This window comes from Marinitoga lauensis, from assembly GCF_004135675.1.
Taxonomy (GTDB): domain Bacteria; phylum Thermotogota; class Thermotogae; order Petrotogales; family Petrotogaceae; genus Marinitoga; species Marinitoga lauensis.
In genome coordinates this window covers 346,028-388,096 of the sequence record NZ_QHLX01000003.1, presented here as the reverse complement: position 1 = coordinate 388,096, position 42,069 = coordinate 346,028, and the positions used below count along the sequence as shown (strand labels likewise).

At 28.4% G+C, this 42,069-nt stretch carries 53 protein-coding genes, 5 tRNA genes and 9 pseudogenes (1 of these 67 running past the window's edge); 58 read left to right on the top strand and 9 right to left on the bottom strand.

Annotated elements, in window-relative coordinates; genetic code table 11:
- Window positions 1-40 precede the first annotated feature (40 nt).
- The 39 genes and pseudogenes from DJ007_RS07230 (at window position 41) to DJ007_RS07045 (ending at window position 21,902) form a co-directional block, all read left to right on the top strand.
- Window positions 41-208, top strand: coding sequence for a transglycosylase SLT domain-containing protein (locus DJ007_RS07230; RefSeq protein WP_129409007.1), 168 nt, complete (start codon window positions 41-43; stop codon window positions 206-208).
- A 443-nt stretch (window positions 209-651) separates the two neighbouring features.
- Complete coding sequence (locus DJ007_RS07225; RefSeq protein ID WP_129409005.1) at window positions 652-873, top strand: hypothetical protein; 222 nt, start codon at window positions 652-654, stop codon at window positions 871-873.
- A gap of 8 nt (window positions 874-881) precedes the next feature.
- Entirely contained in the window at window positions 882-1,163 is a 282-nt protein-coding gene (locus tag DJ007_RS07220; protein WP_129409003.1) for a hypothetical protein, read from the top strand.
- 12 nt (window positions 1,164-1,175) lie between these two features.
- Entirely contained in the window at window positions 1,176-1,520 is a 345-nt protein-coding gene (locus DJ007_RS07215) for a hypothetical protein (protein ID WP_129409002.1), read from the top strand.
- Between the two features lie 184 nt (window positions 1,521-1,704).
- Window positions 1,705-1,947, top strand: a complete 243-nt coding sequence (locus DJ007_RS07210; RefSeq protein ID WP_129409000.1) for a hypothetical protein — start codon at window positions 1,705-1,707, stop codon at window positions 1,945-1,947.
- A gap of 16 nt (window positions 1,948-1,963) precedes the next feature.
- The gene (locus DJ007_RS07205; protein WP_129408998.1) at window positions 1,964-2,221 is read left to right on the top strand and encodes a hypothetical protein; all 258 of its coding nucleotides are present in this window, start codon (window positions 1,964-1,966) and stop codon (window positions 2,219-2,221) included.
- A gap of 42 nt (window positions 2,222-2,263) precedes the next feature.
- Window positions 2,264-3,019 (top strand): tyrosine-type recombinase/integrase, encoded by a 756-nt coding sequence (locus DJ007_RS07200; protein WP_129408996.1) that lies wholly within the window; start codon window positions 2,264-2,266, stop codon window positions 3,017-3,019.
- Window positions 3,020-3,117: 98 nt separating this feature from the next.
- Window positions 3,118-3,591 carry a hypothetical protein gene (locus DJ007_RS07195; protein ID WP_129408995.1) on the top strand — a complete coding sequence of 158 codons (474 nt, stop codon included), beginning with the start codon at window positions 3,118-3,120 and terminating at the stop codon, window positions 3,589-3,591.
- A 45-nt stretch (window positions 3,592-3,636) separates the two neighbouring features.
- Window positions 3,637-4,239 carry a helix-turn-helix domain-containing protein gene (locus DJ007_RS07190; protein WP_129408993.1) on the top strand — a complete coding sequence of 201 codons (603 nt, stop codon included), beginning with the start codon at window positions 3,637-3,639 and terminating at the stop codon, window positions 4,237-4,239.
- Window position 4,240: 1 nt separating this feature from the next.
- On the top strand, window positions 4,241-4,612 hold the full coding sequence (locus tag DJ007_RS07185) for a hypothetical protein (protein ID WP_129408991.1): 372 nt from the start codon (window positions 4,241-4,243) through the stop codon (window positions 4,610-4,612).
- Window positions 4,609-5,226, top strand: a complete 618-nt coding sequence (locus DJ007_RS07180; protein ID WP_129408989.1) for a zonular occludens toxin domain-containing protein — start codon at window positions 4,609-4,611, stop codon at window positions 5,224-5,226. The genes DJ007_RS07185 and DJ007_RS07180 overlap by 4 nt, the downstream gene beginning before the upstream one ends.
- 325 nt (window positions 5,227-5,551) lie before the next feature.
- Window positions 5,552-5,746: a helix-turn-helix domain-containing protein gene (locus tag DJ007_RS19090; RefSeq protein ID WP_129408987.1), complete on the top strand. Its 195-nt coding sequence runs from the start codon at window positions 5,552-5,554 to the stop codon at window positions 5,744-5,746.
- Between the two features lie 28 nt (window positions 5,747-5,774).
- Entirely contained in the window at window positions 5,775-6,509 is a 735-nt protein-coding gene (locus DJ007_RS07170) for a Nif3-like dinuclear metal center hexameric protein (protein ID WP_129408985.1), read from the top strand.
- 44 nt (window positions 6,510-6,553) lie between these two features.
- Window positions 6,554-6,799 carry a hypothetical protein gene (locus DJ007_RS07165; protein WP_129408983.1) on the top strand — a complete coding sequence of 82 codons (246 nt, stop codon included), beginning with the start codon at window positions 6,554-6,556 and terminating at the stop codon, window positions 6,797-6,799.
- The gene (locus DJ007_RS07160; protein ID WP_129408982.1) at window positions 6,754-7,269 is read left to right on the top strand and encodes a LysM peptidoglycan-binding domain-containing protein; all 516 of its coding nucleotides are present in this window, start codon (window positions 6,754-6,756) and stop codon (window positions 7,267-7,269) included. The genes DJ007_RS07165 and DJ007_RS07160 overlap by 46 nt, the downstream gene beginning before the upstream one ends.
- On the top strand, window positions 7,262-7,510 hold the full coding sequence (locus DJ007_RS07155; protein ID WP_129408980.1) for a hypothetical protein: 249 nt from the start codon (window positions 7,262-7,264) through the stop codon (window positions 7,508-7,510). Before DJ007_RS07160 ends, DJ007_RS07155 begins: the two co-directional genes overlap by 8 nt.
- A gap of 68 nt (window positions 7,511-7,578) precedes the next feature.
- Window positions 7,579-8,937 (top strand): HD-GYP domain-containing protein, encoded by a 1,359-nt coding sequence (locus DJ007_RS07150; RefSeq protein ID WP_129408978.1) that lies wholly within the window; start codon window positions 7,579-7,581, stop codon window positions 8,935-8,937.
- 124 nt (window positions 8,938-9,061) lie between these two features.
- Window positions 9,062-9,196: a 50S ribosomal protein L34 gene (gene rpmH / locus DJ007_RS07145; RefSeq protein ID WP_072863658.1), complete on the top strand. Its 135-nt coding sequence runs from the start codon at window positions 9,062-9,064 to the stop codon at window positions 9,194-9,196.
- A gap of 1 nt (window position 9,197) precedes the next feature.
- Entirely contained in the window at window positions 9,198-9,548 is a 351-nt protein-coding gene (gene rnpA / locus DJ007_RS07140) for a ribonuclease P protein component (protein ID WP_129408976.1), read from the top strand.
- Window positions 9,545-9,808, top strand: a complete 264-nt coding sequence (gene yidD / locus DJ007_RS07135) for a membrane protein insertion efficiency factor YidD (RefSeq protein WP_129408975.1) — start codon at window positions 9,545-9,547, stop codon at window positions 9,806-9,808. The genes rnpA and yidD overlap by 4 nt, the downstream gene beginning before the upstream one ends.
- Window positions 9,805-11,148 (top strand): membrane protein insertase YidC, encoded by a 1,344-nt coding sequence (yidC, locus tag DJ007_RS07130; RefSeq protein ID WP_129408973.1) that lies wholly within the window; start codon window positions 9,805-9,807, stop codon window positions 11,146-11,148. Before yidD ends, yidC begins: the two co-directional genes overlap by 4 nt.
- 20 nt (window positions 11,149-11,168) lie before the next feature.
- The gene (gene jag / locus DJ007_RS07125; protein WP_129408971.1) at window positions 11,169-11,819 is read left to right on the top strand and encodes an RNA-binding cell elongation regulator Jag/EloR; all 651 of its coding nucleotides are present in this window, start codon (window positions 11,169-11,171) and stop codon (window positions 11,817-11,819) included.
- Between the two features lie 81 nt (window positions 11,820-11,900).
- The gene (locus tag DJ007_RS07120; protein WP_129408970.1) at window positions 11,901-12,362 is read left to right on the top strand and encodes a YaaR family protein; all 462 of its coding nucleotides are present in this window, start codon (window positions 11,901-11,903) and stop codon (window positions 12,360-12,362) included.
- A gap of 4 nt (window positions 12,363-12,366) precedes the next feature.
- Window positions 12,367-12,825, top strand: a complete 459-nt coding sequence (locus DJ007_RS07115) for a DNA polymerase III delta subunit-related protein (protein ID WP_165974056.1) — start codon at window positions 12,367-12,369, stop codon at window positions 12,823-12,825.
- Window positions 12,810-13,367: a hypothetical protein gene (locus tag DJ007_RS07110; RefSeq protein ID WP_206076193.1), complete on the top strand. Its 558-nt coding sequence runs from the start codon at window positions 12,810-12,812 to the stop codon at window positions 13,365-13,367. The genes DJ007_RS07115 and DJ007_RS07110 overlap by 16 nt, the downstream gene beginning before the upstream one ends.
- Window positions 13,368-13,369: 2 nt before the next feature.
- The gene (locus DJ007_RS19085; RefSeq protein WP_276318696.1) at window positions 13,370-13,498 is read left to right on the top strand and encodes a hypothetical protein; all 129 of its coding nucleotides are present in this window, start codon (window positions 13,370-13,372) and stop codon (window positions 13,496-13,498) included.
- A 2-nt stretch (window positions 13,499-13,500) separates the two neighbouring features.
- On the top strand, window positions 13,501-14,202 hold the full coding sequence (locus DJ007_RS07105; protein ID WP_240739343.1) for a PSP1 domain-containing protein: 702 nt from the start codon (window positions 13,501-13,503) through the stop codon (window positions 14,200-14,202).
- Window position 14,203: 1 nt separating this feature from the next.
- Complete coding sequence (locus tag DJ007_RS07100; protein ID WP_240739342.1) at window positions 14,204-14,359, top strand: DUF2905 family protein; 156 nt, start codon at window positions 14,204-14,206, stop codon at window positions 14,357-14,359.
- A 106-nt stretch (window positions 14,360-14,465) separates the two neighbouring features.
- Window positions 14,466-16,357: pseudogene (locus DJ007_RS07095) on the top strand (transketolase).
- Window positions 16,350-17,072: a ribonuclease III gene (gene rnc / locus DJ007_RS07090; protein WP_129408964.1), complete on the top strand. Its 723-nt coding sequence runs from the start codon at window positions 16,350-16,352 to the stop codon at window positions 17,070-17,072. The pseudogene DJ007_RS07095 and the gene rnc overlap by 8 nt, the downstream one beginning before the upstream one ends.
- Window positions 17,062-17,871 (top strand): LipS1 family lipoyl synthase, encoded by an 810-nt coding sequence (lipS1, locus tag DJ007_RS07085; RefSeq protein WP_129408962.1) that lies wholly within the window; start codon window positions 17,062-17,064, stop codon window positions 17,869-17,871. The genes rnc and lipS1 overlap by 11 nt, the downstream gene beginning before the upstream one ends.
- Window positions 17,872-17,883: 12 nt before the next feature.
- Window positions 17,884-18,924, top strand: a complete 1,041-nt coding sequence (gene rlmN / locus DJ007_RS07080; protein ID WP_129408961.1) for a dual-specificity RNA methyltransferase RlmN — start codon at window positions 17,884-17,886, stop codon at window positions 18,922-18,924.
- Entirely contained in the window at window positions 18,921-19,433 is a 513-nt protein-coding gene (locus DJ007_RS07075; RefSeq protein ID WP_165974055.1) for a PASTA domain-containing protein, read from the top strand. The genes rlmN and DJ007_RS07075 overlap by 4 nt, the downstream gene beginning before the upstream one ends.
- Before the next feature lie 56 nt (window positions 19,434-19,489).
- Window positions 19,490-20,307 (top strand): annotated as a pseudogene (gene rsgA, locus DJ007_RS07070) (ribosome small subunit-dependent GTPase A).
- A 10-nt stretch (window positions 20,308-20,317) separates the two neighbouring features.
- Window positions 20,318-20,975, top strand: a pseudogene (gene rpe / locus DJ007_RS20125) (ribulose-phosphate 3-epimerase).
- Window positions 20,972-21,561, top strand: a pseudogene (rdgB, locus tag DJ007_RS20120) (RdgB/HAM1 family non-canonical purine NTP pyrophosphatase). Before rpe ends, rdgB begins: the two co-directional pseudogenes overlap by 4 nt.
- 94 nt (window positions 21,562-21,655) lie before the next feature.
- Window positions 21,656-21,728: transfer RNA gene (locus tag DJ007_RS07055), tRNA-Glu, on the top strand.
- Between the two features lie 12 nt (window positions 21,729-21,740).
- Window positions 21,741-21,816: transfer RNA gene (locus DJ007_RS07050), tRNA-Val, on the top strand.
- A gap of 10 nt (window positions 21,817-21,826) precedes the next feature.
- Window positions 21,827-21,902 (top strand) — tRNA-Phe (locus DJ007_RS07045).
- A gap of 32 nt (window positions 21,903-21,934) precedes the next feature.
- Here the strand turns inward: DJ007_RS07045 and DJ007_RS07040 are convergent.
- From DJ007_RS07040 to DJ007_RS07030, 3 genes and pseudogenes are all read right to left on the bottom strand, one after another.
- A pseudogene (locus DJ007_RS07040) lies at window positions 21,935-23,472 on the bottom strand (ATP-binding protein).
- 72 nt (window positions 23,473-23,544) lie between these two features.
- Window positions 23,545-25,575, bottom strand: a complete 2,031-nt coding sequence (locus DJ007_RS07035; RefSeq protein WP_129408957.1) for an alpha-amylase family glycosyl hydrolase — start codon at window positions 25,573-25,575, stop codon at window positions 23,545-23,547.
- A gap of 30 nt (window positions 25,576-25,605) precedes the next feature.
- Window positions 25,606-25,696 (bottom strand) — tRNA-Ser (locus tag DJ007_RS07030).
- A 191-nt stretch (window positions 25,697-25,887) separates the two neighbouring features.
- On the opposite strand from DJ007_RS07030, the pseudogene DJ007_RS07025 reads away from it, so the two are divergent.
- The 11 genes and pseudogenes from DJ007_RS07025 to DJ007_RS19055 all read left to right on the top strand — a co-directional run.
- Window positions 25,888-27,035: pseudogene (locus tag DJ007_RS07025) on the top strand (CD0519/CD1768 family membrane protein).
- Window positions 27,036-27,540: 505 nt separating this feature from the next.
- Window positions 27,541-28,871 (top strand): annotated as a pseudogene (gene ffh, locus DJ007_RS20115) (signal recognition particle protein).
- Between the two features lie 47 nt (window positions 28,872-28,918).
- Complete coding sequence (gene rpsP / locus DJ007_RS07015) at window positions 28,919-29,194, top strand: 30S ribosomal protein S16 (protein ID WP_129408955.1); 276 nt, start codon at window positions 28,919-28,921, stop codon at window positions 29,192-29,194.
- Window positions 29,195-29,211: 17 nt separating this feature from the next.
- Window positions 29,212-29,442, top strand: coding sequence for a KH domain-containing protein (locus DJ007_RS07010; protein ID WP_129408953.1), 231 nt, complete (start codon window positions 29,212-29,214; stop codon window positions 29,440-29,442).
- 4 nt (window positions 29,443-29,446) lie between these two features.
- Window positions 29,447-29,818: a ribosome maturation factor RimM gene (gene rimM / locus DJ007_RS07005; protein ID WP_129408951.1), complete on the top strand. Its 372-nt coding sequence runs from the start codon at window positions 29,447-29,449 to the stop codon at window positions 29,816-29,818.
- Window positions 29,725-30,012: a PRC-barrel domain-containing protein gene (locus tag DJ007_RS20110; RefSeq protein ID WP_129408949.1), complete on the top strand. Its 288-nt coding sequence runs from the start codon at window positions 29,725-29,727 to the stop codon at window positions 30,010-30,012. The genes rimM and DJ007_RS20110 overlap by 94 nt, the downstream gene beginning before the upstream one ends.
- Complete coding sequence (gene trmD, locus DJ007_RS06995) at window positions 29,984-30,748, top strand: tRNA (guanosine(37)-N1)-methyltransferase TrmD (RefSeq protein WP_129408947.1); 765 nt, start codon at window positions 29,984-29,986, stop codon at window positions 30,746-30,748. The genes DJ007_RS20110 and trmD overlap by 29 nt, the downstream gene beginning before the upstream one ends.
- Window positions 30,738-31,301, top strand: a complete 564-nt coding sequence (locus tag DJ007_RS06990) for an RNA methyltransferase (RefSeq protein ID WP_129408945.1) — start codon at window positions 30,738-30,740, stop codon at window positions 31,299-31,301. Before trmD ends, DJ007_RS06990 begins: the two co-directional genes overlap by 11 nt.
- Window positions 31,302-31,334: 33 nt before the next feature.
- Window positions 31,335-31,702, top strand: a pseudogene (gene rplS / locus DJ007_RS06985) (50S ribosomal protein L19).
- Between the two features lie 28 nt (window positions 31,703-31,730).
- Window positions 31,731-32,564: a signal peptidase I gene (lepB, locus tag DJ007_RS06980; RefSeq protein ID WP_368359553.1), complete on the top strand. Its 834-nt coding sequence runs from the start codon at window positions 31,731-31,733 to the stop codon at window positions 32,562-32,564.
- Window positions 32,534-32,617: pseudogene (locus tag DJ007_RS19055) on the top strand (signal peptidase I); the annotation flags it as partial. The gene lepB and the pseudogene DJ007_RS19055, both read left to right, overlap by 31 nt.
- A 35-nt stretch (window positions 32,618-32,652) precedes the next feature.
- Here DJ007_RS19055 and DJ007_RS06975 read toward each other — a convergent pair.
- Window positions 32,653-32,741 (bottom strand) — tRNA-Ser (locus DJ007_RS06975).
- Window positions 32,742-32,817: 76 nt separating this feature from the next.
- On the opposite strand from DJ007_RS06975, the gene rsmG reads away from it, so the two are divergent.
- Together rsmG and DJ007_RS06965 are read left to right on the top strand one after the other, a co-directional pair.
- On the top strand, window positions 32,818-33,480 hold the full coding sequence (gene rsmG / locus DJ007_RS06970; protein ID WP_165974054.1) for a 16S rRNA (guanine(527)-N(7))-methyltransferase RsmG: 663 nt from the start codon (window positions 32,818-32,820) through the stop codon (window positions 33,478-33,480).
- Window positions 33,480-34,265, top strand: coding sequence for a lipoate--protein ligase family protein (locus DJ007_RS06965; protein WP_129408941.1), 786 nt, complete (start codon window positions 33,480-33,482; stop codon window positions 34,263-34,265). Before rsmG ends, DJ007_RS06965 begins: the two co-directional genes overlap by 1 nt.
- 35 nt (window positions 34,266-34,300) lie before the next feature.
- On the opposite strand, the gene DJ007_RS06960 is transcribed toward DJ007_RS06965, so the two are convergent.
- Window positions 34,301-35,284 (bottom strand): type III PLP-dependent enzyme, encoded by a 984-nt coding sequence (locus DJ007_RS06960; protein ID WP_240739369.1) that lies wholly within the window; start codon window positions 35,282-35,284, stop codon window positions 34,301-34,303.
- A 322-nt stretch (window positions 35,285-35,606) separates the two neighbouring features.
- Between DJ007_RS06960 and DJ007_RS06955 the strand changes: the two genes are divergently transcribed.
- The 4 genes from DJ007_RS06955 to DJ007_RS06940 are packed head-to-tail and all read left to right on the top strand — an operon-like array spanning window position 35,607 to window position 39,137.
- Window positions 35,607-36,881, top strand: a complete 1,275-nt coding sequence (locus tag DJ007_RS06955) for a transcription antitermination factor NusB (RefSeq protein WP_129408933.1) — start codon at window positions 35,607-35,609, stop codon at window positions 36,879-36,881.
- Between the two features lie 13 nt (window positions 36,882-36,894).
- Window positions 36,895-37,881, top strand: coding sequence for an asparaginase (locus tag DJ007_RS06950; RefSeq protein ID WP_129408931.1), 987 nt, complete (start codon window positions 36,895-36,897; stop codon window positions 37,879-37,881).
- Window position 37,882: 1 nt separating this feature from the next.
- Window positions 37,883-38,896, top strand: coding sequence for an AI-2E family transporter (locus DJ007_RS06945; protein ID WP_206076190.1), 1,014 nt, complete (start codon window positions 37,883-37,885; stop codon window positions 38,894-38,896).
- A 1-nt stretch (window position 38,897) separates the two neighbouring features.
- The gene (locus tag DJ007_RS06940) at window positions 38,898-39,137 is read left to right on the top strand and encodes a hypothetical protein (protein ID WP_129408928.1); all 240 of its coding nucleotides are present in this window, start codon (window positions 38,898-38,900) and stop codon (window positions 39,135-39,137) included.
- Window positions 39,138-39,270: 133 nt separating this feature from the next.
- On the opposite strand, the gene DJ007_RS06935 is transcribed toward DJ007_RS06940, so the two are convergent.
- A complete protein-coding gene (locus tag DJ007_RS06935; RefSeq protein WP_129408927.1) occupies window positions 39,271-39,462 on the bottom strand; it encodes a hypothetical protein in 192 nt (63 codons plus the stop codon).
- Between the two features lie 613 nt (window positions 39,463-40,075).
- Here DJ007_RS06935 and DJ007_RS14695 point away from each other — a divergent pair.
- Window positions 40,076-40,252 carry a tetratricopeptide repeat protein gene (locus DJ007_RS14695; protein ID WP_165974053.1) on the top strand — a complete coding sequence of 59 codons (177 nt, stop codon included), beginning with the start codon at window positions 40,076-40,078 and terminating at the stop codon, window positions 40,250-40,252.
- A gap of 39 nt (window positions 40,253-40,291) precedes the next feature.
- Here DJ007_RS14695 and DJ007_RS06930 read toward each other — a convergent pair whose 3' ends face one another.
- The gene (locus tag DJ007_RS06930) at window positions 40,292-40,780 is read right to left on the bottom strand and encodes a metal-dependent hydrolase (protein ID WP_129408925.1); all 489 of its coding nucleotides are present in this window, start codon (window positions 40,778-40,780) and stop codon (window positions 40,292-40,294) included.
- 28 nt (window positions 40,781-40,808) lie between these two features.
- Here DJ007_RS06930 and tsaB point away from each other — a divergent pair, with 28 nt between their 5' ends.
- The gene (gene tsaB, locus DJ007_RS06925) at window positions 40,809-41,486 is read left to right on the top strand and encodes a tRNA (adenosine(37)-N6)-threonylcarbamoyltransferase complex dimerization subunit type 1 TsaB (RefSeq protein ID WP_165974052.1); all 678 of its coding nucleotides are present in this window, start codon (window positions 40,809-40,811) and stop codon (window positions 41,484-41,486) included.
- Window positions 41,487-41,501: 15 nt separating this feature from the next.
- On the opposite strand, the gene DJ007_RS06920 is transcribed toward tsaB, so the two are convergent.
- Together DJ007_RS06920 and fliW are read right to left on the bottom strand one after the other, a co-directional pair.
- The gene (locus DJ007_RS06920; protein ID WP_129408922.1) at window positions 41,502-41,735 is read right to left on the bottom strand and encodes a carbon storage regulator; all 234 of its coding nucleotides are present in this window, start codon (window positions 41,733-41,735) and stop codon (window positions 41,502-41,504) included.
- A 1-nt stretch (window position 41,736) separates the two neighbouring features.
- Window positions 41,737-42,069 carry the 3' portion of a flagellar assembly protein FliW gene (gene fliW, locus DJ007_RS20105; protein ID WP_129409026.1) on the bottom strand. It continues 183 nt past the right edge of the window, so the window shows 333 of its 516 coding nt (coding positions 184-516); the start codon falls outside the window, past its right edge; its stop codon occupies window positions 41,737-41,739.

Here is a 42,069-nt window from a genome sequence, read left to right as displayed (position 1 = left end):
AAAATAATGGCCAGCGTAAAACTCTATCCCCCCTTGACATATTATCTTTAGCTTTGCAGAAAGTAGTTTTAACCCAGCCGCACGTAACCCTGCCACTAATGCGGTTGGGCTTTATCAAATGACACCATGGGCTATTAAAAGAGTTAGAGCAGAGAATTTGAATATATTTGATCCAGTAACTTCAACAGAAATAGTATGCAAATTTTAAACTTGCTGGAAGAGATCGATTTACCCAAACTTGAAAATATAAAATACGAAATTTTATCAGTATTTAAGTGATTTTGAAAGGCTTGCAATTTTATATCATTATGGATTAATGAGTGCAAAAAACAGGTTTGAATTAAATAGTGTAATAAACAGGATAAGGAAACATTAATTATTTCTAATCTTAGAAAGGGCAAGTTAATTGCATTGGAGTTGGTACAAGTGGAGTCTTAAGATTTAAAGGAAATTGTAGAGGATAAGTTTATAAAACTAAACCGTTAGATGTAGAAACAGGATTAAATGAATAAACTACAAAGCATTTTTAGAACAATTGAAAAATATAATATACCTATTAAAACATTAACGATATTCCTTATTTATTCTATCTTTGCGGTATTCAGATGATGAATTTACAACAAATTATTATCTCAAAAACATGAGGATTTAATGCAAACAGCAAGAGCAACTATTTATGCTATGAAAGGTGATTGTGAGGATATACACAGGTTTATAATGCTGTTGCTATTGCACTTGGTGAAAAGGTGGAAATGTAAATTTGATGGTTATGTTTTTGGCGATAAGGAAAACATCACTGGAGCTCATGCAACAAGCGTTTTAATGAAAAGATCCTTACAGATTACCAGGCTTATGTTTATGCAAATTCTTTAAAGGGGATATTGAGTTATTTAAAGGATATTTACTTCCCTATTTATGCATATGTAATGCTTGGTATTGAATTAAAAGACGGTTTTATTTATTACAAATATAAAAGGGCTGAAGTTTTTGATAATAATGACTATAAGTATAATATACAGGTTGCAACACCAACTAAAGCAATAAACGAGCTTAGAAATCATCTATACAGAAACTCAGAATATGAAAATAAAGAGAAAACTAATACTTTTTTAAAATTCGGATCTATTGCAGCATTAAGTTATATTTTAGGAAAAATAATTTAGCGAGGTGAGAATATGGGTTTTAATCCTTTTGGAAATTTGCCTGTTATAAACATGGCAGATATTGCGAGTAAAGCAGATATAGATGATATTAATAATAGAATAAAAACAGATGAATTATCTTTATATATTGATCCAACAAATGGTGATGATTCAACAGCAGACGGTAGTTATAATAAACCTTATAAAACATTTACAGCATTATTTAACGCTCTTCCAAAATATCTCAGTTCTTTAATAGTAACTATAAAAAAAGGGACACATACAATAAATGGTTCAGAAATAATTGATATACCTGATAAATTTATTACAAGATTGTTAATCCAAGGGAAACAGCAAATGCAGATGATACGTACTTAGATGAATTTTATTTATTTTTTAAAAATGTTTATACAAAAACGTTCGATTTTGAGAATTTTAAAATTTCACCATATGGTATGGGAGTTATAGATATTGTATATACATTGATGGGTATAATTCAAAGATTAATGTCCACAACGTAGTATTTGATGGAAAAAGTATTGATTATAATAATTCAAAAGGGTTGATTGTATATTATGGTCTGGGTTATATCTCAAATTGTCAATTTAAAAATTTTATTGATTCAGGAATTAATGATACATTTGGAATTGATTTACATACTTCAATTTTTAGACTAAACAATAACGTATTTGATAATAATCAATATCATATACGAATGAGTAATGGAGCGTTTGCAAACTTATCAAGTGGAACATTCGGAACATCTCTTACTGCAAATGTGAAAAATATAAACAATTTATTATAGCAGGAGGTGAAATAGTATGAATGCAATAATGTTTAAAAAATCAGATAAACAAATTTTGTTTTATATAAAAGATGTTAAAGAATATTCAAGAGAGGAAATAAAAGGTAAAGGTGGAATTACAAACCCAAATTATAACAACGTTTCTATATTATTCACAAATCACGAAATTACAGTAATAAATAATGACCCAGAAGCATTGACATTATCCTATGATCCAGCAATTTTACCAGATACCTGGCTAACTGATACAGATAAAATCGATCTATATGAATAATTCAAATTTCACAAAATATACATTTTATGACAGGTGATTGTAATGCGTATTAAAAAAGAAATAGAGAATTTTTTAAATGAATTATCTTTGATAAAAAATGTAAATTCAACTACTTTGAAAAATTATAACCAGGTTTTAAATGAATTTTCTAAAGTTAAAAACCCTGCTTCAATGCAGGGTTTAAATTTATTCATGGAGAAAATTAAAAATCAAAAGCCAAATACTATAGCTCGAAAAATTACTATAGTTCGCTCATTTTTAAATTATTTATACGATAATGGGAAAATTAAAAAGAAATTCTGGGAGCATTTAAAACCCCCTCGTTATAACGCTTTACCACGTTTTTTAACTGAAAAAGAAATTAAAAAGCTTATTAAAAATTCTCGAGAACCTTATTGCTATATCTTTGAGTTTATATATAAAACAGGGTTGAGATTATCAGAGCTATATAACCTGGATTTTGAAAAAATAAATAGAAATACATATATATTACGTGTTTTGGGTAAAGGTAATAAGGAAAGAGTTTTGAAGATTGATAAGAAATTAAAAGATCTATTTGAAAACTTTAAAGATATTTTACCTGGTAAAAGATCTATTCAAAGAGAAATTAAAATCGCAGCTAAAAAGGCTGGTATTGAAAAGGACGTTAGCGTTCATAAGCTAAGACATTCTTTTGCTATATCAAAAATTAATGAAGGTGTGCCTATAAACGTTATTCAGTCATTGTTAGGTCATTCAAGTTTGAATACTACGGCTATTTATCTAAAGTTTTCATCAAATGACGTTAAACTGACATGATATTCATTTGTTTATCATTGACAATAAGTATACTTTTATGGTATATTTAGTATGTGGTTATATTATTAATACTATATGTAGTATTGCGAGGTGAAAATATGGAATTAATTCTCGATGTTATATTACCTGTTAAGTCAGTCGCTAATGTTTATGCCGCTAATAATAATATTTATTTTAAATTAGATTCTGAATTTAGAAAAAAAGGTTGGATTATGAAATCTTTAAATATCCTGGATATAAAAGATTATGACGATGGTTTGAAAATAATGTATAGAATGGATTTAGATCCCACTAATAACGCTAAAAAATTGGATTTGAAAAAAGGGGAAATATATAGACTTGATAATCCCACTGATGTTAAGTTAGCCGCTAAGTGGGTTTTTGCCATTTTAGTTACTATTTTTGCTGGCACTTTCGCAGTTGAAGTAATTACAATACGTGTAATTGATATTATCGCTAAAAATGCAGATGAATTAAAACTCGTTGGCCAAAGTGCAGGATCAAGTCTTTTGATTGGATCACTGGGAATTTTTTTAATAGGATTTATCATTTTTAAAATATTGAGGGGGTGAAGTTTCTTGAAGTTTTATGAGTTAGAGGCTATTAGTATTTATTTTATGAGACGGTATAACCTTTCTTTTGGCCAAATTGCCAGTGCTTTAGATTTGCATAAGAATTCAGTACAACATCATTTGAAACAACTTGAAAAATATGCCGATGATTTAGAATTACCTTCTTTTTTCTTTCAAAATATAGATAGATCAGCTCAAACTTATGAGGAAAAAATTAAAGCAGCTCAGGAAATCGCTGCAAAGTATTATGAAGAGAAAAAATACTTAATTGATAGGTTGAAAGAAACTTTGAAAGGTAAAAGATACGTTGAGGAAGATATAAATGAAACTGAGGTGATAGAGGATATGGAAGTAAATAAAACTTCTGTGCCTGTTATTTTAAGACAGGCTGTTAGAGAATCAAAGGCAACTGTGTATGAAAATTATACAGAACCCGTTATTGAAAAAAAAGAGGAAAAAAAAGAACAACCTAAAGAAAATGACAATATCCTGGATATAGTTAAACCACTTGCTATTGCTGTTTTTGCCGGTTTTGTTATTGCTTTAATGCAAAGAAGTTCTACACCAGTTATTGAAAATAAGGTTATGCCTGCACCTGTTGTCCAGGAAAAAATAGATCCATTTGCACAATTTAGAAGGGGGTTATAATATGGAGAATATAAATGATGTTGTTGTTAATGATTTTCAGGAAATTATGGAAGATACAGAAACAGATGAAACTATAAACGAAAATGATTTTATCGATAATTTTCAGTTCGATGATATGACTATTGAAATGGGTATTGAATTTGTAGGCTCTCAAATCGCTAATATACGTAAAATTAATGATCCTACTTTCGTCGAAAGATATAAGCAATCTACTATGGCTTATTTGAAAATGTTAGGATTTAAAGATGCTGTTAATACACTCTCTATTAAAAAAATGAGCCCTAAAATGGTTCTTATCCTTGGTGCAATCGGTATTATAGGAAATGGGTTTATTATCCCAGCTTTACCAAATTTACCAGAGGTGGGAGAATGATTTATACTATTCTTGGAAAATCAGGATCAGGTAAAAGTTATCTTGCAAGAAAATTAGCTAATGAATTAGCTGAAGAAAAGAAATTATTCGTCCTGGATAATTCGCATGATCACCTTAAACTCGGTAATATGAAGTTATTACAGTTAAACGATGAAATAGCTGATAAAATTAATACTGATAAGCTTATAACCTCTTTTGATAGACTTATTATTGAGACTGAATATATAGACGATACTTTGCTGTTCAATTTTGTAAATAGATTTTCTCGTTCTGTATGGAATAAGGGAAATATAGTTTTATTAATAGACGAAGCTCATATGTTTTATCCGCTCAAAAAGAATCCTATTGAATTAGAAAAACTCGTTAAAACTGCAAGAAAACGAGGTATTGATATTATTTTTGTTACCCAGCAGTTTAGTGATATAAATAAAGCGGCTATTAAACAAGCTCATATCCTTATTTTATTTAAATTCTTTGAACTTAATGAGCTCGAAACTGCAAGAAAATACGGTGTTGATAAGAAGATTATGGAACAACTAAATAAATATGAATGTATTGTCATTGATACCTGGAGAGGTAATTATGAAATTGCTAAAAATGATAAAGTTTTATAATGTTACGTTTTTTTGAAGGTGTAGGTATATATACCTACACTTTTTAATTATAAGATGTTAAGGTGTAGGTCTATAGCCATCACCTTTTAAAAAGGTGTGTGTGTATACCCATCACATGTGTAGGTCTATAGCCATCACCTTAACATCGATAATACGCTTATAATGTCTATTTCACTATTGCTAAATACCTAAATACAGTTTATAAATACCATAAAACCTTTTATTAAGATTTTGTAAAAAATAAAATAATTATTGACTTTTATCACATAAAAATATATAATATTACATAGAGATGCTTAATAATACTTAAAAAGGAGGTAGTTTTATGATCGAATTTAAAGGAAAGAAGTTTTATAGTACAAAAGAAGTTGCAGAAAGATTTGAAGTACATCCTGATACAATAAGGCGTTGGATAAAAAGAAAAAAAATCAAAGCTAAAAAAATTGGTGTTTCATATTATGTTGAAGAATCAGAGATAGAAAAACTACTATTTGAAGATTTAGAAAAAGAAAATTCTTAGGGTATAATTTTATTATGGAGGTGATTTTGTGGCTAATATTTTTGAAATAGAAAAATATTTAAATGAATTATTAGAAATCGATAAATTTAACGATTTTTGTTTTAATGGAATTCAGATCGAAGGTAAAACCGAAGTAAGTGAAGTCGCAGTTGGTGTTTCTTTTAATAAAGCATTTTTAAATGAAGCTATAAAACATAATGCGGATATGTTATTTGTTCATCACGGCATTTTCGGAAAAGATTTTTTCAAGATACGCGGTTATTTTAAAGAAAGGGTTGCTCCTCTTATAAAAAAGGATATTACATTAATGGGATATCATTTACCACTTGATGCACATCCTATTTATGGAAATAATGCACAGATTTTACAAAAATTAGAACTAAAAATTTTAGCGCCCTATGATGTAGGATTTATTGGAGAATATAATAAAGAACTACCATTTGATGAATTTAAAAAAAAGCTAATAAATGTCTTTAAACGAGAAGATATTTTAATTTATCAAAACTCAGATTTTGTAAAAAGGGTTGCTATAATTTCAGGAGGAGCTTCTTATGCTTTTGAAAAATTAGAAGGAAGAGTTGATACATTTATTACCGGTGAAGTAAAGGAACATATTAGAAATATTGCCGAAGAAATGAAGATAAATTATATTAATGCCGGACATTACTCCACTGAAACTTTTGGTGTAAAAGCTATTTCAACCATATTAGAAGAAAAATTTGATTTAGAAACTATTTTTATTGATATTTATAATGAAATTTAATTATTTTATGATATAATTATCCTGAAAAATCAGGAGGGATTATTATGAAAAAAATTATTATTATAATTGCTGTTTTTATATATAGTATTTTGGCTTTTTCAACAAATTTTTCTAAAAGTAATAGTGGATACTATGAAATTCCTGCATATAGGCCTTTTTTAGGTTTTAAATTAAATAAAGGTCTTTTTGATATAAATACACCTTTCTTATTAGCCAATATAGAATACAAAGAAAAAATTATTATATGCCTTATACAAAATATTTATATAAAAATAATGAGATTTTTGTAATTGGTTTAATTGAAAGATATGATAACTATTCTGGTAATGATTTTAAAGTATTAAATACCAATGAAGTTATTAAAAAATATTCTGAGGAAATTAAAAATGCAAACATATCCATATTAATATTATACAAAAATATTTCCATTCATGGTATAAAAGTTAGCCAGGAAAGCACCAATTTAAACGTGAATAATTTTTCATTTGTAATAGAAGATACAATTCCACGAGAAATATATTCTCTGGATAATTCTGTTTTTGAAAAATTTTATAAGGAAGAACCAAAAGAAGATAATTATATATATTATAGAGTAAAAAATGGAGATACTTTATATAGTATTTCCAGAATTTTTGGAGTTTCTGTTGAATATTTATTAAAAATAAACAATATTAAATCTCCTGAATTATTAAAAGATGGGATGTATATAATCGTTGGAACTTCAAAAAATTTCAAAAGAAAAGGTGACACAAATGAATGAACATTATGATTCTATTAATTCCATAATTGCCAATATTCCCGTTACCAATTTCAGATTAATTTTAGGTATTAAAATTTCTGATAATCTTTTCAGGATTATATCTTATTTTGATTCTAAAAAAATGGACTTTGATTTTTCAATGAATGATATGTATTTTTCTGTAGAAGATAAATTTCGTATTAATAATTTTGATTCTGTGTTATATGAGGAATCAATTAATAAACATTTTTTGATGGTATAGAGGATTATTTTGCTTTAGGACAAAATATTATTTTTAGAAATGAAGTTGTGGGTTTCATTTATATTCTTATGGATAAAACAACAAAATATGATAATATTAACACTTTAAAAGAAGTTTTTTATGAGCATTTAAAAAGCTTTTTAACCATTATTCTTGATGTTAAAGATTCTGTTTTAAAAGAATATGCTATCGAACAAACTATAAACTCATTATTTTACATATTAAAAGCTCACGACGCATATACTTATTATCATTCTTTAAGAATTGCTGATCTTTCTGTGCTTATTGCTGAGAAATTAAAATTAGATCAGGAGAAAATAGAAAAATTATACTATGCTGCTTTAATACATGATTTAGGAGAAATATGGATTTCAAAAGATATACTTCAAAAATCGGAAAAATTAACTCCTATAGAATTAGAACAAATAAAACAGCACACTGGAAAATTAGAATTCTTGTTTGCTGGTAATGATTATTTCTCTGAATATGTTGAAATAGCTAAATACCATCATGAGTATTTAGATGGAAGCGGATATACAGGCAAAAATAAATATGATTTGTCACTATTATCAAGGATTTTAGCGGTAGCAGAAGTTACAGATGCTTTACTCTCAAATAGACCATGGAGAAAGGCCCTTAAAATTGAAGACGCTCCTAAAATATTAATGAAAATGGTTGAAAATGGTAAGTTAGATAAAACTATTGTTGATACTGTAATAAAAATTATACCGGAATTTTATGGCGGGCTTTTACAAAATTCATTAATGAAATACAATGATGTATTTGTCAATTTTGATATTGAAGGAAAAATAGTCAGAGTAGAAGCAAAAGTTCTTAATTCAAAAAGAGATTATATTAATATTTTTATTCCTAAAAAAAGCATTGAAGTTGATGGAAAGGTAATCAATATTTGCGAAAAGTTCTTAAAGCTTGAAAACAATATTTCTATTGAATATTATTCAAATAATAATTCCTTTAATAAAAATTGTACTATTTTAGGAAAAAATAAGATGGGTTATATATTAAAAATAAATAAAGAAGTCAATGAAGGTGAAATAGCTTCCGTAAAATGGAATTTAAATGGTATAGGGGTACCTCTAAAACGAGTGGTTTTTGTGAATAAATATGTTTGGCGTCTTGATAATGAAAAAGCCTTTAAATTAAACATTGAAAGTATTTCAAATAAAAATATCATTTTCTATGCTCTGAAAGACAAGATAAATAATATGATTGATACAAAACTTCTAATTACTTTCGAAGCTATGAATTTAAAAATCAATTTAATTGGGGAAATTATATACAAAGAAGAAATATTCAAAGGATATTATCATTGTGATTTTAAAATAGGCGAAATCACAAATGATGAATATACTAAATTAATCCAGATTATAAACTTAAGAAAAGAACAATTAAAAACGTTACATTAAATTCGGGATTCCCCGAATTTTTCTTAAAAAAAAATAATTGTAACTTTTCTTATTGACATAAAAAATATTTTAAGGGTATAATAGGTGAAGGTATATAGAAAAATTTGAAAAAGGAGGAATTTTAATGAAAAGAACATACCAACCTTCCAGAACAAAAAGAAGAAGAACACATGGATTTTTAGCAAGAACTAAAACTCCAGGTGGAAGAGCTGTATTAAGAAGAAGAAGAGCTAAAGGAAGAAAAAGATTAGCTGTGTAATATGAGAGAAACTTTAAAGAAAAGAGAAAGAATTCATTTTAAAAATGATTTTGACAGAGTTTTTTCTTGTGGAAAGAGACATATTAACGATTATTTTGTAGTTGTATATACTAAAAATAATCTTGGTTTCTCAAGAATAGGTATTACAATAAAAAGGAAATTTGGGAAAGCTCATAAAAGAAATAAATTAAAACGCTATATTAGAGAAATATACAGAAGAAATAAAAGTCTCTTTCCACAAGATTATGATATAGTTTTTTTGCCTCGGAAAAAACTTTCAAAGGATTTTGATAATATGTCTTTTGAAGATTTTAAAAATATTATTTTAAATATATCGGAGCGCTTAAAATGAAAAAAATATTTTTGGGACTTATTAAAATTTATAAAAAATTCATTTCACCTTATAAACCCTCAAAATGTATCTATTATCCCACTTGTTCCACCTATACTTATGAGGCCATAGAAAAGTTTGGTGTTTTAAGAGGTCTGTATTTAGGTATATTGAGAATTTTAAGGTGCAATCCTTTTCACCAGGGTGGTATTGATCCAGTCCCAGAAAAATTTGTATTTATACCATCTACAAAAAATAAACAAAGGGGTGTAAAAAATTGAAAAAGTTAATTTTAATTATAGGACTTATTGTCCTAGGAGTTTTTGTTTTCTCACAAACTCCAGAATATAATATTACTTCATCATCAACAGAAATAAATTTACAAATGAGATTATATAAGGTTTCATTAGATAATTATGGACATATGAAAAGCTTTGAAATTTTACAAAATAGGAGTAATACAATATTTATTAAGATTTATAGTTATTATAATGATAGCTTTGATCTATACGATGAAAATGGTAATGAAATTTTACCAACTTCCTTCGATATTTCAGAAGACCATGTTAATAATTTCATTGAAATCAAATATTATTTCGATAATGGCGGAATAAAAAGTTATAAGTTTTATAATAGCCCTTACTACAATTTTGATATTTCTTTCAAAAATTTAAAAGGAAAGGTTGTAATTCCTACTATTTCTTATCCTAACACTGTTGCAAATGAAAATGAATTATTAATTTCTTATTTAGCCAAACCCATTAAATCAATGTTTGTTTTTGATGCTGGAAATTTAAAAATAGAAAATCAAAGTATCATTATTTCCAAAGACATTTCATTTAAAGCGTATATGGGGCCCTCAAAATTCATTTTTATAAAACAAATATTCCCAGAAAAATATGAGCGAATAAAGTTATTAGCAAAATCAGTTGGGGCAATAAACTGGTTATGGTATATAAATTATGGTTTTGTAACTTTCTTATGGTGGTTATATAGATTTACTGGTAATTTTGGCTGGGCTATAATGATATTCACTGTCGTTATAAGACTAATATTATATCCTTTATATCACAAGCAAACAAAATCAATGATAGAAATGAGAAAATTACAACCGGAAATTGAAAAAATAAAAAAGAAGTATAAAGATCCACAAAGACAGCAACAGGCCTTAATGGAATTATACAGAGAACATAAAATTAACCCTGCTGGTGGATGTTTAACTGCTTTTATTCAATTACCAATTTTCTGGATTTTGTATGGAGCTATAAATTATTATCAAGGAACTTTTGCTTATAATCCACAATTTTTAATATGGTCAGATTTGTCACAAGGCGGATTTAGTCAAAATATTGTTCTTGTACTATTAAGTGTTTTAGCATATTTATATAACGCTTTACAATCTGCAACTGATAGAAAAACAGCATGGAATACATCAATTATGATGATTGTTTTCCCATTTTTATTTATAGGGTTACCAACTGGAATATTCATTTACTGGGTAACTAATGCAGTTTTACAAATATTCATTACCTATTATGTTAATAAGAAAAACAATGTTAAAGGTTTAACATTAAGAGAATTTTTAGGTTTAGGTCCAAAACCCTATAAAACATCAAAATAGTCGCATTAGGAGGTGTTCGAATGAACATTAAGATTCGAGAAAAGCAATTTGAAGGAAAAAGTATTGACCTGGCATTTGATGAAGCGGTTAAATACTATGGTGTTTCACCTGAAGAAATTAATTTTGAAGTTATTCAACAACCAAAAAAAGGATTTTTAGGAATTGGTAACAAATCTGCTATAATTAACGCCTTTTTAAACGAAAAATATTTAATGAATAAGTTAAACGAATTCTTAAATTCTATTTTAGAGCATTTCGATGGAGATTTCAATTACTCTATAAATTTTCAAGGTAAAAATGTCCTGGTTAGAATGGAAGGCGATGGATTAGGAAAACTAATCGGAAAATATGGAAGAACGATTGGTGCAATGCAACATATCTTATCAATCTTTATTAACAGACTTTCAAGCACAAAAATCGATGTTAATCTTGATGTAGGAGAATATAGAAGAAAGAAAAAAGAAAAAATCTATGAAATTGTCGATAATGCAATAAGAAGATTGAATGAAGAAACTGAAAAAATTGAATTAGCTCCTATGTTTTCCTATGAAAGAAGAATTGTTCATGAATATGTAAGAAGGCAATATCCTCATTTGGAAACAGAATCTATTGGTCTAGAACCATATCGAAAAGTTATAATAAAATTAACCAAATCTCATATAAAAGCATAAAAAGGGGATATCCCCTTTTTTTCTTTTTTGTAGTATAATAAGAATAAGCAGTGTATAAAATTCTCACCGGAGGTGAGTGATATGTTTATCAATCCTTTATCTGGAAACTCCTCTCAAAAACCTGAAGATAAAAAAATAAAAAATAAAAAATCTTCTAAATCACATAGATCCATTCACAGAAAAAAAAGTTCTTTTACAGAGATTATGGATTTAAATGAAATAGAAATCATAAAAAAAGATTTAAATAAATTACTTGAAAAAATTGAAGAGTATGGTGCTGAATTTAAAAGATCTCCTATAGAAAAAAATCTAGAAAAATATAAAAAGAGCGTGAAAAGCTTTCTAAAAAAAATTGAAAAAAACTTATATAAATTAAATTCTAAAATGAATTTTAAAGAAAAAAACTTTTATATTGTAGCTGAGAAAATCAATGAAGAACTTAAATCTTTAACTGATGATTTATTAAAAAATGAAAGCGGAGCTTTCCTTTATGCAAAAAAAATTGATTCCATAAATGGACTACTTCTTGATCTATATAAATGATGGGGTGATTAAAATATTACTGGATAAAATTTCAAATTTTAAAGGAAATTCCATATGTCTTGTCAATCAAGATAAATATTTACTTCATAATACAATAGATACTTTAAAAAAAAATATTAATATCAATGACATACTGGAAATATTACCAAAAGATGGTAATATTAAAATTTCTGATATCAGGAATATGCAAGAATTTTTAATGTACAAACCCAATTTTTCTGATTATAAACTGGTAATTATACATGAAATCGATAAAATGAATATTCAAGCTGCCAATGCTGCTTTAAAAATTCTTGAAGAGCCTCCTTCTTTTGCTATTATAATAGGAACAACTACAAGATGGCATCATCTTTTACCAACAATAAGAAGTAGGTTATATAAATTTTTACTACCAAATCCTGATTTAATTGATAGAATAAAAATGAATATTCTGAGCATTATATATATTTGTCTTTTTCAATAAAAACAGATTTTGAATGTGCATATTACATCTTTAAAAACCCTGATGCCTCAAAAAATATATTAGACATTATAAAACGTTTTCCAGAAATAGACATTTCAACCCTTATAAAATATTTAATGGATGAAAGTATGAACATAGAAAATAAGTTTTTTAGATATGAAGCTTTTTTTGAAATAATAAAAAGATTTGAAAAACTCAGCTTAATAGAAATTCAAAATATAATTGATAAAATATTATCGTACAAAAATAAAATAAATAATAAACTTCAACTTTTAAAATTATTTTCAAAATTATTTCTGGCGCTATATCATGATGCATTTATTTTTGGTCTAACCAGTTACTGGAAAGAATTCTATTCCCTTAATATGGTTAAATTCTTTGGTTTAGCTGATTTTGAACTGGACTTTAAAAAAATATACGAAAATGTCCAGTGGTGCGAAAATATTTCAAAAAGTTCTATTTCCAATTTTAATTTCGATTTGACCATTCAAACAATGTTTTTAAGGTTTATCCAGGCTTTTTTCAAAAATAAGGAGGAATAAACATGATAAATTTAAAAGCTTTAGTATATGGAGTGGAAATTACTAAATTATCTCCTATACTTTATTATGCAGGAAATGGCGAAGATATTAAAATAGGTGATCTGGTATTGGTAAATACAGATATGGGTTAGATGTGGGAAAAGTTGTAATTGGACCAAAAGAACTGACTTTTGAGGAAATTGGATATGAAGTAACCTCTATTTTAAGAAAATTAGATGATAGTGATTTAGAAAAATATGAAGAAAATAAGAAAATGGCTCGCAAAGCTAAAGAAGTAACTGAGATTAAAGCTAAAGAATTGGGATTACCCATGAGAATTCTATCAGCAAGATTTGTTTTTGATAGGTCTAAAATTATTGTTTATTTTGGTTCTGATACAAGAGTTGACTTTAGAGAATTGGTTAAAAATCTGGCAAAAGAATTCAAGGCAAGAATAGAACTCCGTCAAATTGGAATTAGAGATGAAGTAAAAATGATTGGTGCTATCGGATTATGTGGTCAGGTTACCTGCTGTTCTCGTTTTTTGAGAAAATTCGATTCAATAAAAATGGAAATGGCAAAAACCCAACAAATGCTTATAAATACAGCAAAAATTTCAGGAAGATGTGGCCGTTTAATGTGTTGTCTGGCATATGAAAACGAATTTTATGAAAATGAATTGAAATGCATTCCAAATGAAGGTTCAACCATTGAATATGAAAATGTTCCTGCAAGAGTTATAACTGTTAACGCTTTCTTAAAACAGGTAACCTTACAAATTATAGAAAACAACCAACCTGTAATGGTTAAATTGCCTTTTGAGTATTTTAAAAAAAATTGCCCCTTAGGTGATTAATATGCAAGATTTAGGAAAATATATTATTTCTGCTGGCATTGTTTTGATCATCATTGGCTTGATGATTTACTTTTTTGATAAAATTCCATTTAAAATTGGAAGATTACCTGGTGATATTTTAATAAAAAAGAAAATTTTACTTTTTATTTTCCTTTAACATCAACTATATTAATTAGTGTTATACTAAATGTGATTATATTGATTATACGAAAATTAAAATAATTCTTATATATGGCGAGAATATAGAAGGAGGAGGAGTTTAGATGAAGAAATCATTAAGCGAATTAAAAGAACTCGGAAGATTATGTAGAGGCGATATCTTAAAAATGACTACCGTTGCAAAATCCGGTCACCCTGGAGGATCAATGTCTTCAATTGATATGTATTTAAGTGTTTTTAATATGGCAAATATAGACCCAGAAAACCCGTTTGATCCTAAAAGGGACAGAGTTGTTATAAGTCACGGTCATACATCACCTGGTGTTTATTCAGCTTTAGCAAGATTAGGATTTTTTAACGTTGATGATTTAATTGCAGGATTTAGACACGCAGGTTCAATATTTGAAGGTCATATTACAAGGGGAATACCTGGTGTTGAATGGACTACAGGTAATTTAGGTCAAGGTTTATCTGCAGGTGTTGGTATGGCTTTAGCTGCTAAAATAACAGGAGATAATTATCACGTATTTGTATTGCACAGTGATGGAGAATCTCCAAAAGGACAAATTGCTGAAGCAAGAAGAACTGCCAAAAAAGAAAATCTAAATAATTTAACTGTATTAGTAGATTACAATGATATACAAATTTCTGGTAGAGCAAGGATGTGTTATATGTTGATATCGTTAAAGAATACGAATTTGCAGGATGGAATATTATTGAAGTTGACGGACATGATTATGAACAATTATTCAATGCCATTGAAGAAGCTAAAAGCTACAAATTAGGTCCAACTGTAATTATTGCAAAAACAATTATTGGTAAAGGCGTTTCATTCATGGAAAATAGGCATGAATATCATGGTGCTCCATTAAAAGAAGATGAATTGGATAAAGCTTTAAAAGAATTGGGTTTAGAAAATGACATTGAAAAATACAAAAAAATGAGAAAGAATTTACCATTATTAAGAAAGAAATTAGAATTTGAAGATTATGTAGTAACTGCAGATCCTGGAACTCCTATAGTTTATACAAAGGATGACAAGGTAGACAATAGAGGTGCTTTTGGTAATGCTATTGCTGATTTAGCTAAAGTAAATAAAGGCAAAGTGCCTATTGTAGCCGTTGATTGTGATCTGAAACCTTCAGTAAAATTAGGGAAATTTGAAAAAGTTAGTCCTGAAACATATGTTCAAATTGGTATTCAAGAACATAATGCTGCAACTATTGCAGGTGCAATGTCCGTTTGTGGTGTTGTTCCATTCTTTGCAGATTTTGGAGTATTTGGTCTTGACGAAACATTTAATCAACAAAGATTAAACGATATTAACCATACAAACTTAAAAACTGCTGTTACTCATTGTGGTATAGATATTGGAGAAGATGGAAAAACTCACCATGAAATTAATTATATTGGAATAGTAAGAAGTTTCTTTGATACAAAATTAATAGTTCCAGCTGATCCAAACCAAACTGATAAAGCTGTAAGATATGCAGCCTCAACAATAGGTAATGTTGTAATAGCAATGGGCAGATCAAAAATACCTGCAATTTTAGATGAAAATGGAAATCCTTTCTTTGGTGAAAATTATGAATTCGAATATGGAAAAATGGACATTTTAAGAAAAGGTGAAAAAGTAACTATTTTAACTCATGGAAGCGTTGCTCATAAAGCGGTTAATGTTGCAGATAAATTAAAAGAAGAGGGAATTAATATAACAGTTATAAATGTATCAGCTCCATTGGAATTTGATGCTGCAAAAATAAGCGAATATATAAATAATTCACATGTAATAATTTACGAAGATCATAACAAATACAATGGTTTAATTGTGGAATTCTCGAAATCTGTTGTAGAAAATAAATTAAGTCCTTTAAGTGTTGAATCATTGGGAGTAGATAATTACTCACCATCTGGAAATAATGCTTCATTATTTAAAATCTTTAAATTAGACGAAGATTCCTTATACTCAGTTATTAAGGAGAAAATAAATGAATGATTATGAAAAAGGAATAGTAAAAAAGGTTAAAAAAATTATTGGTATTGATAATATCGATGAAGAGCTTCTTTTTGAAGCTCTTTGTCATTCTTCTTATTCTAATGATTATACTTCTAAAGGCCGAAAAATAGCTTCCAATGAAAGACTTGAATTCCTTGGAGACTCTGTATTAAATTTAACAATCGCTGAGCATTTGTTTTTGAATTACGATTTAAATGAAGGCGATATGGCCAGAGTTCGTGCAACTGTTGGTAGTGAGTTAATATTATTTGAAGCAGCTAAAAAGTTAAATTTGGGTAATTATATTTTACTCAGTAAAAACGAAGAAAGATTTGGTGGAAGAGAAAAACATTCAATAATATCAGATCTTTTTGAAGCTATACTGGGTGCAATATACTTATCCCTCGGTTTTAAAAAAGCAAAAGAATTTGCATTAAAAAATTTGAATCCTTATATCAAAGAAGCAATAGCTGGAAAATTATTTTTAGATTATAAAACGCGTCTTCAGGAATTAACCCAAAAAGATCTTAAAATAAGACCAGAATATAAGTTAGTAAGGCAAGATGGACCTCCACATAATAGAACATTTATTATAGAAGCTCGAATTAATGGAAAAACATATGGAAGAGGCATTGGAAAGTCTAAAAAAATCGCTGAACAACTTGCTGCAAAAGAGGCATGTGAAAGATTTAGTGGTGAGATGAATGAAAAATAAAATTCATTTTGTTAAGATGAGAGATACAAAATCAATTTCCTTAACTGGAAAATATTGTTATTTGAACTGTAAACATTGTAATAAGCATTATTTAGAGAACATGGCAACTATAAACGATATTGATAATTTATCCGATAAAACATCTTTGCTTTTAAGCGGAGGAATGAACAACGAAATAAAAGTCCCTGTATATAATTTTGTAGAACAACTGAAAAAATATAAAGAAAAATATCATTTTAAATATAATCTTCATACAGGATTTATGGATTATAATGAATTATTGAAAATAAAAGATATCAGCGATGCTATTTCTTTTGATTTAGTAGGCAATAAAAAAACAATGATAGATGTTTATGGGATGGATAAATTCGATGAAATGTGGAATACTTTTGATAATTTATTCAAATTGAATTTTAATGTTAAACCACATATAACGATAGGTCTTAATGGAGGAAAACTCACTCATGAAATTGATGCCTTAAATAAACTTAAAGAATATAATAGTATCGATGAAATTATATTTTTGGTTTTTATTCCTACAAAAGGCTCATTTTTTGAAAATGAATCTCCTCCTTTAATTGATGAAGTCTATAGTGTCTTTAATTATGCCAAAAATATTTTTCCGTCAGCAAAATTAACCCTGGGATGTATGCATCCAAAAGGAAAATATAGAAAAGAATTGCAAGAAAAATTATTATATATTTCAGATAAAATTGTACAACCAGTAAATAATACCGTTAAATTAGCAGAAAAATTAAACTTTAAAATAACATGGAGTTATGAATGTTGCGTATTTTAGGAGGTAATCGAAATGGTTAAAAAAAATATTTTAGATTTTAGTTATGATGAATTAATTGAAGAATTCAAAAGCATAAAATTACAAAAATTTAGAGTTGATCAGGTTTTAGATTGGATATTTAAAAAACACGTTTTTGATTTTTTTGAAATGACAAATCTCTCAAAAGCTCATAGAGAATTATTGGATGAACATTTCTATATTTATATTCCTGAGCCTATTGAGATACAGGAATCAAAAAAAGATGGCACAACAAAATTTTTATGGAAATTAGAAGATGGTAAAACTATTGAATCTGTATTGCTATTTTATCCTAATAGAGTTTCATCATGTATATCAACACAGGTTGGGTGTGCTTTAAAATGTAAATTCTGTTCCACAGGTGCAAGTGGTTTTGAAAGAAATCTTACTGTTGGGGAAATAGTAGCCCAGGTTTTAGCTATTGAAAAGTTAAGAGATGTAAATATTAATAATATTGTTTTAATGGGAATGGGAGAACCACTATTAAATTATGACAATGTATTAAAGGCCATTAAAAATTGGAATAATAAAAAGATGAAAAATTTAGGTGCAAGAAGAATTACAATTTCAACAGCGGGTATTGCTGATAAAATCGAAGAATTGGCTGATTTTGATATGGATATAAGGCTTTCTGTCTCTTTGCATGCTCCAAATAATTATATAAGAGACCAAATTATGCCTATTAATGCAAAATACCCAATAGAAGAAGTTATTCAATCATGCAAAATATATCAGGAAAAAACAAAAAATAGAATCACAATAGAATATATTGCAATAAAGGGATTGAATGACGAAGAAAAGCATGCTGAAGAATTAGCTGAATTATTAAAAGGGCTAAAGGTTATGGTAAATATTATTCCTGTAAATCCTAATCCAGCAGGATTTGAAAGACCTTCAAAGAGATTCTTAACTAACTTTGTAAATAAATTAAAAGAACATAATATTGAAGCTACTTTGCGTATTGAAAAAGGTACTGATATTGATGCAGCATGTGGGCAATTAAAATTAAGAAAAAAGGGTATAAAGATAAAATGAAAAATTGGAAAAGAATAATAAAAAAGCTAACTTACAATATGATAATGTTTGTTCTAGGAGCAATTTCTGGCGGATTAATATTGCTCCTGTTTATATTTATTTTTGTAAATAGCTCTGCTTATGTTACTATACCTGAAGTTAAAGGAGAAAGCAAAGATACTGCTATTAAAGCTTTAAAAGAAATTGGATTAATTCCTCTAATTCAGGGAGTTGGAAACAAAGTATTATATACAGAACCTTCTGCAGGAAAGCGGGTAAAAAAAGGACGCCATATTTTTGTTCAATTAGGAAAGATAGAACCACTTAAAGTACCAGATTTAATAGGCGTTCCACTGCAGGTAGCGGAACAATTTTTAACTTCTTATAGTTTAAATTATAAAATAATAAAAATTTATAACTCTGATGAAAAAATTGAAACAGTCATAGATATGGATCCAAAACCTGGAACTATCGTTAATAAAAATGATACAATATTATTAAAAATTGCATCTTCGGAGGTGAATAAGTGAAAATAGGAAAAGGAATAGTGACTCGGTTTCATTCAAATACGTTAGAATTAATAGACATGAATACCAGAGAAAAAATTACTGCTTTCTTGAGAGGTAAATTTAAATTACAAAAAATAACCCAATAGTTGGAGACTATGTAGAATATTCAATAGAAAACGGATCTGCAAAAATAGAAAATATTTTACCAAGAAAAAATCTGTTATATAGGCCAAAAATAGCAAACGTTGATCAAACTGTATTAGTTACCTGTTTAAAAAGCCCAAAAGTTGATTATTTAATAATAGACAAATTTCTTGTTCAGGTAGAAAAGAACAATCTTAATTGTATTATAGTTTTAAATAAAGTGGATTTATTAGAAAAAGAAGAAATTGATGAGTTTTTAAAAATATACTCTCCTCTGTACCCGATTATTTTAACAAGTGCTAAAAAAAATATAGGCATAGAAGAAATAAAAACTTACTTAAAAAACAAAATTTCCACATTTGCAGGAATGTCAGGAGTTGGAAAATCCTCTTTACTTAATGCCATTAATCCAGGGCTTAAATTAAAAGTAGGAGAAATATCTGAAAAACTTCAAAGAGGAAAACATACTACAACTTACACTGAACTTTTAGAATTTGATTTTGGTGGATTTGTAGCTGATACTCCAGGATTTGCAGCATTTGAAGTATATGATTTTGAACCCGATGAATTACAAAATTTCTTTGTTGAATTTAATGAACATTCAATGTATTGTGCTTTTAATGATTGCATTCATATAAACGAACCACATTGCGGTGTTAAAGATGCGGTTGAGAGTGGAGATATTTCAGAAATTAGATATAAAAATTATTTAAAAATATATAATGAAGTGGAAGAATATCAAAAAAGATGAGGAGGAAAAGATGGAAATGAAAATTTATCCTTCAATTTTAGCGGCTGATTTTTCAAAATTAGGAGAAGAGATTAAAAACGTAGAAAATAATATTGATGGAATACATTTAGATGTAATGGATGGCTTATTTGTTCCAAATATATCTTTAGGAACTCCTATAATCAAAACAGTTAGAAATATTACAAAAAATATCTTGATGCTCACTTGATGATTGTTGATCCAGATAGATATATTGAAGATTATGTAAAAATGGGAGTAAACGGAATTACAGTTCATTATGAAGCAGTTACTCATTTACATAGAACCATAACAAAGATTAAAGATATGGTTGTGACGCAGGTGTTTCATTAAACCCACATACTCCCGTTTTTCTCTTAGAAGAAATACTACCTTTTGTTGATAGAGTATTGATAATGAGCGTTAATCCCGGATTCACAGGACAAAAATTTATATCTGCCACATTACCTAAAATTAAAAAATTAAAGGATATGATAGAAAAGCAACAATTAAATGTTGTTATCGAAGTAGATGGTGGTGTTGGTTTAAAAAATATTCGTGAGTTATATTTATCTGGAGCAACTGAATTTGTTGTTGGAGCTGGTGTATTTCATCAGGATAATCCTTCTGAAGCGGCTAAAAAATTGAAAGAGGTTGGTTTGGGAATATGATAATATATCTGGCGACGAATAATAAACACAAATTAAAGGAAGTAAATGAAATTAAACCCGATAGTTTTATAATCAAAGGAATGTTTGAAATTCTAAAAAATTTTGAAGTAAACGAAGATGGAAAAACCTTTCTTGAAAATTCTATTAAAAAAGCCATTGAAACTGCACAGGTTTTGAGAACACCTGTTATCGCAGATGACTCTGGCTTGAAATTGAAATATTAAATGGATTTCCGGGAGTGTATTCTGCAAGATTTATGGAAAATAGAACTTATAAAGAAAAGATGAAACATATATTGAAAAAGATGGAAAACGTACCTTTTGAAAAAAGAAATGCAAGATTTGTATGTGCTGCAACATACTATAATCCAAAAAACAATCTTCTTTTTTCTGTTGAAGGAGAAATAAGAGGCAAAATTGCGTATTCTATTTTAGGTAAAAGTGGATTTGGATATGATCCTATCTTTATTCCAGAAGGAGAAACACTAACCTTTGGGCAATTAGGCCAGGAAGTAAAGAATCGTATAAGCCATAGGAAGCGAGCTTTTCAAAAACTTTTTCTATATTGCTCAATATTCCGAAATTAGAAATCATTTCTTAAAGTTTTTAACCTTTTGTTTTCTTGACTTTTAATAAAAATTCTGGTAATATATATCTCGGTTGTGAAATGTAACCGGATATGCCCCATCGTCTAGCGGCCTAGGACATTGGCCTTTCACGCCAAAGGCACGGGTTCAAATCCGTTGGGGCGCCAGAAAAAACGAGTGGGTGCTTAGCTCAGCTGGGAGAGCGTCTGCCTTACAAGCAGAAGGTCGTAGGTTCGATCCCTGCAGCACCCACCATTTATTAGATGGCCAGGTAGCTCAGTTGGTAGAGCACTGGACTGAAAATCCAGGTGTCGACAGTTCGATTCTGTCCCTGGCCACCACAAAAACTCCCCAATTTTTGGGGAGTTTTTTGTTATTCTTCTATTTTCTTTATTATATAATCCTCTATATTTCTTTTTCCGAACTTATGTTTATTCCTATAAGATATATTTCTTTTCCTCTGTATTTTTCATAATATTTCTTTTCTTTTATTTGTTTTATCGCCTCTTCTGTACTTTTGTCCAGTTTTGCTTCGAATATATATACCCTTTCATTGAATTCTAATACTACATCACTTCTTCCAAGAGTTGTCATTTCTTCTGCTCTTACGTTCAATCCTGCTATTGCCAGTATTGCAAATATTAATGAGTGATAATATCTTTCTTCTTTTTGATGTAGATTATACGGTATTGCACTTATTACTTTTTTTATTTCTTCTATTAATCCTTCTATATCATTGTTGTATATTTTTTCATATATTATATTTTCTGCTTCATCTAATCCTTTTAATCCATAGTTTGCTTCTAATATTAATCTTGAGAAACTGCTTTTTACTTCTATGTTTGGATAGTCAAGTATATATTTTTCTTTTAATCCCAATTTTTTTATCCCTTTGAAGGTTAAATATCCTGCCTGTGTAAAGAATATGTTTGCATTTGCATCTTCTATTTCTCTTGTTGAGAAATCCATTGCACTTACTGTTTCTTTTACTAAGTCTTCATAGGTTATCTTTCTGTTTTTTATGTATTCGTATAAGAATGATGGTGATCCACTTTCAAACCAGTAATTTTGAAATTTCTTTTCTTCAAAGAATTTTAATATTGAGAATGGATTATATACATAATGTTCTCCATCAAATGAAAAGCCATTATAATACTCTTTTAATCCTTTTAATAATTCTTCTTCACTTATTCCCATTTCTTCTGATGTTTCTTTTATGTGTTCTTTGAAGTAATATTCTAATTCTTCCTGTGTATATCCTAACATTTGTGAGTATTTTTTGTTTAATGATATATCGTTTAAATTGTTTAATGCAGAGAATACTCCTGTTTTTGTGAATTTCGTTATTCCAGTAATGAATACAAACTTTATATATTCATCTTTTGATTTAATACTTACATAGAAATCCCTAAGTATTTCTCTATATCTTTCTGCTTTTTCTTTATTATTTATATTATCAAGTATTGGTTTTTCATATTCATCTACCAGTATTACTACCTTTCCTTTTTTTGATAATTTTATTATTAATTCATTAAATGCATATTTATAATTTGTATTTTCTATTGATATTCCATATCTTTCTCCTTCTAATCTTATTATTTCCAGCAATCCGTATTTAAAATCTTCTTCTGTTGAAGATAATACGTCCAACATGCTTATTCTTATTATTGGATATTCTTTAAATTCCCATTTGTCATATATGTAAGTATCCTTGAATAAGTCTTTTTCTCCTTTGAATATATAATATAATGTTGATACTGTTAAACTCTTTCCAAATCGCCTTGGACGGGATAAAAATATTGGCACTTCTGAACTTATCAGGTCATAAATATATTTCGTCTTATCTACATATACATAATTTCCTTCTATTATCTTTTTATAATCCTGTACTCCAATGGGTAGTTTTTTCATCAGTTCCACCTCCTTTTTCTCTAATTATAGCATAATAAAAAAGTCTCCACAAGGGAGACTTTTTTATTGGTTTTATTCAACTAAATAGATTTTCGTTTCGCCAGGATTAAGATTAATATTTAGCCATGCTCCTTCATCCCATTTAAAATCACATCTTCTATAATTTTCAAGCAATAAGCTTATTTTATGATGCCCTCTCCATGTATGATAACCAAGATCATATCCAAAATTTACTGCTTTATCAAAGTTTAAGTTTACAGGAATTAATAATCCTTTATTACCATCCCAATAAAATATGGAAAATACTTTATCCATATGTTCTGTATATCTATAATGACTGATATTACTTATTAAATCTGCATATTCTTTTTTTATTTTACCAAGTGCTACTAATAATCTTACCATATGTTTATCTACATCCCAATGTAATGCATAATAATCGAAAAATGCCAATTTACCATAGAATTGATCTGTTGGTTTTAAATATTTATACCTTTCTTCTTCTGGCTTTTCAAAGTCAAGTCCTAAATTCATGGGTTGTTTTTCAAATATTTCACTTCCTGAATTTATTACTGTTAGTCCGTTTGGCATGAAAGTATTTACAACTGCTGATAATTTTGCAAATAATTCTCCACCATCTCTTGTTACAGCCCTTGGTGAGTCTGGCGTTTCCGCTGTAGCCATTGATGGAACTTCTAATTTTGGCATTATATCTCTTACTGTTTTTATAAACCAACTTTTTTGATGTCTTGGCTCTGCCCACCATGTGTTTCCTAATATTGCATCATAACCGCTTAATTTAGCCTTTTTATGATTATCCATTGAAAGTTCTTCTGCAATGATTGCAAATGATGGATCAAAATTTTTAGCATTTGATATGATTCTATGTTCTAATTCTTTTGGCAATGCATGTCCCATATCTAATCTGGCACCATCTATACCATAATTTTCCTGGAAATATGGCATGATGTTAGCTATCATATTCCATAATTCTTCATTTTTTACTTTACCAGGGAAATTACTTGATTTCACAACATCATATAATACATATGGTGGCTGTTCTTCTGGATTTTCTAAATATTTTTCAGATTCCATCGGATGGCTTAAAAAAAGTCTCAGGAAGGTTACATCATCCCATGTTGGTTGAGGATCATTAATCCAATCAGAAAATCCTGGAACTGTAATTATTTTAAATTCTTTGACTATTTCTTCTAAAAAGTCTGGATTGTCTTTATTTTTCCTGACAAAATTTTCCCATTTTTGAGGATCTGTAATATTCGGAGCCCATCTGAATTTCTTTAAATGTTTTTTTACTTCTGGATTAGAATATAATATCGGTAAATTTTCCGGTGATGGTTGTTCAAAGTCTAATTCGTCAATTTTAGGTGGCTTATATGAGGATAATTCATTTATATCAATCCAGTAGAACCAATCTGGATGTTCTAAAATTAAATTATTATCTCTTGAGGCAGTTCTTGGAATGAAATCAAGAATAACTCTCATTCCCATCATATGTGCTGCTTCAACAAATGCAGAAAATTCCTGATCTGCATCAAAACCTTCTAATAATGGATCATGATAATCTTTTTCTACATGATGAAAGCTTTTTACTGCATATGGAGAACCTACTTCACCCTTTTTAAATTTATTACTTGACTGGGTTATTGGTAATAAGTAAATGGCGTTTACATTGAAACTCTTCAAATAAGGTAATAAAGCTATCATTTTTAAAAACGTTCCGCTTTCTCTGTACCCCAAATCATCATCTGGTTTAAAATATGCCGCATTTACATCATGTTGATAAGCGGTTGTCATTCTTACGTGTGCACTATATATAATTGATTTTTTTAACCATTCAGTTGTTTTTTCATTTGTTGTAAATGATAACGGTTTTGAGTAATCATTAATTTCATCTGCATTATTCAATATTTTTTCTATAATTTTCGTAAAATACTCATAAGGATTAACAACAAAAGTTCTTCCTTTTAATCTTACTGTCCCTTCATAATCATCAGGCATCCACCTTTTAGGCACAGCATAATCAGTTTTCCCCTTTTCAATATTCTTTTTTAAATGTTCGTATACATTTTTCAAATTTTTCATCAAAAACCCTCCCACCAGAATATATAAAAATGGCGGAGGCGGTGGGACTCGAACCCACACGAGGGTGTAACCCTCACCGGTTTTCGAGACCGGCTCCTTAGCCAATTCGGAACACGCCTCCGTTTGTAAATATATTTTAACAAAAGTAAGTTATTTAATTTTGAAGCTTTAATTAAATTTAGAAGCATATTTATCTAAAAACATACTTATTTGACTTCAAAAACTAAAAATCACTTAATTTAATGTTTGAAATTTTTTTCATATTTATTATAATATATTTTGTTTAATATTTCAATATTCCGGAGGTATATTATGGAAGAAAAAGAATTTGTTAAAAAAAATAAACTTAGAGAACCTCTTCTTTTTTTGGTTTTTTCATCAGCAATATTTTTACCTGTAATGAACTATATGGGTATTAGTAATTTTTTTAAAACATTAATGTCTACAGCACATGATTTATTATTAAATACAGTATTTTTATTATGGCCGTAGCTGTTCTAACAAGCGCTTTTGGAAATGTTCTTTCTGAATTTGGGGTTGTTTATCTATTAAACAAACTTCTTTCAAAACTAATGAAACCATTATACAACCTTCCAGGTGCTTCTGCTTTGGGAATATTAACCACATATTTATCAGACAATCCTGCTATTTTATCTCTAGCACAAGATAAACAATTCACAAAATATTTTGAGAAATGGCAAATTCCACTTCTCTGTAATTTAGGAACATCATTTGGTATGGGATTAATTGTTACAACATTTATGATTGCTCAATCCTCTGCAATGGGAGAAAATTTGTTTTTACCTGTTTTATTGGGAAATTTAGGAGCTGTAATTGGTAGCATTATTAGCGTAAGAATATTTTCCCATTATACCAAAAAACACTATAAGGATATAAAACATGTTGATCACCCAGAAGACGTAGAATACTGGAATGCCACAAAAGGTAGTGTCTTATCACGATTAATTGATGGATTATTAGAAGGCGGAAAAATCGGTGTTGATTTAGGCCTTTCAATAATTCCAGGTGTATTAATAATAAGTACAATAGTAATGATGTTTACTAATGGCCCTAAAGACCCTTCTATAGGATATCAAGGGTTACCTTATGAAGGTGTTCCCGTTTTGCAATGGATAGGTTCAAAATTAGATTTTATATTAAATTTTCTTTTTGGTTTTAAATCTCCTAAATTAATAGCATTTCCATTAACTTCCTTAGGTTCAACCGGTGCTGCATTGGCCCTAATTCCTAAATTTATTGAAACAAATTCTATCACACCAAACGATATATCAGTTTTAACTGCTATTGGAATGACCTGGAGTGGTTATTTATCTACACATATCGCTATGATGGATTCATTAAAAGCAAGGAAATTAGCAAGTAAAGCTATTCTTTCACACACTATTGCTGGAATTATTGCAGGATTTATAACTCATCTATTATATGTTCTTTTTTTCTGAATTATGACTTTCAATGGCCTTCATTATTACAAATGCTATTAAAGCAAAGATAAAAAACACCAGCAACATTACTGAAATCCCCTGTAAAGCTTCTATAATAGTTCTTAAAATTTCAAGAGTCCATCTTTCTGGTGTTAAGGAGATGGACTTTTGTAATGTAAAATCTTCTTTGAGAATGAATTAAATTTTTCTTTCTATTGTTGTAATTAAATTGTAACTTTAAATTTTCCACCTTCTCACATTTTGTTTAATAGAATTCATGAAAAAAAAGAATTTTTATAGTATACTAGACTTGTATTTTTATGTTAATTCATTAAACATTGATAAATAGAAGTAATATCTACAGATTGTAGTAAAATTTAATTGCTATAATCTGGATGGGTTTTGTTTTTAAATTTTTAGTTTTATTCCTATTCCTCACCGGAGGTTAATTATATTTATATAATTACTATTGTTTTTATTGAAATTTTTGGTTTTATTCCTATTCCTCACCGGAGGTGTGTACATGTTTGACAACATCCAAAAAAAATTGGCAAAAGCTTTTAAATCATTAAAAGGACAGGGAAAATTATCTGAAAAAAATATTAAAGATGCTGTTAGAACTGTCAAAATGTCTTTATTAGAAGCAGATGTAAATTATAAAGTTGTTAAAGAATTCATCAAAAAAATACAGGAAAAGGCAATTGGTAAGGAAGTTTTAGAAAGTTTAACTCCAGACCAGGAATTTATCAGGATTGTTAGAGATGAATTAATTGAACTGATGGGTGGTAATGAAAAACCAAAGTTAAATATTTCAAAAAGACCTGGTTATATTATGTTAGTTGGTTTACAGGGAAGCGGTAAAACAACCCATGCTGCTAAATTAGCTAAATATTTTAAAAAGCAAGGAAAAGCTCCTTTGTTGGTTGCTGCTGATACTTATAGACCTGCAGCTATCGATCAATTGGTTCAATTAGGTGATCAAATTGGCGTTCCTGTTTTTACAGGTGACAGAAAAAATGCTGTAAAAATAGTTAAAGAAGCAATGGATTATGCTGAAAAGTTATTGCATGATATTGTTATATTAGATACAGCAGGAAGGCTGCATATAGATGAACAAATGATGCAAGAACTAGAAGAAATTAAAAAAATAGCTCAACCAGAAGAAATTTTAATGGTTGTTGACGCAATGATAGGGCAGGATGCTGTTAACTCTGCTAAAGAATTTAATAATAGACTAGAATTAGATGGTTTTATTGTTACAAAGCTTGATGGTGACGCTCGTGGTGGGTTATTATATCAATTAGGCAGATTACGCAAAAACCTATTAAATTCGTTGGTGTTGGTGAAAAAGTTGATGATTTAGAATTATTTTATCCAGAAAGATATGCAAGCAGAATTTTAGGAATGGGAGATGTTTTGTCTCTTATTGAAAAAGTTGAAAGTGAAATAGACAAAGAAAAAGCAGAAGAATCAGCAAATAAATTTTTAGAGGGTAAATTTGATTTTAATGATTTTCTTGAGCAAATAAAACAAATAAGAAAACTTGGCCCTTTATCTAAAATTCTGGAAATGATACCAGGTGTTCCAAAGGAAGGTATTGATGTAAACAAAAGTGAAGCAGAATTGAAAAAAATAGAAGCTATAATTAATTCTATGACAAAAGAAGAAAGAAGAAAACCAAGAATTTTAAATTATTCAAGAAAACAAAGAATCGCTAAAGGTAGCGGAACTACCTTGCAGGATATAAACAAATTAATAAAATCATATGAACAAATGAAAAAAATGATGAAACAGGTTAAAAAAATGAAAAACAAGAAATCGTTGTTCGGAAAAATGCCATTTGGTGGATTATAATAATAAATTAAATAAAAACTAAAATTCTTAGGAGGTGTATTATTAGTATGGTAAAAATCAGATTAAACAGAATGGGAAGAAGACACAGACCTTTTTATAGGATTGTAGTAGTTGATTCAAGAGAAAAGAGAAGTGGTAAATACATAGAATCATTAGGTTTCTATGATCCACTAAGAGAAAATGATACATTTCAGGTAAACGTTGAAAAAGCAGTAGAATGGATTTTAAAAGGTGCTCAACCAACAGAAACAGCAAGGAATATTTTATCTAAAGCTGGAGTTATGAAAAAAGTTCATGAAATAAAATTTGAAAAGAAAGCTTAATGCCAGGAGGCATATGAATGAAAGAATTATTAGAAAACATTATCAAAGGTATTGTTAAAAATCCTGAATTGGTAAAAATTGTGGAATATACAAATGATGACGAAATTGTTTTTGAAATTCATGTAGATCCACAAGATGTTGGTCAAATTATTGGAAAAGATGGAAGAACTATTAAATCTATAAATACATTATTAACAGCAGCTAAAAAAGATGAAAATACAAAATTTTTATTAAAGGTAATCAGGTGATAAGATGAAGAGGTTAGAAGACCTCTTGAAAGATAGAGTAGCTATAGGGAAACTTTCAAATACTCACGGATTAGAAGGGGAACTCAAGCTTTTCCCTTTCACTAATGAAAAAAAGATTTTTAATAATTTAATGGATGTATTGCTTTATAATCCAAAAACAAAAAGATTTTTATACGCTAAATTTGACTCTATAAGGAAGGCAAATAAACTATATATTGTAAAAATATATGGGGTTGAAAATATATCAACTGCGCAAAGATATAAAGATTTTGTTGTTTATGTATCAAAAGATATACTTCCAGAATTAAGCAATTCAGAATTCTATTATTTTCAATTATTAGAAAAAAGGTTTTTTACGATGATGGTACTTATGTAGGTAAAGTTGTTGATATTTTAGAAACAGGTGCTAACGAAGTATTGATCATTGAAAAGGAAATAGATAGATTCAACAAATCTGAAACAATTTATCCTCTTATAAAGGAAAATCTTATTAAATTTAACAAAACAGACGAGGATATTGTTGTAAAAAGATTGGAATGGTATGAAGATGAATCCGAAGATAGAGATTGATGTAGTCACAATATTTCCTGAAATGTTTGAAGCTATAACAAAATACGGTGTCTTATCAAAAGCTATTAAAGAAAATATTGTTTCATTCAAAGCACATAATTTGAGAGACTACACTAAAGACAAACATAAGGTTACTGATTTATATGCATATGGCGGAGGACCAGGAATGGTCATGAAACCAGAACCTTTTTTTGAGTTTTATGATACATACATCGAAAAAAAAGGCAAAAAACCTTATGTAATAATTACTTCACCACAGGGAAAAAGGTTTGAATCATCTGATGCAGAACGCTTAGCAAAAAAAGAAAATATTGTTTTTTTCTGTGGACGATATGAAGGTATTGATGAAAGAGTTATGTCTTTAGTTGATGAAGAGTTTTCTATAGGAGATTTTGTTGTTACCGGTGGAGAATTACCAGCTATGCTAATGATTGACGCATTGTGCAGATTCGTCCCTGGTGTAGTTGGCGATATAGATAGTGTAAAAAATGACTCATTCTACAATCAATTGCTTGATCATCCTCATTATACAAAACCCAGAGAATATAGAGGTATGAAAGTTCCTGAAGTTTTGTTGAGCGGTAATCATAAAAAAATTGATGAATATAGAAAAAAGGAAAGTATATTAAGAACTATTCTAAAACGTCCAGATTTATTTATTAAACATGATCTTGATGAATTTGAAAAAAAGGTCATTGTTAATATAATCAGGGAGCTGATTTTAAATGAGAAATAATGTTTATATTGCTTTAATACATTATCCTATATTAGGCAGAGAAGGTCAGATTATTTCAACCGCTATAACCAATTTAGATATTCATGATATAGCAAGATCATCAAGGACTTATAATATAAAAAATTATTATATAGTTTCAAACCTCCCTGCTCAACAACAAATAGTAAAAAATGTTTTGAAATATTGGACAGAAGGCTTTGGAAAAGAATATAACCCAAATAGACATGATGCATTATCTATTGTCAGATTAAAACCCTATTTAGAAGACGTAATAGAAGAAATAGAACAAAAAGAAGGTAAAAAGCCTAAATTAATTTTTACTTCAGCTAAAATCAGAGAAAGAACTAAAACATTTAAGGAAATTAGTCAAATATTATTTGAAAATGATGAACCACATTTAATCTTATTTGGTACAGGTTGGGGAATGCCAGAAGAAATTAGATTAATATGTGATTATGAACTTGAACCTATCAGAGGAAATGCAGAATTTAATCATTTATCAGTTAGAGCAGCTGTTGCTATTACATTGGATAGGTTATTTGGAGAAAAATAAAGATAATAAAAATATTCTCAAGGAGGGTTTAACATGGATCAATACATTAGAGCCATTGAAAAAGAGTATATGAGAGAAGACATCCAGAATTTAGACCTGGTGACACAGTAAGAGTTTATGTTAAAGTTGTTGAAGGCGGAAGAGAAAGAGTTCAAGCTTATGAAGGTATTGTTATAAAAATAAGAGGTGGTGGATTAGGAAAAACATTTACAGTTAGAAGAATTGGTGCTAATGGCATAGGTGTTGAAAGAATATTCCCTGTACATTCACCATCTATTGAAAAAATCCAGGTTGTAAGAAAAGGTAAAGTAAGAAGAGCAAAACTTTACTATTTAAGAAATGTAAGAGGTAAAATTAAGATTAAGGAGAGAAGGACTGATCCTTTTTGTCTAATAATCTAAAAAACAAAATAAAAAAAGAAACTTATGAATGGATCAATGCCTTATATATGCTGTTATATTCGGTACTATAATAAGACTTTTTGTTTTTGAAACAATGATGGTTCCAACACCTTCAATGGTACCTACCATACAGGTGTTGGACCGTTTATTCATTGAAAAAATAACTTATGACTATAGTAAGCCTAAAGTTGGAGATATTATAGTTTTCTGGACTCCTTTTGTAGATAAAACCGCACAAAAACAGCTTGGGGCATTTGATAAGTTTATGGATTTATTTGCACCAAAGGAATTTGATGGACATGTAAAATATGTAAAAAGATTGGTCGGAACTCCTGGAGACACTCTGGAATTAATACCAGATACTAAAATTTGGGACAGAATTAAAAATGATAAAAATTTTAAAACACCATATTGGCTTCAAAAAATCATAGACTATTATGGTGGTATTGATAAATTACCTTATGGTGTAAAAAATTCCGTAGCCCAGCTTTATGTAAACGGAAAAATTCCTGAAGGATTTGAAGACAGATATTACTATATTGATGGAATATTTGCCTCAAAGGATTATTATAAATTCATGGCTTATCCTGAAAAATATAGTAGTGATATTTATAGGACATATACTGAACTTAGAAAACCTATGTTTGATTTAGGTGCTTTTAGATATTATAATAAAAATCTTGATTATACAAAATATTACGAAAAATATTTAGCAAATCTTGATTTGAGTAAAATCTTTGTAGAAGAAAATGGAAGAGTAAAAATTGTTTTACCTAAAGGTTTTTATTTCTTTATGGGGATAACACTACTGAAAGTTTTGATAGTAGATATTTTGGTATTGTCCCTGAAAAAAATATTATAGGAAGACCATTTTTAAGAATCTGGCCATATAATAGATTCGGTTCTGTAAAATAAACCAAAAACCGCCTTCAATCGGGCGGTTTAAATATTGGCGGAGACGGTGGGACTCGAACCCACACGGGGCGTCAACCCCATCGGTTTTCAAGACCGACGCCTTAGCCAATTAGGCTACGTCTCCGAGGAGTATTATACCATATTAGGAGGTACTTGTCAATGAAATTTTTATTGAGACTTCTTGAAAAATATGAATTTTTTTGAACGAAAATTCATATAATCAACTAAACAGATTTATTGAATTAATAATAAATTACCCTGTTAACTTAACAGCAATAAAAGATTTTGAAGAAGCTTCAAAATCTCTTATTTTGGATAGCATTTATCCATTTATGAAATTCATAGATTTAAAAAATAATACAAACTTTTTAGATATTGGAACTGGTGGTGGAATACCTGGAATACCTTTATCCATCATTTTTCCTGATATAAATTTTACTTTATTAGATAGTATTGAAAAAAAAATAAAAGCAGTTAAATTTTTTTCAAAAGAATTGGATTTAAAAAACGTAACTCCTATTAATAGTCGTGTAGAAACTTTTTCAAAGAAACATTTAGAACAATTTGACTATGTTACTGCAAAAGCAGTTTCAAGAAGCGATATATTATTAGAATATGCTGCACCTTTATTAAAAATAAATGGCTTATTATTTTTATACAAAGGTCCTACCTATCGTTCAGAAGAAAGAGAATACCTAAAAAAAGCTATGAAAAAAATATATTTTGAAATTATTGAGGAACATTATTATGAACTATTTGGAAAAGAACGACATTTTATTGTATTAAAGAAAAACGGAAAAACTCCTTCAAGTTTTCCAAGGAAAGTTGGAATTGCTTTAAAAAAACCATTAGGAGGTATTTGATGATACGTCTAATTGTTGATACATATCATATGGGATCATGGAATATGGCATGCGATTTGGCAATAGCAAAACATGTTGGGAAAGGATGTCAACCCACTACTATTCGATTGTATGGCTGGAGTCTCCCAACATTATCCCTTGGAAGATTTCAAAAAATGGATGATATTGATTTAGAATTTTTGAGAAGTAATAATATTGATATAGTTAGAAGACCTACTGGCGGAAGAGCTGTATTACATCATAAAGAAATCACATATCTTTTTTCCGCTCCCGTTACTCATCCAATACTCCCTAAAAGCGTAATTGGAAGCTATAAAATAATAGCTGAAGCTTTAATAAAAAGTCTGGAACACCTAAACATTCAATGTGATGTTGAAAAGAATAAAAACAAACATTTAAATACTCCTGCATGCTATGATGCACCATCTATATATGAAATTACAATTGATAAAAAAAAGTTTATTGGAAGTGCTCAATACAGAAATGACCATTATATTTTACAACATGGGTCTATACCAATAGAATTTCCATTAAAAAATTATGTTAATAGCTTTAATTTAACTAAAGATAAAAAAGAAAAATTATTTAATCATCTTAAAGATAGAGTTATTGATATAAAATCTGTTTTAAATAGAACTATTTCTTTCGAAGAATTAGCTGAAGCTTTAAAGATAGGCTTTAATAAAATTTTTAATGACGTTGTTGTAATTGGAGAACTTTCAGACTCCGAATATGCATTAACAAAAAAGCTTGTTGAAAGATTTGACATTGATATTGATGAATAGAATAAAAATAAGAGCCTATGAAAAGGCTCTTATTTTTATTTGTATAATATTTCTTTCAATTCTTCCATAGTATAAACTTTAGGTGGTTCAATACCATTAAAATGAGCAGCATACTCAACAGTATACGCACCGGCATTAATAAAATAAACGATGTCATTATAATCAATATCAGCCGGCAAAATATGATCTTCATAAATGGTATCAACACTATCACATGTTGGTCCTGCTAAGGTAAAAACATCTGTTTTATCATAAGATTTTCCTTCAATTTGTATTTCATATTGGAAATTTTCAATGGTTTCCATCAAACCATGGAATACACCCACATCAAGATAAACCCATTTTTTTGACCCTTTTCTACTTTTTAATATAACCTTTGACACAAGAATACCCGCGTCTCCTACCATGGATCTTCCCGGCTCTGTAACAACCATCAAATTTTTATGTTTCCACAAATATTCCTGAATGGAATCATCTACAACTTCACCTATTTCCTCAACAGTTGGAATTGGTTTAGTATGTTGAACAGGTATTCCACCACCAAGATTAAGCATCTTTAAATCTATTCCATTTTTTGAAAGTTTATTAAATACAACACTGGCTTCAAGAATAGCCTGCTGCCATTTATATTTATTATATGATTGAGAACCAACGTGAAAACTTACGCCATAAGGTTTTAATCCATGTCTATTTGCCCAATTTAAAATAGCTATGACATGATCAATATCTGTACCAAATTTACCAGATAACGGCCAATCACTATCAGAAGAACTTGTAGCAATTCTTGCATATACCTTTGAACCTGGAGCATTTCTTGCAACTTTTTCAACTTCCATCTCACTATCTACAGAAAAATATTCAATGCCAACTTTCCATGCATAAGCGATATCTTTTTCTTTCTTTATAGGATTACCATAACTCATTCGTTTAGGACTAATGCCAAGCGATAACAATTTATTAATTTCACCAACAGAAGCTACATCAAAGGATGAACCTAAATCTCTTAAAGCTTTTAAAATTTCAATATGGAATTAGCTTTTACTGCATAAAAAATTTCAACATTCTTCATCGATTCCTTTAATCTGATATAATTTTTTTAACCTGGTCTATATCCAATACTAAAAATGGGTTTCTATCTTTTGAGCAGCTTCTCTTATTAAATCATTAACTTCCATTTTTCTCCCTCCATAGAAGATTGAATTTCAAACTATGAATGTATGATAAAACAAAAATGTTACTATTACTAACACAAACTGGTGACAAAATAAAATTTTTAAATTTGCTTTTAATATTATATCCTGTAATATACCTCTGATATAATAATAAAAAGAGGTGATTCAAATGGTGAGAAAAGACGCTTATTTATTGTTAAGAGAATTTGATAAAAAACATTATATTCCACAAAAATCTTTCGAGTATTTTAATGAAATATATTCAAATCAGGATATAGCTTTACTAAAGAATCTTGTATGGGGAACCATAAGAAATCTTGTTAAAATAGATTTTTATTTAAAAAAACTAATACGAAATTATAAAAATACTCCTCCTGCTTCTAAGTGGATTCTAAGACTTGGAGCTTATCAGATTTTAAATGATTTTAAGCCATACGTTGCTGTAAATGAAACTGTTAAAGTTGCAAAAAATAGAAAGGTTAGAGGATTTGTAAATGCAACTTTGAAAAATTTGTTATCTAAAAAAGATGAGATAACCCTACCTGAATGGGCAAAATATTCTATTTCCAAGTGGTTATATGATTATATGATTGATTCTTTCCCAAAAGATTATGTGGAAGTCTTTATGAAAAAAAGTTACTCCGTAAATCCTCTTACATTAAGAACTAATACTTTAAAGATATCAAGAGAAGAATTAATGGAAAGGTTAAAGGATTTCGAAGTAAAAACCTCTAACCATTCGCCTTTTGGAATTATTATAAAGAATCCTAAATCACCTATAGAGATTACTGAATTTTATAAAGATGGATTGTTTTATATTCAACATGAAAGTTCACAAATAATACCTTTAATTTTAGATCCAAAGCCTGGCGAAAGCGTTTTAGATATGTGTTCTGCTCCTGGAGGTAAAACAACAGAGTTAGCTCAACTAATGGACAACACTGGAAATATTATTGCTCTGGATATTGATATTGATAGATTAGAACTGGTTGAAAAAAATGCAGAAAGATTAGGAATTGACATTATTAAAACGAAATTAATATCAGGAATTGAATATAATGAAGAAAAATATGATAAAATACTAATTGATGCACCATGTACTTCACTTGGAACTGCTTCTATACATCCTGAAGTTTTGCATAGAGTGTCAAAAAAAGATTTCGATACTTATTCTGAGGTTCAAAGACAATTATTAAATAATGCAATAAATAATTTGATAAAAGAAAATGGAACTATTGTATATTCTACATGTACTGTTTCTAAAGAAGAGAATACGTTGAATATGAAATATATTTCGGAAAATCATGATAATATTGAGTTTGAGAAAATTGATTTAGACAAGTATAATATAAAAAGTTACTTTGATGGTTATGGTTATTATTTTTATCCTGATGAAAGTTTAATTCCTTTTTATGTAGCAAAAATAAAAATAAATAATATCTAGAAAGGGGATAAATATGGGAAAAATAGCAATTATCACAACAGGTGGAACTATCGCAATGATACATGATCCTTTACTTGGAGTTATCCCTTCAGAAGAAAGAAACAAACATTTAAATGATATCCCGGAATTAAGAAAAATTGCTGAAACTGAATTAATTGAATTTACCAATATTCCAAGCCCTCATATGACTCCTAAAATTATGTTTGAACTTTCAAAATTTGTCAAAGAAGTTATTTCACGAGAAGATATTGATGGTATTGTTATTACTCATGGAACAGATACTTTAGAAGAAACTGCTTATTTTTTAGATCTGGTCTTAAATGAAAATAAACCTATAGTTTTAACTGCTGCTATGAGAAATTGGAATGAGCCAAGTACTGATGGACCAGCTAATCTAATTTCATCAGTTAGAGTTGCATCTTCAAAAAAAGCTGTTAATAAAGGCGTTCTTGTTTGCTTAAATGATGAAATTCATTCAGCAAGAGAAGTTACAAAAACATATACAAGCAACGTTGCTACCTTTGATTCGCCAGGATATGGTCCATTGGGAATTGTTGATGAAGATGCTATAATATTCTATAGAGAATCGCTTTTAAGAATGCATATTGATGCAATAGATGTTGAAGATAAAGTTGCTTTAATAAAAACTTATACAGGCGATGATGGTTCAATTTTGAATGTTTTACCAGATCTTGGTTTCAAAGGTGTTGTTATTGAAGGATTTGGAAGAGGAAATGTTCCACCAAAAGTAGCCGATAAAATTGAATGGCTTGTTAAAGAAAAAAATATACCAGTAATCGTTGTTTCAAGATGTTTTAAAGGAAGGGTCCTTGGAGTATATGGATATCATGGTGGCGGCGCAGATTTAAAAAATAAAGGTGCTATTCTTGGTAATGAGGTTTCAGGCCAAAAAGCAAGAATCAAGTTAACTGTAGCATTAGGTGTTACGAATAAAATTGATAAATTAAGAAAATACTTTGAATTTAATGGAGTTGATTAAAATGAATTTAAGCCCTAATTTAAAAGGTGCTTTATTTTCTGCTTTATATTTTTTACTCTTTATTAGTATTGCTTTTATCTCAAGAGATGTTTTCACTATTATAATATTTACTATTGGCTTTGTTTTAGCCATTAATCTTGTTGCTAAAGGCTTAAATAGATTAAAAATCCCTATGAAAATAGCAACTGTAATTGCTCTAGTTAGTTCTTTGTTTTTCTTATATTTATTACTTGTATTACTAATTCCTACAGTTATAAAAGAAATTAGCAATTTCATAATTTTCTTAAATGATTTTTTCCAAAAAGCCCAGTGGAAAATTCTATTACAAAATCAGCCACAAAATATTGTCGATAATATAGAAAATTTCATGAATTCATTGCAACCAAAATTAATAGAAATACTTTCTAACTTTATAGAGCTACTTCCAAGTTATGGTCAAAAAACTTTTACATTTTTGTTTTTCCTGACAATAGGTACTATATATTTTAGTTTTTATTTTGATAGTTTTAAAATAAAATTACAATATTTATATCCAAAATCTTTGAGAAAAAGTGCGAATTTATTTTATAATGAAACATTTAATCAAATTGAGCATTATGTTGTTGCAACATTATTCGCCTCAGCTTTTGTTGGAGTTTCTGCTTTTTTAGCAATGTCTTTTTTAGGTATCAAATATCAATTATTGCTGAGTTTTTGGGCCGCTGTTACCAATTTCATTCCAGTTATCGGGGTTGTTCTTGAGTTTATTCCTATGATTGTTGTAGGAATCTCGAGTGGATTAACCACAATGCTCCTTTTTTTACTTATCATGTCTATAATACACGGAATCGCTTTTATTATATTTATATCAATAATGAAAGATTATGGAAGGGTCAATCCTGTAATTACCATATTTTCCCTATTAATTCTTGGTTCTATTATAAGTTTAACTGGTGCATTAATCGCTGTACCAACTGCAATGATTATAAAAGTATTCTGGCAAATTTATATAAAACCAGAGCTTGAGAGGAGTTAAAATGAAAAAAATTTTGGTTTTAATTACTTTAATAATCACTATTATGTCATTTTCAATGACAATAGATGATATTAGAAATCTTTCAAAAATGCCAAATACATTAAATCAGGCATGGGTTGAATTTGTAAAATTTATTGCTGAAAACCCTAATAATCCTTCTATTGGTATTTTAGGTGAAATTTTATCCGCAAAAAATTTTTTTATGAAAATTATAAAAATGCTCCCTTTTTTGAACCATTAATTCAGGAAAATTTTAATAAATTTTGTAATTCACTTGGATTATATAATAGCACTTTAAATGAAAGTGAAACTCAATTGATTCTTAAAATTTTCCCTCAAATCCTCTGGTAGTAAAAAGAACACTTGAAACCGGATTATTGAATTAAACTCATATAAGTATCTATATAAACTGGATGGTTTGGAAAAATATGTATCTCCTTTTTCATATCAGGATTTTTGCAAATATTTGTAGATAAATCTATAAAATCGCCAGTATTTCTGGATAAAGATATGGAAACTTTTGTTATTAAATTTGTGCCAAAATCAAAAATTAATGAAATTAACACTATTTTGAATAATTCTACTTATTTTTAGACGAAAATAATTATCTTGGAGCATATAAACTTCTTGATTTTTAAAACGTCTTGGAATTATTAATACTGAGGAATTGCAAACCTACTCTTTACTAAAAAAATATTTGATCTAAAACAAAAATAGGAGAACTTTCTTCAAATATATATATAGTTGAACCCGAAAAATTAGAAAGCTTCACATTGAATATTCTGGATATTACTGAACAAACATTAAATTTAGGTATAGAAAAAATACGTTGTATACTCTACTTGCGGTATAGTAAAAACTATCAGTATTAGGATTGAGAGTTCTAATAAAATTATATTTAAAAGTATACCGGATAAACTTACAGATTTAATAGAAAATCACCAGCACCACTAAAAGAAGAGTTATCAAAATTAAAAAATGTCATTTTTGAATCTTCTTTAAAATCAAATTATAAAAATAATTCATCAAAAGTAGTACATCAAGTAGTATTACTAAATCACAAAAAAGTATAAGAATAATAATTTGATATTTTACATTATAGGATTATTTATTTTTTCAATATTAATTACGCTCTCTGTTCCTTATTTTATACCCACACATAAAAGTGTAGAATTTTATATGAGTTTAAAGTTATATAAACTTGCTTTAAAATTAACAGAAAAAATTTTAATCAAAAATCCAGATGATTATAAAACATATATTTTAATGGCACGTATTTTAGAAGAATTAAATGAAATTGAACAGGCCATGATGGCATATAAAATGGCACATAAAAAAGAAAATCTCAAGATTTAAAATGAAAGTCAAGAAATAAATGGACGTAAAAACCTACAGTTAAAGATAAAGCCAAAACAGAGCTTCACTATCAAATAAATAGTAATTGTTTGATTTTAAATAATATGTAATTATTCCGAGTAAAATACCTGTTAAAGGGCTATGCCATTTTCCTCTATGTTTAGTAATATAATTAAATAAAAACCCTATAATTCCTCCTAATATAATACCTATTATTATATACAGCGTTTTTAGAATATATACTCTCAATGCCAGAAAGGAAAGAAAATCATAATACCTTTTCAACTTGAATATAGAATATATTCCAAGACCCACTAACAGTATTCTAAAGAATTTATTTATTAAAGAAAAATTATGATCTACATCTGGCAAATCCGAACCCAAAACAAAGAAAAAAAATGAAAGTAATATGAGAGATTCATCTGGATTAAAGTTTATATGAGCCATATCCATAATAAATGAGTATAATAGAAAATATGTAGGATAAAATAATATTCCTGTTATTACATGTGTTTTAAAATTAGGCATATATATTCTCCTTTCAGGTGGTGATATTTTGAATATTTTGGGTATAGATGCTTCAAATAAAGGACTTTTAATAGCATTAAAAAATAATAATTCTATTCATTACAAAGAGAATTTCGAAAAAAATTCTGGTAGCTATATTGTTTCTTTAATTGATATGCTTTTAAAAGAAAATAATTTAAATATAGACGATATTGATCTCTTTGGTTGCACTATTGGACCCGGTTCATTTACAGGCATTAGAATTTCTATAGCTTCAATTCAAGGATTATTATTTCATAGAAATAAGTATGTTGTACCAGTTATATCAACAGAAATTTTATTCAATAGTTATAACGGTATACATAAAAAAAGTAAAATTGCTATTTTAAAAAGAGCTCGTGTGGACGCAGCTTATGTTCACATTTTCGAGAATGAAAAAACTATATTTGAACCTAATCTTGTTTCTATTAATGATTTAAAAGATATTATACAGAATTCATATTTACTCGGTGATGAAAGTATTTATTTTAAGGAAAAACTACACTTAGATAATGAAATATTAACTGCTGATTATTCATTAAATGCTTTTGTAAATTACATAGAACAAAATAAAGATAAGGCAATTCCAGCAAAAGATCTGAAAATCTTATACCTTCAAAAACCTTTAGCCGTTGAAAACTTTGAAAAGAAGAATAAAATCCAAATAGATAATGATATATATAACTAAAAATAGCCCTGAGGGCTATTTTTTTTCAAATAATTTCTTTACTTGAGAAACATCTTTAACTTTTGTAGCTGAAATATTTTCTTTCATTATGCTTTCATATACTTCTTCCCTATATATTTTAAAATCCCTTGGTCCTTCAAATCCTATTTTAATAGCATTACCTTCTATAGATAAAACTTTTATTTTTAATATTTTATCTTCAATCATAATTGTTATTCCTTCATCACTTTTTCTTGAAAGTACCAACATATCATGCACCCCTTTCTTTTTCAGGTGCCTGTCTTTTTAATATTTCATCACTTCTCTCTATTTCTTCTTTTACATTATGTTTTAAATGGTACTCTTCATTTTCCAGAATTATTTGAATCCCTTTATTATTCACTTTAGAAATCAATAGAGGAGCTTTTAAATTTACAGTAATATTATCAGGATCACCGTGTGGTATGGTCATTATTGCAAAAATTTTTACATCATCTGGTTTTTCAATCGCAAGATATTCAACAATATCTTTTGAAAGTTCAAAAGTATAATCAACTCTTACAAGTAATGGATCAATTATAGGAAAACTGATTTCTGGCTTTTC

Excerpts from the sequence above, each read along its gene's own strand:
- DJ007_RS07225 (WP_129409005.1), top strand. The coding sequence starts at position 652 with ATGCAAACAGCAAGAGCAACTATTTATGCTATGAAAGGTGATTGTGAG.
- DJ007_RS07215 (WP_129409002.1), top strand. The coding sequence starts at position 1,176 with ATGGGTTTTAATCCTTTTGGAAATTTGCCTGTTATAAACATGGCAGAT.
- DJ007_RS07205 (WP_129408998.1), top strand. The coding sequence starts at position 1,964 with ATGAATGCAATAATGTTTAAAAAATCAGATAAACAAATTTTGTTTTAT.
- DJ007_RS07200 (WP_129408996.1), top strand. The coding sequence starts at position 2,264 with ATGCGTATTAAAAAAGAAATAGAGAATTTTTTAAATGAATTATCTTTG.
- DJ007_RS07195 (WP_129408995.1), top strand. The coding sequence starts at position 3,118 with ATGGAATTAATTCTCGATGTTATATTACCTGTTAAGTCAGTCGCTAAT.
- DJ007_RS07190 (WP_129408993.1), top strand. The coding sequence starts at position 3,637 with ATGAGACGGTATAACCTTTCTTTTGGCCAAATTGCCAGTGCTTTAGAT.
- DJ007_RS07185 (WP_129408991.1), top strand. The coding sequence starts at position 4,241 with ATGGAGAATATAAATGATGTTGTTGTTAATGATTTTCAGGAAATTATG.
- DJ007_RS07180 (WP_129408989.1), top strand. The coding sequence starts at position 4,609 with ATGATTTATACTATTCTTGGAAAATCAGGATCAGGTAAAAGTTATCTT.
- DJ007_RS19090 (WP_129408987.1), top strand. The coding sequence starts at position 5,552 with ATGATCGAATTTAAAGGAAAGAAGTTTTATAGTACAAAAGAAGTTGCA.
- DJ007_RS07165 (WP_129408983.1), top strand. The coding sequence starts at position 6,554 with ATGAAAAAAATTATTATTATAATTGCTGTTTTTATATATAGTATTTTG.
- DJ007_RS07160 (WP_129408982.1), top strand. The coding sequence starts at position 6,754 with ATGCCTTATACAAAATATTTATATAAAAATAATGAGATTTTTGTAATT.
- DJ007_RS07155 (WP_129408980.1), top strand. The coding sequence starts at position 7,262 with ATGAATGAACATTATGATTCTATTAATTCCATAATTGCCAATATTCCC.
- DJ007_RS07150 (WP_129408978.1), top strand. The coding sequence starts at position 7,579 with ATGGATAAAACAACAAAATATGATAATATTAACACTTTAAAAGAAGTT.
- rpmH (WP_072863658.1), top strand. The coding sequence starts at position 9,062 with ATGAAAAGAACATACCAACCTTCCAGAACAAAAAGAAGAAGAACACAT.
- rnpA (WP_129408976.1), top strand. The coding sequence starts at position 9,198 with ATGAGAGAAACTTTAAAGAAAAGAGAAAGAATTCATTTTAAAAATGAT.
- yidD (WP_129408975.1), top strand. The coding sequence starts at position 9,545 with ATGAAAAAAATATTTTTGGGACTTATTAAAATTTATAAAAAATTCATT.
- jag (WP_129408971.1), top strand. The coding sequence starts at position 11,169 with ATGAACATTAAGATTCGAGAAAAGCAATTTGAAGGAAAAAGTATTGAC.
- DJ007_RS07120 (WP_129408970.1), top strand. The coding sequence starts at position 11,901 with ATGTTTATCAATCCTTTATCTGGAAACTCCTCTCAAAAACCTGAAGAT.
- DJ007_RS19085 (WP_276318696.1), top strand. The coding sequence starts at position 13,370 with ATGATAAATTTAAAAGCTTTAGTATATGGAGTGGAAATTACTAAATTA.
- DJ007_RS07100 (WP_240739342.1), top strand. The coding sequence starts at position 14,204 with ATGCAAGATTTAGGAAAATATATTATTTCTGCTGGCATTGTTTTGATC.
- rnc (WP_129408964.1), top strand. The coding sequence starts at position 16,350 with ATGAATGATTATGAAAAAGGAATAGTAAAAAAGGTTAAAAAAATTATT.
- lipS1 (WP_129408962.1), top strand. The coding sequence starts at position 17,062 with ATGAAAAATAAAATTCATTTTGTTAAGATGAGAGATACAAAATCAATT.
- rlmN (WP_129408961.1), top strand. The coding sequence starts at position 17,884 with ATGGTTAAAAAAAATATTTTAGATTTTAGTTATGATGAATTAATTGAA.
- DJ007_RS07075 (WP_165974055.1), top strand. The coding sequence starts at position 18,921 with ATGAAAAATTGGAAAAGAATAATAAAAAAGCTAACTTACAATATGATA.
- DJ007_RS07035 (WP_129408957.1), bottom strand. The coding sequence starts at position 25,575 with ATGAAAAATTTGAAAAATGTATACGAACATTTAAAAAAGAATATTGAA.
- rpsP (WP_129408955.1), top strand. The coding sequence starts at position 28,919 with ATGGTAAAAATCAGATTAAACAGAATGGGAAGAAGACACAGACCTTTT.
- DJ007_RS07010 (WP_129408953.1), top strand. The coding sequence starts at position 29,212 with ATGAAAGAATTATTAGAAAACATTATCAAAGGTATTGTTAAAAATCCT.
- rimM (WP_129408951.1), top strand. The coding sequence starts at position 29,447 with ATGAAGAGGTTAGAAGACCTCTTGAAAGATAGAGTAGCTATAGGGAAA.
- trmD (WP_129408947.1), top strand. The coding sequence starts at position 29,984 with ATGAAGATGAATCCGAAGATAGAGATTGATGTAGTCACAATATTTCCT.
- DJ007_RS06990 (WP_129408945.1), top strand. The coding sequence starts at position 30,738 with ATGAGAAATAATGTTTATATTGCTTTAATACATTATCCTATATTAGGC.
- lepB (WP_368359553.1), top strand. The coding sequence starts at position 31,731 with ATGGATCAATGCCTTATATATGCTGTTATATTCGGTACTATAATAAGA.
- DJ007_RS06965 (WP_129408941.1), top strand. The coding sequence starts at position 33,480 with ATGATACGTCTAATTGTTGATACATATCATATGGGATCATGGAATATG.
- DJ007_RS06955 (WP_129408933.1), top strand. The coding sequence starts at position 35,607 with ATGGTGAGAAAAGACGCTTATTTATTGTTAAGAGAATTTGATAAAAAA.
- DJ007_RS06950 (WP_129408931.1), top strand. The coding sequence starts at position 36,895 with ATGGGAAAAATAGCAATTATCACAACAGGTGGAACTATCGCAATGATA.
- DJ007_RS06945 (WP_206076190.1), top strand. The coding sequence starts at position 37,883 with ATGAATTTAAGCCCTAATTTAAAAGGTGCTTTATTTTCTGCTTTATAT.
- DJ007_RS06940 (WP_129408928.1), top strand. The coding sequence starts at position 38,898 with ATGAAAAAAATTTTGGTTTTAATTACTTTAATAATCACTATTATGTCA.
- DJ007_RS14695 (WP_165974053.1), top strand. The coding sequence starts at position 40,076 with ATGAGTTTAAAGTTATATAAACTTGCTTTAAAATTAACAGAAAAAATT.
- DJ007_RS06930 (WP_129408925.1), bottom strand. The coding sequence starts at position 40,780 with ATGCCTAATTTTAAAACACATGTAATAACAGGAATATTATTTTATCCT.
- DJ007_RS06920 (WP_129408922.1), bottom strand. The coding sequence starts at position 41,735 with ATGTTGGTACTTTCAAGAAAAAGTGATGAAGGAATAACAATTATGATT.